Raw genomic sequence first — 57,671 nt, 5'->3', positions numbered from 1 at the left:
GACCCCGGCCACTGCAACCTCCGGGAGGATCGGGTCAGGGGAGGGCACTGACACGGCATTTTCACTATCGAGGCCGTCGGCTATAATCAGAGGAGCAAAACCGAAGCCATTGGCCACGGCTGTCTCCATATAATCAAAAGCATTGGAGCGCGCTACCGGATAGTAGGTGGAAGTATCGGTCAGGAAAGGCTTTGCGCCGCGCTCCCTGATCAGGTCGATGATCTGTTTGACAAAGAAGGGCCGGACATAATTGGGATTTCCAAGCTCTCCCATGTGGAGCTTCACAGCCACCAGATCACCTTTTTCAACCACATCGAAGAGATTGGCAGCCTCATACAGCCTGCGGGCTTTGCTGAGCATATTGACATAAGGATCCCAGGGAGTGAAAAAAACCGTTTCGGTATCCATACCTCATCTCCTGTTTGCCTTTCCTGGCTTATGATTGCACGTTTGAGCGAGATTACCACTTCTTGAATATATCATACCCTATCGGCATTTTATAGAGAAAAATCATATCTCTCCTCCCTCACCTGCCAACCCTCTCCCCAGCGGGGAGATGGAGAATCAGTGCCCTCGTAAAATTTTAAAATTTTTTTGTCAGGGATTAAGTTCCATATGAACGATATAAAATCAATATTACTGAATTTTTGATTTTAAGTATTTAGTAAAATAAAATTTGAGGAGGGTATGCTATGTATCGCAGGAAAGGAAAAATTGTCTCTTTGATGCTGACCGTGTTTATTTGTTTCGGGGGGTCTCTCTTGCAGGCCAGGGCCGAAATCCCGCAAACCAGGCGAGATGATGCCCAGACCATTCAAAAGGCACTCCATGATCTTCTCACCATATTCAAGACTTATACCCCGTGCGGAATAGACAGTGATCATGCGATGCAGATCGGCAAGCTTGAGGAAAGACTGGATAGACTCAGCAGGGAAGAGCTTGCCGATGTTGTCCGGGCATTTGACGTTCAACGATTTGCAACTATCGTGGAGAAACTGAAGGCTGATATCGCCACCTCAGAAAGTGCTGTCCAGAACAAGCCCGTGACCTCGACTCTTGACCCTCCGAATTATGAATTCATCTGTCCTCCGCCGCGAAGACCACACAGCATAGTTCTTATCGGTTTTATCCTGGCGATCGCAGCCCTGGAACAAGCGGAGAATGCATCGGCTATTCTTTGCGAAGTCGGTGCCCTGATCCCTGTAGAGGGCATCAATACCCCGGCCTGTGTAGCCGCTCTTTTCGTCGAGTCCGTAGCTATTGTCAGCCGGGCTACGTTGTCGATATTCCTGACCTGCATCGCCAGTATCGATTCTGCGGAAATTGAGGCCGGGTGGAAAAACACCGTGCATATCCATAATCACCTGGCTGCCAGCAGCGAAAAAATTGATCAGAAATTCAATGCGCTCGAGCAGAAACTCAATGGTATTGGCGCTCAATTGCAAAAGATCCTGAATAATCCGGCAACTGCACCGCAGGGGAAAACTCCATGAAGGTTATTGTGATAGTGATTAAGGAGTGGTGCCGCTTTGTTTGTTGACAATCTCCTCGCGGCTGCGGTTATAGACATAGGCACCGGCTGGCACCGATCTGGTAACCCAGGTGTTTCCGCCGATAACCGCACCCCGGCCGATGACGGTTTCCCCGCCAAGGATGGTGGCATTGGCGTAGATGATGACATCATCCTCTACATCCGGATGCCTCTTGAGGCCACGGCGGGGATTGCCTTCCCGGTCAAAGGGCGAAAGCGCGCCGAGGGTGACTCCCTGGTAGATTTTGACATTTTTGCCGATAGTGGTGGTTTCACCAATAACCACGCCGGTCCCGTGATCAATGAAAAAGCTTGAGTCTATTCTGGCTCCAGGATGAATGTCAATGCCTGTGCGTGAGTGGGCCCGCTCGGACATGATGCGCGGAATAACCGGCACATCCAGCTCATAGAGCTGATGAGCCAGACGGTAGGTGGCAATGGCCTCGGTGCAGGGGTAGCTGACAATGATTTCATCGATGCATTTGGCTGCCGGATCGCCTGCATAGGCAGCCCGGACATCATCAAGCAGCAGAGCATGAATCCTGGGGAGGGAGCCGATGAGGTGAATGAGCGCCTCATCAGCCTGCTGCTCACAATTACAGCTTTCCCGGTTATCCTGAACGCAGCGGAAATGGAGCGCCTCCCTGATGTGCCTGCCCAGCTTAAAGCAGACATGGCGGAGCTTATCGTTCAGGAAAAAATCCATCTCCTTCGGGGGAATCCTCTCCGTGCTGTGATAACCGGGAAACAATACGGCCAGAAGATCGTCCAGCACCTCATAAATTTCGAACCGGCCTGCCAGACCCAGACCTCCTTCAGGCTGGATGCTGAAAATGCTCTCCTTCAGCCTGTAGATAACATCCGGAAGCTGGGTATTCATCCAATCAGCCAGGCTCATACTGTATCCTCCTTCAAAACCAGGCGAGGTGTCAGGTCTTGACATGATACATATGCGATATGTCTCATAATCAAGACCTCGAATTTACCGCACAGCGTACTTAAGCTGAATGGCACTTACATAAGAATTAGTAATTCTCCCGCAGAGACGCTGAGACGCAGAGGATATCATTGAAAAGTAAAAGTAAAATAAGCTCCTCCTTGTGCCTTTTTACTTTTTGCTTGCTTCCAGGCCGTTGACACATCGGGATATCCCGACTTTCATCAGAGCCTTGCCGGATTGGTTGTTCTCTGCGCCTCTGCGTCTCTGCGGGAGATCGTTTTTCCCTGTGCGTTTTGTGTCCTCTCTATATTATAAGCTTGGCTTATGTAAGTGCCATTCTACTTAAGCTTCCTCAAAGATCCAGGTCGAAAGATATCTTTCTCCGCTGTCCGGCAGGACAACCACAATGTTTTTACCTCTGTTTTCGGGACGCTCAGCCACCCGATAGGCTGCCAGGGCCGCCGCACCGGATGAGATGCCAACCAGAAGCCCCTCGGTTTTTGCCAACTGCCGGGTCATGTCGGCGGCGTCCGATGAGTTTATCCTGATAATCTCATCGTAAATGGCCGTATCCAGCACATGGGGGATAAATCCCGGACCGATACCCTGGATCTTGTGCAGGCCCGGACTTCTTCCCGAGAGCACAGCCGATTCCTCGGGCTCCACAGCCACCACCCTGATAGCGGGGTTCCGCGCCTTAAAGACCTGGCCACAGCCGGTAATAGTGCCGCCGGTTCCGATGCCGGCCACAAAGATGTCGATCCGGCCATCAGTATCACGCCAGATCTCCTCGGCTGTGGTCCGGCGATGAATGGCCGGATTTTCCGGGTTGGAAAACTGCTGCGGCATGAAGCTGCCAGGATGCTCACGATGGATTTCCTCCGCTTTTTCAACCGCTCCTGTCATGCCCCGATCGCCCGGAGTCAGCACCAGCTCAGCACCGAATACTTTGAGGAGCTTGCGGCGCTCGATGCTCATGGTCTCCGGCATGGTCAGAATCAGGCGATAGCCCCTGCTTGCGGCTATAAAGGCAAGCCCGATGCCGGTGTTCCCGCTTGTCGGCTCGACGATAAGCCCTCCCGGCCTGAGCTGCCCGCTTTTTTCCGCAGCCTCGATCATGGCCAGAGCGATCCTGTCCTTGACACTCGACAGAGGATTAAACTGCTCAAGCTTGACGATAATCGTGGTACCGGTTCTGGCCGATAACGAGCGGATCTTCAAAAGCGGCGTATTGCCTATCAGGTCAGCGATTTGCTCGGCTATTTTCATCTGGTTTGCGGTCCTCCTCATTTTATCTGTAATTACTCAGGGAGTGCCCTCAAATTGCATAAGTAAGGGCCTGCTGCTTATGCTCTTTATCCAAAAGGTCCTGAAGCGTCGTCCCTTCCAGGATACTTCTCCAGGTATCCTGAAGCTCCCGCCATATGGTTCTGGTTACACAGAAGGTCACCTTTGAGCACATGTTCGGACTCTGGAGGCAATCCACCAGGGTGAGAGGCCCCTCGAAAGCATTGACCACGTCCAGCACCGTAATCTGTGCGGCAGGACGGCACAACACATACCCGCCCTTTGCTCCCCGGGTCGTGTTGATAATTCTGCTCTGTTTGAGGGTCAGCAGGATGCTTTCCAGGTAAGGGTCGGATATCTCCTGACTGCTGGCAATATCTTTCCGCTTGGCCGGCCCTTTCCCGGAGTTTTTGGCGATCTCGATCAGAGCGCGCAATCCGTATCGGCATTTGGTTGAAAGTTTCATGGAATTTTACCTTTGCACCTCTTATGCGGCCTATTGTTGACAAATTTTATAAACAATATAAACTTAAATATAGACTGCCTCTTAAAGAATGTCAAGGGTAAAATGTGTCAGACAATTCCCACCCTCAGTTTCTATTTAACCAACAAATTTTCGTAAAAATAATTAAAATATCGTAAGGATTAATTTCCTGAATGTACGAAAAGAACATAAAATAGGTAAGTGTATACATTAGTATTTTACTTATTATTTCTAAAAATAATACTATTATAGGGGAAAATAATATGAGAAAGGGTATCAGGACAATCATGGCAGCCATCGTACTGGTTCTTTGTATCTCCAATTATTCCAGGGCCGAATCCTGGAGCAAAGTCGTTGACAAGGGGTTCGGAAACCCGGCTAACGATTACGCCTGGAGCATGACCGTGTTCCAGGGAAAGCTCTATGTTGGTACCCTCAATGGCTTGACCGGGGCTGAAATCTGGAGGAGCAGCAGCGGACAGCCGGATAGCTGGGAGCGGGTTTATAAGTCTCCTGCCGACCAATCATGGGGCATACGCTACCTGTATGCCGATGGAGATAATGCATTATACGCCTGCGCATTCAATGTACTCGGAGCAATGATCCTGCGGACGGAGAATGGGAAAAGATGGATCACTGTGGCCAGGGCGGGACTGGGAAACCGGGAAAATTTCACCGTCCGCTGCATGACCCGGTTCGGAGATTACCTTTACGCAGGAACGGGAAGTGATACGGCTCAGCTCTTTCGAAGCAGGGATGGATTTAATTGGAGGCTGGTTAGAACCAATCCGGACTTTGGAAGCACCAAGGTCAGGGAAATGTCTGGCAGACTGATCACCAATAATGTCCTGATCGGGGAACTGGCCGTTTTCAATGACCAGCTCTATGCCTTTACCTGGACCGCAGACCTCAATATCCAAAGCCTTCGCGGTTTGAAAAACATGGAAACCTATTCGGAAGAATCTCAAGACATGGAGATGGAAATGTTCGGGCTCATTGGCCCCACTCCCGGAGCCTTTGAGATATTCCGAAGCAGTGATGGAGAAAACTGGGAAAAGGTTGTGGGTGAAAACGACCCCTACGGAAACGGGATGGGCTTCAGTCAGCATGATCGTGAAAACCTGCTCAACGATGCCGTCACTTCGACCGCTGTATTCAAAGGACATTTGTACCTTGGGACAGAAAGTGCCAATTCGAATAGCTCTGTCTGGAGAACAGCCGATGGAGCTCACTGGGAAAAGGTTGTCGACTTTTTCAGTCTGGGAGAGAAAAATAACACCTATGTCTGGCGAATGATCCCCTTTAAAAACAGGCTGTTTATCGGTACTTTCAATGTAGGCCCCAAGACGTTACCGAAAGTAACCGGAGCACAAATCTGGGCTTCCGATTCCGGTAATGCCGGGACTTTTTACAATCTTGTCCACGATGGCTTCGATGGGGAAATTATACCTGCCTCAATTATCCATATACCCAAAAACTTCGGTATCCGGTCGTTCTGCGTTTTCAGAGGAAACCTGTATGCAGGTACGGCCACCGTCCTGAGTTTCGCAGCCCCGGACCCCAAATTACTGGGAGCATTATCTATTATGGGTAACGACGTCGGGTGTGAAGTCTGGGAGCTTCAATAAAGCATGAAGCTAAGGCAATGAAATCATAACTACTCAGGGACAAAGGCACAGAGAGACAAAGAAATACCTAATCTTGTTCTCTGTGTCTTTGTGATCTCTGGGGGAGATTGCTTTTCCGGAGGAGTTTTGATGTATTTTTTACCAATATCCTGCCTGATTATCGTCAAGAAAAATAAGCCATGATATATCACCCGAAGCTCTCTATTCCGGCAATCGATAAGGAAGGTATGTAATTCATACTAATAATAGCTGCTGATTTATTGCTCTTTCACCTACCTTTTAGCATCCATAGTGCTCAACATGTGCACTACAGACAGAAAAAGAGCTTATCGGCGAATCCCACAAGATACTAAAGGGGGTGAGAACATACGAAAAACTCTGCCACAAATTAATGCCTCGGGTTTTTTTCAGATAACTTCCGGGTTAACGACAGATTAAGAGGCCAATAAAACCGGGTTCAGGTAAGAATAAGGTTCAGGCTGCCCGTGGTTCAGTTGACGTTCCAGTGACCAATTTCATTCGGTATCTACAACCTATTAACCGTTCCGCTTCCACGAGCGAGGAGACTGATAATGACAGCAGGAAATGATGAAATCCGCAGATGCAGACATTCTCTTGTGAACTTCGCGAAAACAACTGTCCTTTTCTCCCTTCTGATGATTTTTGTCCTCAGCATGACCGATGCGCTGGCAGCAATCCCACCCAGACAACCATCAACTGGACCCGGAGGAGCTCAATATGCCCACCGGTCTGTCCGTACCTCGATTCATGGTTTCGGCGACTTGCAGTATTATATTTTCGAACCTGGCGGACCGCAGCCAGACACCGCCCCTCTGATAGTGTTTACCCACGGCTATGGAGGTACAAATCCCGCCTCATATGGTGCCTGGATCGAGCATATTGTCAAAAGAGGAAATATCGTGGTTTATCCGAAATATCAGTCATTGATGTCCATGATTGGCGGATCTTTCAGATACACCTCCAACTGTATCAAGGCAGTGCAGGATGCCCTTGAGGTGCTCAAAAGCCCGGGTCATGTCAAACCTGACCTTGACAAATTTGCCACTGTCGGGCATTCCTACGGAGGCCTGTTGACCGTCAATATCGCTGCCCTGGCTGAAAGGTCGGGCTTACCCACCCCCAGAGCGGTCATGTCCGTTCAGCCGGGTGTTACCCCGGCCATGCCTCTGGAAGATCTGTCTTTGATTCCTCCCGAAACCCTCCTGCTCACGGTTGTGGGTGATCGTGACCTGGTCGTGGGTAACAGGGATGCCAAGAAGATATTCCGGCGCACCCCCCAGATTCCCCTTGAGAACAAAGACTACATTATCATGGTTTCGGACAATCATGGTCTGCCCGGCTTGAGTGCAGGCCACTTTGCCCCGACATGTCTGGCTTTGGTCGGCGACTTTCTGCCTGATCCCGGCAGAATAATGCCTGATTATGGAAATCTTGTTCCCATCGGCTTAAGACCATATCTGAACGACTATAACCTGGGGCCGGATTTTAGCAGCCTGCTGCCGGACGCTGAGGGCACTACTCCGGATTTTGGCGGCATCTTCTGGTCATACTTTGAAAACCTTGCCAGCCAGTTACAGTCCGACACTCCGGTAGACCCGGCAACCCTTTGGCCTGACCCGATCAGCATTATGGCCGAGTCCGGCATCCTGCTGCCAGCTCCTTCTGCCACCGCAGCTTTGGATATGGGTAGCTTTATACCGCTGATGGGTACCAATGCCCTGGACTATTACTGCACCTGGAAACTGTTTGATGCGCTGACTGATGCGGCCTTCTATGGAAAGAACAGGGAATATGCGCTTGGCAATACCCCGCAGCAACGCTTCATGGGAGAATGGAGCGATGGCAAGCCGGTGAAGGAATTGATCGTTACCGATCATCCCTGATCCTGTGCTCTCTCCCGATATGCATTCAAGGAGGAGGGGTGATTTCACCCCTCCTCTCCCGCCTTTTTCCCCAGGAAAGGGTTGAATTTTTGCTATGGGGCAATGATCAATGCCCGGTGATGAATGCTGCAATAAATTCCGACTGGATATTGCTCCTGCCGGTCTGAATACTCTCTCCGGGATAAATATGGACTTCTAAGCGCGCCAGCCTGTATTGTAAGGGCTAAAGTCGCTTTCAACACGCTCGTTTTTCGCTTTTACCCAAGAGTAGTACGTAGTGCCTGGAACTGCTGTAGTATCACTATATGATGTGGTAGTACCATTGCGGTTATAGAAATTCCAGCCATGTACATCATCTACGCATCCATTGCCATCATCATCCAGGCCATTAGCTGGTATCTCATTCAGATTGGTCCAGATATTGGCGGAAAGGTCAGGATGGTTCGTTTGTATTCCACTGTTTATGACCGCTACTATGATATTAGGATCACCTCTGGTAAGATCCCACGCCCGGCTGGCGTCCACATCCGCTGCATAATCATTCGTATTTTTGAGATGCCACTGATTACTGAAATAGGGATCGTTCGGCTCCCAATAGTTCAGGTCTTGAGCCATTTGTAGCTGTTGGGGAATAAAACGGATTAACTATAGAGAAAATACTCTTTCCCGTGTTTTTATGATTGGTTTTGTCGCCCTTATTTTACCAGGGCTTTCTGGTCGTGGGTCAGGACCTTGCAGATCCATTTTTCCTTCTGGTTGGCATACATAAAGTGCAGCAGGTTATAGGCAAGCTTGTTGAATTCTCTCTTACTGGCCAGCTCCAGCTTCTGACCATTGGGAAAATCGGCTTTCAGGGGATTGATATTCTCATCGTGATGCTTTATCCGGTAATCCAGATGAGGGCCGGTTGACAGGCCGGTTGTGCCGACATAGCCGATCACCTGTTTTTGCCGGACTCGGGCACCTCTCTTTATCCCTTTGCCAAAGCCGGAGAGATGGTTATAGTAGGTCTGATACCCGTTCATGTGCCGGATGACCACCTGATTTCCATTGCCTCCCTCATACCGGGCAGAGACGATGGTTCCATCGGCCACTGCCCATACCGGCGTTCCTGCTGGTGCTGCGTAATCGATCCCCAGGTGAGGCCGGATACAGCCAAGAATGGGGTGGAGCCGGTGGTAGGTGTATCCTGAACTGATGTAGTTGAATTGCAGGGGGGCACGCAGGAAAGCCCTGCGCAGGGAAACTCCTTTCAAGTCGTAATAGCCGCTGCTGCCGAACCCATCCTCGAAGAGAATGGCCTGATGCAGTCCGCAGGCACCATTGTATTCGGCGGCCAGTATCTCGCCATATTGAATGAATTCGCCCTTTAAGAGGTACTTTTCCACTACCAGTCTGAACTTGTCGCCCTTTTTGAGCTCATTATGGAAGTCGATTTTCCAGGCAAAGATATCGGCAAATTTCGTAGCCAGGGTAGCATCCCCGCTTATGGCCATAACGGATTTAAAAAGCGAATCCTCCATCCGCCCGGAGAGAGCGACCCAGTATTTTTCAAGCTCCACCTTTTTTCTGAAGCTGTCAAACTTCCCATCCATGCCCCGCTCGACAATATAGGTCTCGATGGGTCCGGTGCGGTATTCGAAACGATGGAGGTTTTCTTCCGTATCGAGGGTCAGAATAAAGGTATCGCCCGGCATGACCGCACTGAAAGGCATCATGGGCCGCAGATGCTCGATGATGGTATGAATGGTGGATTTTTTGATATTTTTATCGAGCAGGGAGCTGTACAGCGTATCCCCTTTTTCCAGAACGCCATCCACCTTGCGGAATTGTTTCTTTTCGAGTTTGATTTTTGCTTCCGCTACCTGCGGACCTATCGGCGGGATAACGGAGGAAGGCAGCATCCCGGGCAAAGAGTGGGCAAAGGATAAATCCTGCTCATCCCCTTCCATCTCTGGAGAATTCATTCTGGAGGGGAACGAGGAGAACATCATGGCCAGAGAGATACTGGCCAGAATACAGAGGGTAAGAAAAAGGAATAGCCGCAGACTGTTCTTTCTGCCCCGTTTTTTTTGATCTCTATTTTGAAACGGCTGATATAATACCACGCTAAATTACCGGAAGTCGATAGTGAGTTTCTTTCGTAATATTTCGTTGACCATCGATGGATTCGCTTTACCGGAAGTTGCTTTCATCACCTGCCCTACCAAAAAACCCAGCGCCTGTTTTTTCCCCTTTTTCCAGTCTTCAACAACCGTGGGATTCTCGGTCATAATGCGGTCAACGATTTTTTCCAGTTCATTCTCATCAGAAATTTGGACAAGCCCTTTTTCGCGGACAATCACTTCGGCGGATTTGCCGGTATCGAACATTTCTTCGAAGAGCGATTTTGCTATTTTATTACTTATTATACCCTGTTCAATCATTTTCAGCAACTCAGCCAGTGCTTGTGGACCTACCGGATTATTCGAAATATCGATATTCCGGCTGTTCAGCTCCCGCAGAATATCTCCCATGACCCAATTGCTGACCACCTTGGGATGAGGAAACAGTGTCACACACTGCTCGTAATAATCCGCCAGGGATTGGGACGCACTCAATACTTCAGCATCATACCGCGGAATCTGATAATCCCGGATGAACCGCTCTACCTTGGCTTCCGGCAATTCCGGCAGGCTGGAGCGAATCTGCTCGATCCATTCAGGGGTTACCTGCAGGGGGACCAGATCCGGTTCGGGGAAATACCGGTAATCGTGAGCCTCTTCCTTGCTGCGCATGGAAACGGTTCGGTTCTGTTCGGTATCCCACAGCCGGGTTTCCTGGATAATCGGCTCTCCCGCTTCCGCCAGAGCGGTCTGTCGTTCAATTTCATATTCCAGGGCTTTGTGGAGGAAGCGAAAAGAGTTTAAATTTTTTATCTCGGCTTTGGTCCCAAGCTTTTCCGAGCCCTGCGGTCTGATGGATACGTTGGCATCACACCGCAGGCTCCCCTCTTCCATATTGCCATCGCAAACCCCCAGGTACTGGAGGATGTTTCGCAGCTTCTGGAGGTATTCCCTGGCTTCTTTCGGGCTGCGAAGATCTGGCTCACTGACGATCTCGATCAGGGGAACACCGGTCCGGTTGAAATCGACATAACTTTTATTGGTGGAAACATATTCTTCCGCATGAACCAGTTTCCCGGCATCCTCCTCCATATGGAGGCGGGTAATACCGATCTTCCTGACCTGGTCGCCTTCGCCGATAATCTCGATAAACCCGTGTTCAGCCAGAGGGGCGGCAAACTGGGATATCTGATAGGCTTTGGGCAGATCCGGATAGAAATAATTCTTCCGGTCGAACCTGCACCACTCATTGATCCGGCAATTCAAGGCCAGAGCAGCCTTGACCGCATATTCCACAACCCGGCGGTTGAGCACGGGAAGCACTCCCGGATAACCCAGGCAAACCGGGCAGACCTGCGAATTCGGCAGGCCGCCGAAGCTTGTGCTGCACGTGCAGAAGATTTTCGATCTGGTCAGGAGCTGGGCATGAACCTCCAGCCCGATAATTGCTTCGTAGTTCATGGAATTCCTTATCTTACAGCACCTTCACTCAGAATTTCCCGGCATCCGACGAATGTCAGGGCGCTGCTTATGGTAGTCGGTATTTTGCTCGAAAGTATAGGCAACCCGAAGTATTTTCTCTTCCTGGAAATGACCGGTCAGAATTTGCAGGCCGATGGGCATTCCCTGGCTGGAAAAACCGCAGGGTATTGAAACAGCGGGAACACCGGCCAGATTAGCCGAAATAGTATAGATATCGAGCAAATACATCTGCAAAGGATCGTCGATTTTTTCTCCGATGCCAAAAGCGGGAACAGGTGAGGTGGGAGTAACCAGACAATCGAATTTTTTACACGCCTCTTCAAAATCCTGCTTGATCAGAGTCCTGACTTTCTGGGCCTTCAGGTAATAGGCATCATAATACCCGGAGCTTAAGGCGTAGGTTCCCAGCATGATCCGCCGCTTGACCTCCGACCCGAATCCGCCCTGCCTTGTATTTTCATACAATTCAATGAGATTTGAGAAGTTTTCTTCCCGAAATCCGTATTTGACTCCGTCATACCGGGCCAGATTCGCACTGGCCTCGGCTGTAGCCAGAATATAATAGGTGGCCACGGCATATTCGGTATGAGGCATCCTCACCTCTTCAACCTCCGCACCCAGGTTCTGCAAGAGAGAGACAGCATCACGGACACGCTGCTCTACCTCCTTATCCAGTCCCTCCTGGAAATATTCCACGGGCAGGCCGATTTTCATTCCCCGTATGTCACTGATTAAAGATTTCTGAAAGGCGGGAACAGGTTTATCGACGGAGGTTGAATCATGAGGGTCGTACCCGCTGATGACTTCCAGCATCATGGCGCTGTCGGTAACATCTTTGGTAATGGGGCCAATCTGGTCAAGGGAGGAAGCGTAAGCCACCAGGCCGAATCGGGAAACCCGGCCATAGGTAGGTTTTAAACCAACCACCCCGCAGAAGCTCGCCGGCTGGCGGATTGATCCGCCGGTATCAGACCCCAGGGAGGAGATGGCTGCATCCGCAGCCACAGCGGCTGCGGACCCGCCGCTTGAGCCGCCCGCAACCCGTGCAAGATCCCAGGGATTTGCGGTGCAGCCAAAATGGGAAGTTTCCGTGGAGGCACCCATGGCAAATTCATCCAGATTCGTTTTGCCGACAATGACTGCCCCCTGATCCCGAAGCTTTCTGATTACGGTAGCTTCATAAGGAGGGATAAAATTACTCAGGATCTTTGAGGCGCAGGTCGTTCTCACTCCCCGGGTGCAGATATTATCCTTGACTGCAATCGGGATGCCCGCCAGCAGCGGACATCCACCTGAATCGGCCAGCATCCGGTCAGCCTGCCGTGCCTGGTCCCGTGCCCCTTTTGCATCTACCGTTAGATAACCACGATAGAGGTGATCGACCTCTTCGATCCGTTCGAGAACCGAGTTTACCAACTCGACGGATGAAATCTCCCTCTCCCGAAGCATTCGGGACGCTTCATGGAGGGAGAGCTGATAAAGCTTTTTTCCTGCTGTATTCACGCCTTCGTAACTCTTTGGTTAAGTTGCGGATTACCAGTCGCTGATTAATCTCAATCCAGAGAAAAAGGGGGGTAACTCCCCACTCATACCCTCATTGTTACCCCCCTCGAATTACCTTTCCAACTTTTTACTCCACCGCGTCTCTCAAGCCTTTTCCCGCTTTAAATTTAATAGCCTTTTTTGCGGGGATCTGCAACTCCTCACCTGTCTGTGGATTTCTGCCGGTCCGGGCTTTACGCTCAGTCACGGAATAAGTACCAAAACCAATCAAAGTAACGGGCTCTCCTTTCTGCAGGGCAGTCTTAATCCCATCGGTCAGAGCTCCCAGTGCCTTTTCCGCGGCTGCTTTACTAATGTTTGCTTCTGTAGCCATCTTATCTATCAAATCAGCCTTATTCACCTACTCATTCCCTCCTTTCCTGTTTGAGTTACGGTTTTTCAGTATAAATATACCAAGAGATCAGTATTGTCAAGCTTTTTCGTCAATCATCGGGTTGTTTTCCATCCACTTTACCCGTCCAGCATTGCCAGTCGCTCAGGAATTATCATGTAACCTGCTGTTTTATAGATAAATTTAACTATTGGTCATTGACTGCCAATCAAGGGCTTTCCCTGCTTTCACGGCTAGTCACGAACCTCTCATGAGTCAGACCGCCATGTTGTGTCTCTCCTGGCTCCTGACCACTCTTTACTGACCACTGGTCACTGGTCACTGACCACTGATTGATTTTCCCCTTCATTTGGGAACACGTTTATGGTAGTATTATAAATTTATACTCTGGAAATCATCCAAACAAGGAGATCATATGTCTAGGTTTGCCGATAAGCTTTTCTGGGTTGTGATGTTTATCATTGTCCTGGTAATTGCTTTTCTCAGCTATGTTACCTTCTTTTACCAAACTGCACCCTTTCAATCGGAATCCGGTGAAAAAAAACCAGCCCTTGCTTCGAAACTAGAAAAGCCGAAAAGGGTCAGGAATCTCTACATCAATGCTGATGAGGCTACAATCAGGTCTCTTCCCCAGGAAAGCGGTCAGATCCTCCAGCAGGGTAAAAAAGGTGACCGGATAGCTGTGACCGGAGAAGAAAAGGGCTGGTATAGCCTCAAGATGCCGGGAGAAAAGACAGGCTGGATAGAAAAGAAGTATGTTGATAATCATCCGCCAAAACCGGCTCAAGAGGCCAGGCAGGAGGAAAAGACTCCCCCCGCCCCTTCTCAGTCTCCGGCAGCGAAACCGGCAATGACACCCCCTCCCCTGAATCAGCCGATGCCGGAATATCCTGCCGGTACATCGGAGTCCGTGGAAAGCCTCATTGATGGCCTGCTTGAGCGGATTAATTCAAGGACCCAGATGCAGTTCGGGCAAACCCTGTTCACGGATTATACCATGCTCGATTCCGGCATGCGCCTGGAGACGAAGGCCTCGAGCATCTGGAAGCTCCTCCCGCAAAATTACAAGGCCCAGGTCCTTCAGGTCCTCACCAACCAATATACCCTTATTGCCTGCAATATAGCCAAGATTGTCACTTGCACGCCCAATGCCACTCCTTCAATCAGCATTGTCGATTCATCAGGCCATGAAATTGCCTACCAGAATTCCAGCGGTTCCCAAATCCTTGAGTAGAAGTAACTACTCAGGCGCAAAGGCACAACGGGGCACAGAAGATAAAAGGTCCTGGAGCACTTGTAGACAGGAAAAGAATCTATCAGTTTGAAGTTATGGTTTTTCAGTTTTTTTACTGACAACTGACTCCTGTTTTTCCAGCAGTTGTCTTTACTGACCACTGGCCACTGATCACTGACCACTGGCCACTGGCCACTTACTACTCAACTCGATGCTGTCTTTTCATCAAACTTCAGCCAAAACTTCTGATACCGCTTGACAAGCTCTTCCACATTGAGAGGTTTATTATTCAGATACCTCCAAAAGGAAGTAAGGATGATGTCTGACATATCATCGGCATGGTATATGCCAAGCCGGTTAAAATACTGAGCAAGAGGTGAATGAGCGCGCCATAATTCCCAATTGTTCTTGATCGCGGTGCCGAGGCCATAATGAAACATGCGTACGGTGCTTTCTTTTTCATTCCTGATCTCGTCAATTACCAGGGTCCCCAGCATCCTGTTTAATTCGTTAAAGCATTCGTCCAAGTTTTTTGGAATAGCCATGTCTATTCTCCCTTCCTGCTTTCCGCAAACCTTATTACTCCCCTCCTCAATCATCCATCAGGATCGCATCTGGCCATGGTGTGGAAATCTTCATGATCCTGACTATCCCTGTGCCGGGTGCTCAAGAGGTGTGGACGGAGGATTGCTCCCCTGCCCTGATCTGGCCGAGGCTGCTGCTTCCTCAGCCCTGACTTCGGCTACCAGGTCACTGACCTGCTCACTGACTTCGGCAGCCATCTCCTTAACCTTGTCTCCGACAATGACTCCTCCCTTGATTACCGTCTTGGCCAGAGGCCGGACTATATTTCCCACCAGCGGCAAGACAACAGGCGCAGCCAAAGCCAGGCCAATGCCTGCCAGAATACCCGGTCCCCACCCTTCAACCATCTTATCAAGCAAGGCCATGATTCATACCTCCCGTAATTAAAGTGGACTGTTACAGATCTCTCTTAACGAGGGGAAAATCAATTTTCCCAGAGATATACAGCCTTCTCCATCTCCAGTAAGGTATCGGCAATTTTCGATCTTTTCCATGACCTTACTATTTCCCGCCTCTACTCTAATAGAAGCTATTTTAATTCCTTTTCACTCTCAAAGTCAATATTCACGTCACGGATGCCGGGCGATCTGAATTTGCTCCGATCCTGCGATGACCTCACCGATAATGGCCGACGGCAGAGGATAAGTGTTGAGAAGAGCTTCCAGAAATTGTCCGCTCGAGGCAGCCGGGAGGGAAATCAAAAGGCCGCCGGAGGTTTGCGGATCAACAAGCAGATCCTGAATCTCCTGAGCAATTGATTCGTAGCCGGTGAGGTAATTTTGAACAAACTCCCTGTTGCGATATGCCCCGCCAGGAACGAGGCCCAGCCGGGCATAATCAGGGGCCCCCTCGATAAAGGGTATGCTTTGGCTGTATATCCGGATGGTGCAGCCGGAACCATCGACCATCTCCCGGATGTGTCCCAGAAGGCCAAAGCCGGTAATGTCCGTACAGGCATGAACTTCATAATCCTGCATTATCCGGGCGGGAAGTTCGTTCAGGCTTTTCATGGACCGGATCATAGCCTGGACATGCTCGGAATTGGCCATTTCCGCTTTCAGGGCAGTGGCTATGACTCCCGTGCCGATGGGCTTGGTCAGCACCAGTTTGTCGCCTGGTTTCAGGGTATTATTCCGGATGATTTTTTGGGGATGAATAAGCCCGGCCACGGACAGGCCGTATTTGACCTCCTCATCCTCGATACTGTGCCCCCCGATCAAGGGAATTCCGGCTTCGGCCAGAGCCGTCGCTCCTCCTTGCAGGATTTGCTCAAGAACCTCGATTCCCAGACAGCGAATGGGAAAAGCGACGATATTCAGGGCGGAAATCGGCGTGCCGCCCATGGCGTAAACATCGCTCAGAGAATTGGCTGCGGCAATTTGGCCGAAATCGAACGGGTCGTCCACAATAGGAGTAAAAAAATCAACAGTCTGAATCAAAGCCAGATCCTCGGAGAGTTGATACACACCAGCATCCTCCGCATGGCCAAACCCGGCCAGCACCTTCGGATGCTCCGCCTGCTGCGGCAGGCGGGCCAGCAGAGCCTGCAGGTCACCCGGACCCAGTTTGGAAGCTCAGCCAGCGGATTTGACCCCGTGGGTCAATTTTATTTTGTCTTTTCTGCTCATGTCCGTTAACTCCAGCAGTGGTTTATCGGTTGTCTCTCTTCTGACTCCTGACTCCTGACTCCTGTCTTCTTTACATAACGATCCGCTCCGCTCCTGCGTAAATATTCATTTCTCCGGAGCGCAAAAATCCGATCAACGTTATCCCGACCCTTCTGCTTAAACTCACTGCCAGTGAGGTGGGAGCGGAGACGGAAGCAACCAGGGGAATGCGGCAGCGGGCCGCCTTGCAAATCAGGGTGTAATTAGTCCGGCCACTCAGGAATAAAATTTTATCGCCAAGCTCCACCCCGGCAAGTAAAGCGTGCCCGATGGCTTTATCCAAAGCGTTATGCCGGGCCATATCCTCGAAACAGAAAAGGTAATTTCCCTGATGATCAAAGATACAGGCTGCATGCGTCGCTCCGGTAAGGGTGAAAAGGGCCTGCTTTTGCCGGGCCTGGCCCTCGATGCTGTGCAGAACCGGCAGCGGGATTCGCAGTTGACAGTCGATTGTGCCCACGGAGGGAGAGATCCGGTTGGCTATTTCAGTCTCATCCCCAGAAGGTTCCGGTTCCATGAATCTGATCTCTGCAGAATCAGTCAAGGAGGAAGGAGAAGACAGGGGCCTGGCAGGCTGGAACGCGGGGGAATGTTCGATCTGCAGGCCGATGGTATTGCCCTGCGGATTGCAATCTTCCCATTGAAGACCGCCTTCCCGCCATGAATCAGGCAAGATGCCTTCAGTAAAGCAAAAACCAAGGGCTAATTCTCTTTCCCGCCCCGGAGTGCGCATCAGGGTCGCGCACGGGGTGCCGTTAATCCGGATCGTCAGGGGGATTTCCCGAATGACTTCATCCTGGATTGAAAAGACCCCGGATTTCCTGATTTTGGTAACTTCAACGGTTGTATGATCCTTCACCTTCCGGTCCTTATTGGGTTACTCTGCGGGCTGTTGAATCTGACTCAGGATTTCCGATAAGATTTTATAAGCAAAATCAGGTAAGACCTTGCCTCGATTGATGTTCCGGTGTGCTACCCAGTCCCGATGATCTTTGATTTGCTTGGCATGCCCGATTAAAATTGGATCAATAGTTCCTTTAAAAAGATCTAAGATATCGTCTATCTTCCAGTACTCCACCTCTCTCTGAAGCTGTTTATAAAACTTTTGTGAAAAGACCTTAGGAGATTCATCAAGTATCTTTTGTCCTTTCCTCTGCATGTAATCGATGATAATCCGCTCAAATACTGCCCAAAGAGAAAGGATTACACAATCATCGGATTCGTCACGGCTCATAACAATCCATTGGGTAGCTTCCTGTTGAGGAATGCCCACACATTGAGTTCCCCCGAGAAATGATGGCTGCTGCTTATTGATAGCCCGTTGGGCAACTTTCAGGCAGTCTCTGGTCACTTGATAGGCTTGCCATATAGGCTCCAAGGGATTATCCGACTGCATAATCTGAGACCTCTGAAAGAAGTTCCAGAAAAAGGCCGGCATCTACTAAACGAGCTTTTCCCCGCCAGGTCGTAACTCTGCAATTTGCTTTCCCTCCTGATCTTGGAGGAAAAGACGAGGGGCCTTATAATGGCCTGGTAATTCCTCATTAATTTCAATATCTTCTCTTTTAAGGATAAGCGGCTTGTTTTTTTATCCACTTGTCTATCTCCGAATAGAGGCGCTCTATTTCTGAAATGTATTCCTGTACATTTGGTTTCATATTTTTCTTTCCCTTTAGATCATCTCTCTTTGGGATGCCCCTTCATCCCGGGTGTTTCATCGCCCTGACGGGTTTGCATGTTCCAGTCCTCACGGGCAATCTCGCGCTTCCATTTCATGAGTTGAAACGTGCCTCCAGCCACAGCGACAAAAATGACCACGCCGGTAAAGAACAGCGATTTGCTGCTTGCATAGAGTTTGGCCAGCATGAGAATGGAGAGAATCAGGAACACCGCTCCCATGACTGCCAGGAAGATGCAGGATATAACCAGCCCGGTCTTTCTTCTCTGCTGGCTATGGATAAGGCGCAGAAGGATATCGTAGGAACCAAAGAGCAGTACCAGACCCAGGATGAATAAACCGAAGGAATTAAAAATGATATCCGAATTCATCTCTTTCCCCTGTTTGATGAATAGTTATACTATAAACGGCTTAGAACTGAACTTTTCCAAAGGAGCCAGGAGTCAGGAGTCAGAATTCAGAAGAAGGTATTGGCTCCTGGCTCCTGACTTCTGACTCCTGGCTTCTGACTCCTGAGCAAAAAGTTCAATATTCACCCGTTCACAGTATAACCATCATTATCGAACAATTAACCATACCATTTCCAGCCCTCTTTGGCAAGAGAGAGCAAAGGGCAGGTATCCACACTTTTTACTCGGCTACGATAAAAGAGTCGGTGTAGCCCATGGTCTCAAACTCCTGTAAGGTTTTGCGGGCTGAGAAAATATGCTCGAAGGGGCCGATCCAGACCCGGTGAAGCGGCGGGGAGTCCGGCCTCTGATAGACTACCTGACGGGTTGGATAATGGACGGAAAGCTGCTGCTGCAAGCGATCAGCATTGGCCTGATAACTGAAGGCGCCAATCTGGATAAAGAAACCACCTTCCTGCTCCCCTCCCTGCTCTGGCAGCCGAATCAACTCGATCTTTACCGGTGCGAGGCCATCTTCAGCCATTCCCAGAGCACAGGCCGCACCATAGGAAAGGTCAAGGATCCGGTCCTTGACAAAAGGCCCCCGGTCATTGATCTTGACTACAAGAGACTTTTGATTCTTCAGATTAACCACCTGGGTATAACAGCCCAGGGGGAGATATCGGTGAGCCGCTGTATTCTTGTACATATCATAGATCTCTCCATTGGCGGTCCTTCTGCCGTGAAAATCAGCACCATACCAGGAAGCGATTCCTTCTTCCGTATAGTTGAGAGGAAATTCGGGGCCTTTTCGGGGACCTGCTGGCGGAGGAAGACGCAGCGGCCTTGTGGCACAGGCCAGACAGGTGGCACAGATCGCCAAAATCAAGCTGTATCGGAAGAGAGGGGGAAAAATACGCATGGCTATTTTTACCATTTTTACTCTTGAAGAATCAAGAAAGAAAAACGAAAATGGGAGAGAAGGGCCCCTGGCTTGTTCTGCCAGGGGCCCTTGCCCGGCATGTCGCCTTGCCGGTATGGGGTGAAGAGGGTTTGATGCTTTTTTTATCCGGCTCATGAGAAGAGAAATTCTCCGCCTGCTTCATCGAGCCGAGAAATTTAAATTGCTGGGGTCGCCATAACTCTGCCTGGGGCCTAAAAAACTCTTGCTGCTTCAATCGCTTACTTATTGCGGCCTAAGCCGGAAATTATCCAGGTCTTCCTCCAATCCACTGATAAGCTCAATAGTTTCCTTTTTCGCAGCTATATTTTTCAAAGTAGTACAATACTGACGAACCATACTCACGATTCTTTCCATTTCCGATTTGTGAGGCAGGGTAATAACCCTTTTCGGCATCATGTCAGCCAGCTTCTTCCGAAAGCCACGACGGTTACCCTTATCCTTCAACGCATCCTCAATTCCTTCCATTGCCGAGATCATCCTTGCCGATTTCAGGGGATCATCTTCTCCTCTGGACCTTTTCATTTCCCACACCAGCCGGCTGATAGGAAGAATGTCTTCCAGCACTTCCTTATCGTCTCCAAAGTATTTCCGGGCAGTTTCCACGATTGTGGATAGACGCTCTTTCTCATTGTTTTTCCCCAGCATGCAAATCAGGTAATACATCTGCTCAAGATCCTTCTCCTCCACCGCTGTCCGGTAATCGAGAATTGCCGAGGCACGCAGCAGGTTCTGAATCTTGACACTGGTTCGGTCGCCAATGATGAAATCGGGCCGTTCAGGATCTGTGGACCTTACCTCCTCGATGTATCTTCTTACAATATAGTTTTTCAGAAAAAGGATATAATCCGGAATTTCAATACGCTGGCTGTTAATGATATTCTTCAGAGCACAGAGCTCCTCCAGATTGATTTTTACCTGTGGGTCGACTACCCGGCCATGATTTTCGCGAAAAACATAGTCGATAAGCATCTGGAGATACAGGTTCTTGTTCTCCGGAATAAAGCTCTTGTACAAAAACCTGTCCAAAACAGCCTCCAGCACTTCCGTGACCCGCACGTAATTGGCTGTGGCGATAACGGTGTTGAGCGGTGAAGAAATCTGCTCGCCCCCATTCATGAACCTTTTTTCATTCAAAAGAGAAAGCAATGAGCGCAGGAGCATGTCATTAGCATCAAAGACCTCATCCAGGAAGGCGAAATCAGCCAGCACGATGGAGCCATCGACATTGTGAACCAGTTTCCCTCTTTTGAGCTGGACAATGTCGTAAGCCCCAAACAGATTATCGGGCATGGTGTCTTTGGTAAGCTGCTTTTCAAAAACCGTGACCTGTTCGAAGCAATTGAATATCTGCCTTGCCTGGAGGCTTTTGGCCATACCGGTCCGGCTGAAGAGCAACTGATGCTCTCCCGTAAGAAGAGCATAGAACGACTGGCGGATGATCTCTTCCCGGCCAACAATCTGATGGCTGATAAACTCGATCAGACCATTGAGTTTTTTGACTATCTCGAACGTCCCCTCATCGGGTTCCTCATTCGGAGGGGTATAAGCCACTGCTTTCCTTTCAACTCTCATCTTCTTCACCTTCACGCTTTACTTGCTGGGTTAGTTTTACTTCAGGTGCCTTAAGCTTCTTGACTTCTGGTGGGAAATCATGCAAGATAGGTGCCGGATAAAGATCAGGGTAGAGAAAATTTGCATTTTCTTCGGGGTACTGCCTGGAAGAGCCAATTTATCAATCTGTTGCCAGGTATCAGTCGATATTTTGCATGGGTGTCCGAAAAAGCTCACCCGCCGTATCAAAACCGATCGATTTGCATTTTTGCATAAAAAGATACGGCAAGAAGATGACGGATTAATCCCGATTCAAGATTGATAAGTAAAAAGGAGATCGCTTGCATTATTGCTAATGAATTGCAAAAATGCAAATACAAACCGGGCTTCCGCATCCTGCCTGTCAAATTGTGCATTATTGTCTCTCATCGATGTGCCGGGCCCGCGGGCGCAAGCCCGCGGGCCCAATCCGATCGTCAATGCAGTTACGTTAGTGCAGCTATCTTTTTGAGCTTTTTACATTACTGGCCCAATACCGTTCGGAATGATTTATGCACGGCGGTTCTCAACCCCTGAAATTTCAGGGGTTGAAATAAAAATCAGTTTGAAATTGATCTAACCTGTAGATCAAATTACGCAAGAAGCATTCCGATTTCTATTGATAGATCACCATATCATAAAAGGAACTCAAACAATATGCCCCGACTATTTGGGAAAATGTTAAGGTACATTCGAGGCCCTGCCTGGGAAGATGGAGTAATTAAAGATTAGTTAGTGCGCTGAAGGGTTCATCTTTCCGCGTAAAGTCTGGGGTTCGTGCCTTGAATCGTGAATGTATCGCCCAACCTCATAATTCAATGCCTGACCCCAGTTTTCATTTGTTTGGAGACTACCATGCATAGTAGCAGATTTTTGAGGGCTAAGGTATTGGCCTCAAGAGATAGCGGCAATCTTAATGGCTTCCGCTATTTGTCGCTGATCAGCTCCACAGATTACACTAGCCTTGCCCAATCAGGGTTTCGATTTCCTGAATGTTTGCTGCTGTTCTGATCGCTTCTTTAATCTTCTCCAACTGCTCGATTGAATCTATCTGGTTGATCCGCCCGGAGAGCCGCAAACCATCCTCCCCAAACTTTAACTCCAGCCCCGGGGCAACAGCCTCAAAAGCAGCCCCTGCCTCAATCCCTGCTGCACCCCTTCCTGTATTCCCCGTTGTCTGCCTATTCTTTCGGCGGTAGTCACATAGGCCATCTTCTTTTCCTCCTCATAAGCTTCGATCTGCTCGTGAAACCGAAGGGAAAGCCCTTCCGGTAACACCATCGGCCAGTCGATGAATCGATATAAATTCAGGATATCCTGCCTGCTGTATCCTTTTTCATAGAGCACCTTGACCAGACTCAGTTCAAAGGAGAGCCTGCTCATCATATCCTTTCTGGTCTCAAGGCTGCGAAGATGAGCCAGGACAATGATCCCGAAGGGATTAGTGCTGGCCTCAAGCTCTTCGATCCGTGCCCGGTAATCCACCAGTTTCACCAGGGGAAAGTCAAACAGCAGTCTGAATCCCCATCGGTTCACCTCATAGCGATGAGCAAGATTGTTTGCATCCTCGAAGGTCCACCTCAGCATAAGCAGCCGGGAAGAAAAAGGACAAAAACTCCGTAAAATACTGCTCTATGGCCTCCTTCCATCCACTGTCATACTCGGCACATACAACCTCTTCTCCTTCGGGAGGAACTCCTCCCGGAATAAGCTCATTACTCTCATCACTTTTTCCATATCTTCTACTCTCCATACGGTTCGCTCTCCATCCATCCTGCCCTTCGTCCCCTCCAGTCTCTATCCTGAAAGATAACGCATTCCGGGAATAATTGCAAGAAGGTGAGAAGACAGCCCCCTTACAGCTTCCCTGACCGCAGGATCGAAATCACCAGCCATATCCCCATGACTGCGGCGGACAGGTAGCCTGCAATGCCGATGGCTGGCAACCCCAGGATTGCCGGGCCGATCTGGGTGTGCATGACAATGGAAGAGCCGATGATCAATGAAGAGATGATCAGCCCGAAGGATATCCGGTTGCTGGAGCGGTCGATCTCATGGATCAGGTTTTCCAGGCCAAGGTGCACGAATTCGATCTCCAGCTTGCCGTCGATGAGTTTTTGGATCAGGGTGCGCAGTTGCCGGGGGAGTGGCCTGATAAGGTCGGAGATATCGAGCAGGCTGGTTCTGACCTCGTTGAACAGCCTCCGGGGGTGGAACCTTCTGCTTATCAGCCTCCGGGCGTATGGCCGGGATATGGCCAGCAGGCTGATATTTGGATCAAGCTCGGTTCCGATGCTTTCGATAAACAGGAGGGTTTTGCCCAGGAGGATAATATCCTTCGGGGTTTTGATGTGATGCCGCAGAGAGATTTCAATGGTATGCGTGATAATTTCCCCGATATTGAGAAGCTTCATGGGCCGGTCGAGATAGGTATCGAGCAGTTCGGTCAAGTCCTGCCGGAAATGCCTGATATTGGTATCGGGTGAGGTAAATCCTACTTTAATATACTCCTGAACCAGTCTTTCATAATCTTTGTTCAGCAGGGAGAAAAAGATAATCGAGCAGCTCTCCTTAAGCTCCCTGTCCATCCGTCCGACGATTCCAAAATCGATCAACGCCAGAACATCCTCGTCCACTACCAGGAGATTTCCGGGATGCGGATCGCCATGAAAAAAACCGTATTCCAGAATCTGCTTCAAAAAAATCTTTGAGCCTAAAACTGCGATCTTCGAGGTGCTCCATCCCCGCGCCTTCAGGGTCTCAATCTGGTCGATGCGTACGCCACTGAGCCGCTGCAGAACCAGAACTTTTTTGGTAGTCAGCTCCCAGTAGACCTTGGGAATCACTACATGCCGGTCTTTGGCGAAGTTATTGGCAAAGCGCTGAGTATTACCGGCCTCGATGGTAAAGTCAAGCTCACGCTTGATGGACCGGGAAAATTCATCGACAATGTCCGATGGGGAATAGACTTTGCTTTCCGGAACATACCGGTCAAGCAGATAGGCAAGGTGGAAGAGAATGCTGATGTCGGTCTCGATTATTTCGGTGATCTTGGGCCGCTGCACCTTGAGCATGACCTGCCGTCCGTCAGGCAGGATAGCTTCATGAACCTGGGCAATGGAAGCGGACCCATAGGGGATCGGTTCAACATACGAGAAGACCGACTCCAGCGGAACTTTCAGCTCCGACTCGATCTGCTCTTTAATTTCACTGAAAGGGACCGGAGGCACCCTGTCCTGAAGCTTCCGGAATTCAGCGGCGAATTCTTCGGGAATAAGATCGGTCCTCAGGCTCAGCAGTTGACCAAGCTTGATAAAGGTAGGCCCAAGCTCTTCAAACACCATCCGGGCACGGATAGGCATGGATATCCTGTCCGCTTCGAGTGGCGGATATCTCTTGAGTCCGATTACCCGCTGACCTGCGGTGATGAGGTGCTGGAGATTGAGCCGCTCGATCAGATGTCCAAAACCATTCTTGAAAAGGACATTCAGAATGGTCTGGAACCGGCGGATATTTTTATATGTCTGATTCAGACCGGAAAGGGGCATACCTGCACTAGCAATCAGGATTGCCCTGTTGGCTCCTCTGTCTGGCCTGTTTCCTGAGCGCCTTTTCTCGTATCCATTTCAGCCAGTTTCTTTTCCAGTTCGGCAATTCTGATTCGCAGCTCATCGATCTGAGCTTTAGCTGCCGCACTCAGTTCCTCCCCTTCGGGAGCCTTCTGAGCAGGAGCGGTTTTCGAATACTTGCGGATCATTTCCCTGACCTTCTGCTCGGTCTCCCGGCTGCCGGTATGGATTTTTTCCATGATATTCTTCATCAGCCCTTCGCCCTCTTTCTGGCTGATCTCACCCCTGCGGATCATTTCATCGATAAAGTTCCTGGCCTTCTCTTCAGAAAAGGTGATAAATCCATATCCCGCCGCGAATAACTTCTGGAAAAACTCACTGAACTTACTCTCTTCGCTCATCATCTTCCCCCTCAAGATAGCGTTTGACTCCCAAAGGCGGCCACAGGGGGCCGCCCCTATTCTCTCCTGACTCCTGACTCCTGACTCCTATTCTTTAACAATTTCAGCTACCTGCAACAAGGCCTCATCCAATTTCTCCGGTCTGTTGCCTCCGGCCTGAGCCATGGTGGGACGGCCTCCCCCACTGCCTCCGACGATAGCTGAAATTTTTTTGATAATATTTCCCGCATGGAACCGGTTGCTCAGGTCATTGGTCACCACGGCCACCAGGTTCACCTTGCCGTCCTGCGTGCTGCCAAGGACAATAATTCCGGAGCGGAGGCGGTCTTTGAGAAGATCGGCCATATCGCGCAATCCCGCTGCATCCAGCTCAAGCTCCCTGATGTGATGGGCCAGGACCGTAATATCGTCCACCTGGCGGCGGTATTCCAGGATAGCGGCGGTGATGCTGGCTGACAGTTTTTCCTTCAGCCGCTGGATTTCCTTCTCCTGCTGGCGGCTTACGGCCACCAGTTGTTCGACCTTGCGGCTGATGGCCAGATCCGATTTGAGGAGTCTGGCCGTGCTCCTGACTTCCTGCTCGATCTGGCGAACGTACTGGTATGCGCCAAAGCCGGTTATGGCCTCGATCCTTCGCACTCCAGCGGCAATGCTCGACTCGTTGGTGATCTTGAAGAGGCCGATTTCCCCCGTACTCCCGGTATGGGTTCCTCCGCACACTTCGGAGCTGAAATCCGCTGTCCGGACCACCCGCACTTCCTGTTCATATTTCTCGCCGAATAAGGCAGTGGCCACCCTGACCGCTTCCTCCCGGTTCATGACCGTAGTGTTTACAGCCAGGTTCTCGACTACCTTTTCATTGATCAGGGATTCGACCCTCTCCAGTTCCTCCGGAAGGACAGCGGTAAAATGGGTAAAGTCAAACCGCAGGCGATCGGGTTCCACCAGGGAGCCGGACTGTTTGACATGGTCGCCCAGAACCTGCCGCAGGGCGGCCTGCAAAAGGTGGGTGGCCGTGTGATTGCGGGCAATGCTTTTTCGCCGCTCCCGGTCGATCCTGGTCTGAACCTCGTCACCCTCCTGGAGGTGCCCCTTTTTGATCCGGCTCCGGTGGATGACAAGCGACGGAGTCGGCCACCGGGTGTCGAATACTTCAGCCCGCATCCCCTCTTTTTCCAGGATGCCCTGATCTCCGACCTGTCCGCCCTTTTCTCCGTAGAAGGTGGTTTTATCGAGAATAATGTCCACCTCATCCCCCTGCTCCGCCCTGCTGACCCGCTCACCATTGCGGAGAATGGCCAGAACCCTGGCCTGGCATTCCTCATCGGTGTATCCGAGAAACCAGGTTGGAGGAAGCTCGCGGCCCAGTTGCACCAGGGCGGGAGAAAGCTCCCTGCTCTCAGCCCCCTGCACCCAGGCCTGCCGGGCCATCTGCCGCTGCTGATCCATAGCAGCCTCAAATCCTGCCTGATCGAATTCCAGGCTGTTTTCCTTCAGGATATCCTGGGCCAGGTCCACCGGAAAGCCGAAGGTATCATACAGCCTGAAGATATCCTCACCCGGCACGATCCGCGCCTTTTCCGCCTGGCCGGAATCCGCCTGCTGACGTGCTCTGGCTATGATTTCATCGAGTACAGCCATACCCCGCTCCAGGGTATGCGAAAAACGCTCCTCCTCCTGCCTGACCACGGAGGCGATCAGCCCCTGCCGGTCCTCGATTTCAGGATACGCATCTTTCATGGTCGATACCACCCGCTCGATGGTCTGAAACAGGAAGGGCCGCTCGATGCCCAGCATCTTGCCATGCCGGGCGGCCCGCCGGATGATCCGCCGCAGGACATACCCCCGGCCTTCATTCGAGGGGAGGACCCCGTCGGCAATCAAAAAGGTGCAGGAGCGGGCATGGTCGGCAATTACCCGGATCGAGACATTATCCTTGGCCCCGAAACAGCCGGTCAGATATTCGCGGCCTGAAAGCTCCCCGATGAACCGGATAACCGGCCAGAAAAGGTCGGTCTCATAGTTTGACCGGCTCCTTTGCAAGACAGCCGAAACGCGCTCAAGACCCATGCCGGTATCGATGCTCGGCTTTGGCAGAGGAGATAATACCCCTTCTTTCGAGCGCTCATACTGCATAAAGACCAAGTTCCACAATTCCAGGTAGCGGTCACAGTCACAGCCCGGTGCACAATTGGGCTGGCCGCAACTGAATTCAGGGCCCTGATCGATCAGGATTTCCGAGCAGGGACCGCAGGGGCCGGTATCTCCCATAGCCCAGAAATTATCTTTTTCTCCCAGACGGACGATTCGCTCTTGCGGCTGGCCGATTGTTTCAGTCCAGATCCGAAAGGCTTCATCATCCTCGCGGAAGATGGTAACCCAGAGTTTTTCCCTGGGCAGGTTCAACCGGCTGACCAGAAACTCCCACGCCAGTTCGATAGCCTGCTGCTTGAAGTAATCGCCGAAGGAGAAATTACCCAGCATCTCGAAAAAGGTATGATGCCGGGCCGTATAGCCGACGTTCTCAAGATCGTTGTGCTTTCCTCCGGCCCGCACGCATTTCTGGCAGGTGGCTGCTCTGGGAAAGGCCCGCGCTGCCTTGCCGGTGAAAATATCCTTAAACTGGACCATTCCGGCATTGGTAAACAGCAGGGTGGGATCCCCATGCGGCACCAGCGAAGAGCCGGGCAGGACCGTATGACCCTTTTCCTCAAAAAACCGTAAAAAAGCTGATCTTATCTCTTTTGATTCCATAGTATTCTTATTCCCGTCACCCGACCTTCATCATTCTGGATATACACTCCAGAGCGGGTTTTCGAATGTCATCAGAAACGCTGACCACATGCTGCATTCTGACAAGGGCCTCATACACCGAGGCCAGGGTAATTTTTTTCATATCCCGGCAGATCATGGGCCGGGGAAAATGATAAAACACTTTATCAGGAAAGGCCACCTTCAGCACATGGACCATTCCTTCCTCAGTACCGACAATGAATTCCGGAGCCCCGGACTGATCCACATACCGGAGCATGCCCGAAGTGCTGGTCACGCAATCGGCCAGTTCCAGGACCTTGTGATCACATTCCGGATGGGCCATGAACCTGGCTTCCGGATGGGCAACTTTCATGCTCAGCACCTCTTCGGCCTGCAACTGGCAATGAGCAGGGCATCCCCCTTCCCAGGCAATAATCTGTTTATCAGTATGCCGGGCCACATAGCGGGCCAGATTTCTATCCGGAAGCATCACCACCTGCCGTGCGCCATTCAGCGAGTTCACCACCCGGACGGCATTGGCCGAGGTGCAGCAGATATCGCTGGCTGCCTTGACCTCAGCCGACGAGTTTACATAGCAGACTACCATAGCCTGCGGGTATTTTTCCCGCATGCCGCGCACCTGGTCCACGGATATATGATTGGCCAGAGGGCATTCGGCATCGGCCTGCGGCAGTAAAACCACCTTGTCCGGACAGAGGATCGAAGCTGTTTCCGCCATAAACCGCACACCACAGAAGACAATGACCCTGGCTTCGGTTTTGGCCGCTGCCCGGCTCAGCTCCAGGGAATCCCCCTGGACATCGGCTATGTCCAGTAATTCCGGCCGCTGATAATTATGAGCCAGAATGACAGCCTTTTTCTCCTGTCTCAATCTCGTGATTTGCTCGGTAAGGTATTCGTTTTCCATTTTTGCTGACATAACCACTTGTTCTTTTGCTGACATAACCACTTGTTCCATTTTGTTCTTTCGCCTCGTTAATCAAGCTTCGCTACCCGGATCAGGTTCGCTTTTTCAGTAACAAAGGGGAGGCTGTTAATCTCGCCGAGAGCATTCTGGATATTCTGCTCCAGGGCTTCATGAGTCATCATGACGATCGGAACCGCCTCTCCAACCCGCCGCTCCTTCTGAATGACTGAAGCAAGGCTGATATTATGCTCACCAAGTATTCCGGAAATCCTCGACATGACTCCTGGTTTGTCCAGGGCGGAGAATCGAAGGTAGTAAGCAGAGACAATCTGATTGATATCTCTCACTTTTTTCTCTTGGATATACTCTTCGGAGAATGAGGTTGGAGTTATCCGCCGGGTAATGCCTTTTCGGATGTTTCGGGCAATTTCCATGACATCGCTGAGCACGGCGGTCGCTGTCGGCTGCTCGCCGGCACCCATGCCGTAGAACATGGTTGACCCGACCCGCTCGCCAACCACAGAGATGGCATTGAACACTCCATCCACAGTAGCCAAAAGGTAATCCTGAGAAAGCAGGGTTGGATGGACCCTGGCCTCAATTTCACCATTGACATCTTTAGCCAGAGCCAAAAGCTTGATCTTGTAACCAAGTTCCCTGGCAAACTGCAAATCAAGGGGGGTAATCCGGTCAATCCCTTCGATAAATATCGTATCGAGAGAGAGGCGGGTACCAAAGCACAAAGAGGCAAGGATAGCCAGCTTATGGGCCGTATCAATTCCCTTGATATCGAAGGTGGGATCAGCCTCGGCAAAGCCCTGAGCCTGAGCCTCACTGAGAACGCTCTCAAAGGAGCTTCCCCGTCTTTCCATCTCGGTCAGAATATAATTGGCTGTTCCGTTGATAATGCCATAAACCGACTTGATGCGGTTAGCCGCCAGGCCCTCCCTGACAGCCCTGATGATCGGAATTCCTCCGCCAACGCTGGCCTCGAAGCCAATATCCACCTGCCTGGCCGCGGCAGCCTCAAATATCTCCTCTCCATGTTTGGCCAAAAGTGCCTTGTTCGCAGTCACAACATGCTTGCCGTGCGAAAAAGCCTGAAGGAGAAAGGTCCTGGCCGGCTCATAGCCGCCAATCAACTCAATGACAATCTGAATCTGCGGATCATGAAGAATTTCCTCTGCACTGGTTGTCAGCATTCCGGAAGGCAAATTCAGTCCTTCAGCCCGCTTCGGGTTTATGTCAGCAATTTTAACCAGTTGCACGGGAAAACCCAGATGAGCGGTTAGAACCTGCGAATCCTGCATCAGGATATTGACCACTCCCCGGCCAACCGTACCAAGTCCGATAAGACCCACCTTGATATCCATGCCATCACGCCTCTTTTCCGTTTTCCGATGAAAAAAAGGGCTTCGGAATACTCTCCGCTTGAGCCCTCACAAAGTCGTTTGGTCAACTGCGACAGACAACTTCTGCATTATACGAGCTGCGTACAAAGGGTGCAGACTCAACGTGCGAAAAACCCAATCCCAGGGCAATCTCTTTATATCTTACGAAATCTTCAGGTTTAATGTACTCCTGAACACAAATGTGGTCCTTGCTCGGCTGAAGGTATTGTCCGATAGTTAAAATATCGCACTGCGCCGCTTTCAGATCTTTCATGACTTCGATAATCTCATCTTCCTTCTCGCCAAGACCAAGCATCAGACCGGACTTTGTCCTGAGCTTGCCATTCATCCGCTTGGCGCTGCGCAGCACCTTCAGGGAACGCTCATAATTTGCCTTGTGACGAATCTGCTCATACAGCCGGGGAACGGTTTCCACATTATGATTCAGGATATCCGGATTCATATCCACAACAGTCCGGATGGCCTTGGGTGAGCCCATGAAATCCGGTATCAGTACCTCGGTGGTCACATCCTTGTTGTGCTTCTTTATCTGATATAAGGTGGCTGCAAAATGATAGGCACCGCCATCAGCCAGATCATCCCGGGTTACCGAGGTAACGACTACATGTTTGAGCTCCAGGACCCGCGTGGCTTCAGCTATGTTGAGCGGCTCTTCAAAGTCAGGACGGCCAGGAGCCTGGCTCTGGATGTTGCAGAATTTGCAGCCCCGGGTACACCTGTCTCCCAGGATGATAAAGGTCGCCGTGGGTTTTGAAAAACACTCGCCGGTATTCGGGCAGCGGGCCAATTCACAAACCGTGCGAACTTTCAGTTTCCGCAGCAGTGACTTGACAGTATGGACCTGCTCTACATTGATGGGTTTTTTGTGCAACCAGTCCGGGAATTTATTTTGCATGATACTTCTTCTACTCTCTGGCTCGGGGGCACTGTGAATTTCTTAGGCCTTGTTCAATTGATTGGTTCTCTTGAGGTGTGCAGCAGTCACCGTAAAACCATAAACTTAATTCAAAATGCAAGAAATCATGTGGTCATTATATATTCTATTATCCTGGCTGTCAAGGTGATTTAAGGGATAGGGTCCCTCTCTTTCTCTCTCTTCGTGCTCTTCGTGTCCTCCTTCTTGTCTTAGGTAAGTGCCATTCGCCATAGCAATTGTTCTTGGATAGATGCAAACACCTCCACATCAGGGAATCCGTCAATGATACACATGACCATCTTGCCTGAGTGGTTCACCAGCCTTGCCGGAATGTTAATGAGCTTCTTGCGCAGGGTTGATGTTTTGGCTTGAGCCCACTCAGAGCGGGTTATTGAAAATAATAGCCGCGCTCATTTTCAAGGTACACGTGATTTTCAAACAGCAACAAGTTCTGTCAGTAGAGTAGGTGGATTGGTGACGATGAAATAATAGATACTACTTTAAACCGTCAACCCTTATACTCGTGGTGCTTTTTCCACCCCAGCGGCTCGTGTAAAAATGTTCCCGGTAATTTTCAGGCAAGAGATGCAATCGATATGACTCCCAAGAATAGTCTTTTGTTCGTTGATGATGAGCCTAATATCACCAGGTCCCTGCAGAGGCTCTTTCAGGACGATGATTATCAGATCTACACGGCTGACAGCGGAGACGGAGCTTTAAAAATATTACAGACTCATGCTGTCAGTGCTGTTATTTCCGATCAAAAGATGCCTCACATGACCGGTTCACAGTTACTGGAAAAAGTGCGGGAGAAGTATCCTGAAACTATGCGTATTTTACTGACCGGAAGCAGCGATATTCAGGCAGCTATCTCAGCCATTAATCAGGGTCAGATATATCTGTATATCACCAAGCCCTGGGTTGATGAAGACCTGAAAATCAAGGTCAGGCAGGCTTTAGCGCAGTACAATCTTATGCAGGAGAACAAAAGGTTACAGGAGATCACTCAGCGGCAGAATGAACAACTGAAAAATATTAACCTCCAGCTTGAAGAGAAGGTTCGCAAGAGAACCGAAGAACTGGATAATCTTTGCCAGGAATTGAAGCAAAATTTTATGGCATTCATTCGGGTTTGTATTGCCCTGATATCTGATTTTGACAATCTGATAGGTGATCACTGTAAGAGAGTGGCTGTTACCGTCAAGCTGATCGGCCAGAAAATGCTTCTTACGAAAACCGAATTAGAACACCTGGAGATAGCAGCCCTGCTTCATGATATCGGCCTGATCAGCCTTCCCAAAGGACTTCCCCACAAGCCCTTCTACCTCATGAGTACCAACGAACAGGAGCTCTTCAAACAACACCCTGTCAATGGCCAGTCTGCAATCAGCTCTGTCAGAAACTTGAAGGACATAGGGTTGATTATCCGAAGCCACCATGAACAGTATAATGGTCAGGGATACCCCGACGGCCTCAAGGGACTGGAAATCCCGAAGCTGGCCAGGATTATCAGGGTGGCTGATGAGTTCGACCGCCTCAAGCAGACTGCCATTGAGGGAAAACACTTATCGAATCAACAGTGCATGACCTACTTGAGAAAATACCGGGGAACTCTGCTGGATCCAAATACCGTGGACTACTTATGCCTGGTTATTCAGGAAATGCAGGCTTGTGTAGTCACACAGAGCGGAGAAATATGGCTGCCGGCCGAGAAATTGACCCCAGGTATGAAGTTGTCAAGACCGGTAAAAACTAACAACGGTGCTATTTTCATGCAGCAGGATACTATTCTTCAGGAAGAAAATATAGCCAGCCTCATTTCGCTCAAACAGATCAACGCTATCAAGAACCTGATTTATGTTTATCAACAGTAACTACTCAGGTTCAGAGGGGCAAAGGGGCAGGCACAAAGAAAAATGAAAGAATCAGTTATGGCAGGGGGCTAGTCAGAACTCCCTCCCGCGGGAGGGAACCCTTTGGTTTCCTGTTCGTACTGGGCAATGAGCTCGTTAATTTCCTCATCAGTAAGCTCGGCGAAGTTACTGTCCCCCGCTGTCTTCTCAGCATCCGGTTTTTCGCTGGAAATTTCGGGGTACCTGTTTTCGAGAACGCACAGGGTCGCAGCCTGTTGATTTACCTTTCTTAAGAGATACCGGTTTTTTGCTTCGAGGTCAAACAGGTTAAGTGCCTGGTTAACTATTACGCTCAGTTCGAAGTTATCCCACGGTTTGGTTAAAAAGCGGTATATTTCACCCTCATTGATTGCTTGAATAGCTACTTTGAGGTCCGTTTGTCCGGTCAGCATTATTCTCATAGTCTGGGGGGCCATGCTGCGAATTCGCCGTAAAAAAACATGCCCTGGCATCTCCGGCATTTTCTCGTCCGAGATGACCAGGTGTATTTTATAATTTTCGATAATGTTGAAAGCTTCAAAAGGGCTTGTCGTAGTGAATATATTGTATTGTCTAACCTTTTCCTCTTCAAGTAAAGCCCGTTTCAAGGCTTTGAGGATTGCTGCATCATCATCGACAAGCAAGATATTATAACTTTTCATAGCTCCTTTCCTATCCTATCCTCTCCTCCCGGTATCAGGGTATTTTTGTGCTGCACATCCACACCATCCAGAGGAATAAGGAGCCGGAAAGTCGTTCCTTTTCCGATTTGGCTCGTGACCTGGATTTCCCCTCTATGTTTCCGGATAATATCATAGGCCATACTCAGCCCCAGCCCGGTTCCTTTGCCGATTTCCTTGGTGGTGAAAAACGGCTCAAAGATCCGTGACAGGTTTTCCTGCGGAATACCGCAACCCGTATCACTGATTTCGACCAGAACCTGTCCTTCCTCAAGGGATGTCTTGACCCGGATCTCCCCCTGGGATTCAATCGCCTGGGCGGCATTAACCAATAAATTCATAAAAACCTGATTGATTTGCTGAGGATAGCAGCGGACCAGAGGGATTTCTCCCAGTTCCTTGATCAAATTTGCCTTATACTTGAGCTCATTCCAGACAATATTTATGGTACTCTGCAATCCCTGGTTGAGGTCGGCATCCTTCAGTTCCGCTTCATCCAGGTGGGAAAAGCTCTTCAGGTCAGCCACGATTTTGCGGACCCGCTCCGTTCCTTCAAGGGATTCGTCAACCAGGGATTCAATATCCTCGAAAATAAAAGGCAACTTAAGCTCTGTGGAACAGTTTTCCAGGTCCAGGAAGGCATCCTTTATCTTGGGGTGGTCAATATCTTTCAAGCCCGACCATACTTCCTGGCAATGCTTTTTATACAGGCAGATCTTTGCCAGGTATTTTTTCAGGGTGCACAGATTGCTGTTGATGTATCCGATCGGGTTATTGATCTCATGAGCAACGCCCGCTGCCAACTGGCCGATGGAAGCCATTTTTTCCTGCTGCAGGAGCTGACTCTGGGTAGTTTTTAAGTTGTTCTTCTCTCTTTCAAGCTCAGCTATTTTTTCTTCCAGATGGGTAACCAGCCGGTCCTGGTATTTTTTCAGGTAATTGAGTTTATCGGAATCCTCAAGAGCGTCCTTTTTCCCTTCGAGATACCACTGAACCTTACGACGGTATTCTTCCAGGCGAGAGAGTTTGCTGATAAATCCATCACATCCGGCAGCCAGGGATATTTCCCTGTTCTCATCAGCACTGTCAGCAGTCACAGCCACAATGGGGATAGCCCGGATTCCTTCCATATTCCGGATCCTGGTCGTGGTTTCATATCCATTTATGCCGGGAAGATTGATATCGATCAGGATTAAATCAGGTTTTTCCTGCCGGGCTTTCTCGATCCCCTCAAATCCATCCGAGGCATCAATAATTTCATGTTCGCACAGAATGTTTCTGATTAGATCCCTGTGGATTTTCTCATCTTCAATATAGAGTATCTTAGCCATAGTTATTATCTGTTCCTTTTTCCGTTATCCTTGATAATGAGCCACATATTCTTCCGGATCGATGCCCAGCAGGCGGGGATTCAAGGGACGAATGATTTCTTTCTGCTGAGTGTCCTGGTCAGGATCAGTCAAATCCACAAGGATTTTTTCTTTTAACGGCAGGCAGTGTGGGTCGGTCAGGACAAGCACCCGGGGCCGCATGACATCCTGCGGATTAATTTCCATGACAATTCCGATCTCATGCGTGTTCAATTCGACCAGGGTGCCGATCGGATAGATTCCCAGGCACTGAACAAACTTGGCCGCATACAGAGGGGAAAAGTCGGTCTGGGACCGCTCCAGAATCATCTTGATGGCTTCGAAGGGAAGGACCGCCTCATGTTTTCGCCACTTGCTGGTTATATGATCATAGAAGTCGGCAATCCGGATTATCAGGCCGAAGGTCCCGATGGACCTTCCAGCCAGGCCGCGAGGATATCCATCGCCGTTATATTTCTCGTGATGGTTTTGGGCCATAAGAACCACATCTTCAGTTATTCCCTCCGTTTCCCGCAATATTTCGGCACTATAATCAGGATGTTTTTTAATGAGGTTCTCTTCCTGCACGGTGGGGGAATAGCTTTCCTGTAAAAGATGCTGGGGAATCTTCATGAGCCCTATGTCGTGCAGCAGGCTGCCTATGCCGAGACTCATGACTTCATCAGGGTCCATATCGATTTCGCGGGCGATGGACAGACATAAAATACAGGTATTGATGGAGTGGCTGTAGAGATATTTATCATAATCCTTTAACCGGGACAGGCTCAAGAGGGCCTGTGAGTTACGGAAAATGCTGTCTGTCATATTGCCTACCAGCTGATACAGTTGCGGACAGTTAATATTTTTTCCCATTTTCGTGTCCTGCATGAGCTCCTGAATTGCCAGACGTGACTCCTGGTAGATAGCCTTGGACCTCTCGATTTCCTGCCCAAAGGGAACCCTGGCTTTACCATTCCGGTTCTCGCTCAGATGGGTCGATTTTTCAAAATCCACATAGACCGTTTCAATTTTCGACTCAATAAGCTTTTTAATTTCCGCTTCTGCACGGATGACGAAATGATTCAGAAAAAACGGGTGCTTAAACCAGGAAGCTTCAATCCGGTCAATATACATTCCAACTTTCAAATCAGTAGTCTTCACTCTATCGATCATGAGCCGGTCAGACTCCTTGAGGAAATCCATCTCTATTAAGGGCAAACCTCTTATCTATTGATTTCATCGGCCCAAATTTATCCTCTCTTCGAGAATTGTCCGGGATAGACCACTCTGATTGAAGAGATGGAGGAATTGTACCGAATTAAAAAATAAGCTGACCTTCCATTTCACGCGGAGAATTGGCAATCATGGAGATTGGTAAGATAAGTCTCAACCAGCAGGATTCTCTCTCCCCTTCCATCCTGGTGGTTGATGACGAGCGGAATGTACTGCGATCTTTGCAGCGGCTTTTCATGGAAGATAATTACCGGCTATTCCTGGCGGAAAATGCTCAGGATGGACTGGCGATCCTGGAAAAAGAATCCGTTCACCTGGTAATGGCTGACTACCGGATGCCAGGCATGGATGGGGTAGCTTTTCTCAGAGAGGTTCGCCAGCGCCACCCTCAGATCGTGAGAATAGTCGTATCCGGATTTGCCGATACCAAGTCTATTGTCGCCGCCATTAACGAAGGGGAGATCTACAAATTCATTCCCAAGCCCTGGAATGACGACCACCTGAAGCTTATGGTGAGCAATGCCATTGAACATTACCGTCTGTTTGAGGAGAACCGGCAGCTTACCGAGATAGTTCGCAAACAGAACCGGGAACTGCGTGAATTGAATGAAGAGCTGGAGCAAATGGTAATCAGCCGTACCGCTGACCTGCTGGCTCAAAACCGGATATTGTCTCTATCCCAGCAGATAATCGATTGTTTTCCGGTTCCGATTATGGCCTTTGACAGCCAGGGGATCGTTACCGTAGCCAACAGGCAGTCCCAGATACTTCTCGGAAGACCCCTGGTCAGGAGGAAAGACATCGATCTGTTGCCGGACCCGATCATGCGGATAATCCGGGATATTACCACAGGTGACATGAAACAGCGGCAATGCAGGGGAAACCTTTTTCAAAATTTTACGGGACGGGCTGTAGCCATACGATTTGCATCCATAGAACCATCGGATGGGGTGATCCTGGTTCTATTCCCCGATGAGAGGGCTGACAGTGAAGAATCATAATATCCTCCTGGTTGATGATGATCCAATGGTCCTGAAGTCGCTCAAACGTGCTCTGGCGGAAGAGAAATATGTCATTTTTACAGCCCCGAACGCTATTGAAGGCCTTGAGATTATCGATAGACAAAAGATCCATCTGGTTATTTCCGATGAGCGGATGCCCGGCCTTTATGGCAGTGAATTCCTGAAACTGGTCAGGGAGAGGCATCCCTTTACCATCAGGGTGATGCTTACCGGCCAGGCCAGTCTGGAGGCAGCTATCAGGGCCATTAATGAAGGAGAAATCTTCCGCTTTCTGACCAAGCCGTGGAACAGCCTTGAGCTGATGGTTACCATTCATCAGGCCCTGGAGCGGTTTGATCTGGAGGCCAAGAACCGATACCTGCTCAAGAAAGTAAATCAACAGGCAGCCACCATCCGGATGCTGGAGGAGCAATGTCCGGGGATCACCAAAATCAAAACCGACGCCGATGGCGCTATCATCGCCTCGGACATGTTTGACCTCACTGACCAGGATCTTGACGAGATCATTGCTCAGTGCGGGCACGAAGCGCAGGATATCACCGAAGAATAACCCGCTGCCTTTCCCTCTCTTAGTACAGAACTTCTTACATACACGGCCAGTTAAAACATAGTACTTTCCTTGTCATTCCCGCCTACGCGGGAATGACGGTTAGCCAGACTTAGAGAGAGAAAAAGTGGCATGGGCATCCTGCCCATGCCACGAGGGACCCTGCCCTGGACCCTGACCCTTTAAAAAGCTTGATCTCTGCGTGGTCTTCGTGCCCTTTCTGTTCTCATAAGGAGAAGCCCGGCCTGTGTAAGTGCCATTCTGGTTAACCCCATTTTGTTGGTTACATTGCAGATGGAATCGACTATGCCTGCCAGGCAGGGCAAGCCGTACTCCCTGGCGTTTGAACTGAGTTAAGGGTCTGGCAACAGTCTCAAGACGCAGATCCGGAAGAGGCACAAAGAGAGAGGGGCAGACATGGTCATGAGGATAAACCATGGATGTTCTCAAAGAGCCTACCGACATGTATAATGCCTGGGTAATGTGCAGCAAATCACAAAATACCCATTCTTCCTGCTGAAAAAGGTGACCGCGTGGTAACCATCGGCCAGCTTAAAAAATCTACCGCACCAGTTCACGGGCTTTTCTTTCCTTGACCGCCCGTTTAATGCGGCTTACATGGCCCCGGCCAAGTCCCTTGACTTCGCATCCCAGTTCGAAGTATTTTGCGATCTTCTCGTCATTCAGGACCCCGAAGCAGTCGATTATGGCCAGCGGCTTGCCAGCCATGCGAACCACTTCCTCCGGCTGCAATTGCAGATAGGGCTGATGCCGGACGGCAAAGATAACTGCATCGGCTCCCTTCAAGGCATCTTCCAGGTTTTGGGTAATCCGAAGATTTTTCAGCTTGTCCTGATTTCTGAAGAACCGGGCCAGGCTGTAGCCTGGAGTCGGGTAGGTGTCCTGTTTTTCCAGCTCCCACCAGTGCTGCACATAGGGATCGTGGACGCGCATTTCAGCACCCATTTCGGTCAGCCGCCGGACCACCAGCTCTGATCCGCTGTAGCGGGTGTCTCCCACATCCTCCCGGTAGGCGGCCCCAAGCAGCAGAATCTCTGCGGCAGCGATCGGGCGGTCCATATTCCTCAAGGCATCCCTGACAAGCTGGGCTACGTGCAGGGACCTGGTGTCATTGATATTGATGGCTGCCGGGGTGATGGTGAAAATATCATCCTCCCAGCCGAAAATATGCTTATAGGCCCACATGCCAAGGGCTCCGTCCTTGGGCAGGCAGTAGCCCCCGATGCCGGGGCCGGGAAAGATGATATTGTCATGTGTGGGCCGGACCTTGATGGCATTGATCACCTTGATCAGATCGACCCCGTTCCGCTCGGCGAACAGGCTCCACTCATCCAGAAAGGCCAGCATGGTGGCCCGGAAGCTGTTTTCCACGATCTTGGCTGTCTCGGACTCTATGGGGCGGTCGAGAACCGTAAGGGGAAACTTTTTGGTATTCAATACCTCGGTGAGGAATTTCACCACCCGCTTTCTGGCCTCATCGTTAATGCCGCTGCATACCCGCCAGAAGTCACGGATACTGGCCACGTATTCCTTTCCCGGCATGACCCGCTCATAACTGTGCGCCAGCAGGGGATCGGACTGAATGCCCCGCTGCTGGAAAACCTTCTTCATAATCGGATACGCTACCTGCTCGGTGGTGCCGGGAGCAACCGTGGTCTCGATCAAAACCAGGGTGTCGGGCTGAATCTGCTCGGCAATGCTCTCCAGGGATTTTTCGAGGGCCTCCATAGCTGTACGGCCATCATGAACATTGCCGAGAGAGTTCTTCAGATAGTCGCACTGCACATCCACCACCACCGCATCGACCAGCTTCAATACCTCATAGGTATAGGTAGCCACCAGGCTCTTTTTCTCCAGAACACAGCGCCTGATCATAGGCTCCACTTCCGGATCTTCCGCCTTGACCGGCGCGATGCCGCGGTTGAGTAACGGTATCTTCCAGAAGCTTCGGACACTCGGCCGCTGCATGCCAATGACAAATTTTGCCGGATCGCCTTTGGCATCAGCGGTGTCGGCTACCACAGCCGCCATGACCGCCCCGACAAATCCGAGCCCGACCACAGCCACGATCTCCCGGTTCATGGCCCGCTGAGCCCAGACCAGCTGCTCGATTCGTACAAACTCCTGTTTATAGTCCTCTTCCTGAGGAATTGCGAACTTCTCACCATCCGGACTGATTGAATACTGCTTATCCATTGTGCTGCTCCTTTGATTAAAGAGTCATGTGGTTATAAAGCTCGTTTATAGACATGATAAAAGAAAGCGGTCAGTGGTCGGTGGTCAGTAAAGACAGTGATCAGTGGTCAGTGATCAGAATAAAGGCTTTCTTTTCTTCTGGCTCCTGACTCCTGACTTCTGACTCCTGGCTTCTGACTTCTGAATAAAAGTTACTATTCGACCATTCGTAATATATACTCTATCGCTTCTTTCCCGCTGATACTTCGTGTATCTATGGTATGGTAGCATCCACCTTTTCTCTTTGCAGTCATCATAGAGCACAACTTTTATCCAAGTTGACGATCCTTTTCAGCCTTCGCCCCATCTTGCAGCCAGATGATTGGATGCTCATCCTCCTTGGCAGGATTTACCCATACAACGTTCTTGAGCTCACCTATGCTGCCGGATGCAGCCGCAAACAGCTTCTTTACGATTTCATCAAGGGAAATAATAGTTCTTTCAGAAGCCAGAGCAGCCTCAATCAAGTGAAAATCTTTGAGCATAGCCTCAACATCATTTTCCTTGACCGCAACGAGCTTGATTTTTTCGGATAGCTCGCTGTTTTGGATATCATTGAGGAAATCTACTTTCCTTCGAGCCATCATTGAGACTCGCCACATCCTGGCGAAGTTCGATTGGTGTCTGTTCCATTCACTGATGATCTGCGGCGTCATGACCATTCGGTGACAAATATCCAGTATGGATTGCAGAAAATTCCGGCAACATTGTGATTGTAGATTGGTCGCCTCATCTCCCCCAGCGGAGCGGGCAACCGAAGCATCGATAACCAGCCGTCTCGAAGCCATGAAGCTATTTCCTCATGAGGCGCGCTTCAGCAGCGTTAAGATAGCGGCTTTGTGCATCAAGGGCAACTTTATCGAAATCTTCAGGCCAGTCCCCAAAAGCACCCGCTTCGTCCAGATCAGCACTTCTAATCTCGGTGGCGCCATTTTCCCGACGTTTGAACCAGTGCAGTTTCAACTTATCCGGTGAAAGGGCGCCCTCAGCTACTATAGTTTGAACACCCAGGAGCAGCAAACTGCTGTGCGTCTCTATAACCACCCGGACACCGCGATTGGCAGCATCAGCCAGTACCCGCGCCATGGCAAACTGGGCACCTGGGTGGAGATGAATTTCCGGCTGTTCCACGTATAGCAACTGTCCCGGCTTGGCAGCATGAATGGCCACAATCAAGGGCAATGTCTGTGATAGACCAAAGCCAACATCAGCTATGTTTACCAGGTCGCCGGCTCCGCCTCTGGCCGCGCGAGTCAATCGCCCTACCTGTATCTCAACTTGTGTCTCGTTAATCGGCTTTGCATGCACTTTCCAGGTCAGGCCAAGCCGTTCAAGATCCTTGCTTAATCCTTCGATCTTGTCTTCCTGGTTATCTGCCTGCCACTGGGCAATAACGCTGGCCGTATATTCCTGGAATGTTCCTGGAAACATGGAACCTACAGCAGTCACCGGGTAAGTTCTTTCGGGATTCCCCCTTAATCCAGGGAGATGAATCAACTCACGGATATAAGGCTCAACAGTCATGCCTGGTGAGAGACTGGTTATACCTTGTAAAAGACCTGGAATAGAAATCCGAATTTCCTTCCCGTCTTTCAACTTTAATGCCAGTAATAAAAAACACCGATCACGGACAACAGTCCATCCAGGTTCTTTTTTTTTCTCTCCGGCGAACATTTTAGGTAACTTTTCAACTGAAGATGGGATAATTGATATTATTTCGTCATGGGTCATTCCAGGGCTCAGAGCAGTTTTCTCACTATCGCTGATAAAGGTCATTTGCTGAATTTCAATTCCTTTCTTCGGTTGTCGATGAAAGGATATGGTAAGAGTTGTCTCAGACGCTATTTCGATTCCCACTCGAAAGGTATCCGCGCGTTTTTTCTTATTGCCTGTGCGGGAAAATAATTGATCTACGGAAGTGAATCTTACATTTGGGCCATTAAGCAAAAGCGCACCGGGATCGTAGCTCGCTTCCAGTGTCTGTTTGAGCAGGAGGAGAGGCTGCATAATGCTGGACTTACCCGAGCTATTTGCACCTGCTAAAACAGTTAATGGCTTCATATCAATGGATTGCTCTTGACTTATCGATTTGTAGCCGGAAACGGCAAGTCGGGTAATTCCATTTGCATCGTTTAACGATGACCTTTCCGGCTTCGCTTGCTGTTTCATAATAAATTCCTGTCCTCCTTCTTAATACTCCTCTCTATAATTGGTAAAAGCACATTAAATTAGCCGATCAATTCCCGGACATCTTAGCCAATGGCTCATCTGCCGCTATCCTTGCAACTCATTTACTGCTTCTAACCGGACACATGTTTATTTTTTTGCAGCCTTACTCTGCTCGAATCCCTGCCAGAAAGCCCTGAATGAAGTCAAGAACTTTCTGGTGCTCTTCCTTTCCGCTTCCCTGAATGACTATTGATTCTCCGAAACTGAAATAAATATCCCGCGTCTTCCGGCCAATCGGCCCAAGATCGCTCACCAATTTGCCTACCTGCCAGAAGTCGGTTTTCAAGGCAATGGGAATTGCCGGGACACCGGCGCTTTTGGCTAATTTTATTCCCAGGGTATTAAAGTGTTCCGGATCAACGTCAGGGTAGCGGGTGCTCTGAGGAAAGAGCAGCACGGACCGGCCTGTGGCCAGCATCTCTCCTCCTTTCTTGAGCACGGTCTTTAAATCCTCCCGCGGATTTTTCCTGGTCACGGTAATAGGCCTCACGCTTTCCAGGAGAGGACCAAAAAAGGGATAGGACAGCAGGCTTTCCTTAACCACAAAGGAAAACTCTTTAAATGGCAGAATCAGGCACGGTAAAACAAGGGTTTCCAGCGTGCTCATGTGATTGCTGATAAATACCGCCGGCCCTTCCACCCTGCGCATATGATCCAGACCGCTGATATGGAAAATCCCTCCATGCGATTCAATGATTTCAACAATCCTTCGGCTTTGCACACGCCAGAAGGAGCTGTCGTAGGCCCCCTTTCGGGCAACCCGCCAGCCCGTAAAAATCGCATGGCCAACCTGTGCATAGAAGGTAACCCCCACAGGAAGCAGCTTTCTCGGAAGGCTTAACTTATGTTCCCCTTCAGGGGTATCGTAGGTATCGTATCGGGTAATATCCTCCATGAACCTCATCCTCATTGCTGCTGATTGCTTACCTTACCTTTTCCATAAATACAGCATTGACCAGATGAGGGGTGAGCTTACCCTGTATCTCTCTGGTCTTAATATCAAGCACCTTAAAATACCTGCTGAAAAGCTCTCTCAGCTCATCTTCGGCGGAAAAGTACAGCACCGTGCCCAGCGAAGTTTGCCGGTATTTCCCTGCGCCGCCAAAAGTTGTATCCTTTTCGCTGAAGCAGACGGAGAAGTACTTCCCTCCGGGGTTCAGTATCCTGTGCACCGTAGCTACGTATTGGTTCCTTTTTTCAGGATATATATGATGCAGCACTCCCCAGTCAAAGGCAAAATCAAAGGTTCCTTCGACCTCCTGCAGTCCTCCGAGGATATCGGCTGCCAGGAAAGTGCAGGTGACGCCTTTTTTCTCGGCATTCTTGCGGGCACGGCTGATGGCTGTCGGCGAAAGATCGACTCCCGTAACCTCGAACCCCTGGCTGGCCATATAGATAGAGTAATTGCCAGCACCACAGCCCAGATCGATGCACCGCGAGGACTTCACCTGACCGCTCCTGACCAGCTCTACCAGCGCATCGGGAGGGGTCTCCACGTTCCAGGGAATTTCTTCCAGCGATTTGCTTTTGTAAATATTTTCGATTTCATTCCTGTCCATAGTAAATTGCCCTCTCCTCTTATTCAGAAGACAGAGGCCAGGAGAAATGCTTTTATTCTGACTCCTGAATTCTGACTCCTGTTTTTCCCAATATCTAGCATAAGTATAAGCATAACTTATTTTGCTAGGAAAGAAAAGTGTGATATAATTTTGTGGCAGAATACATTTCAACTTGAGTCAATTTTTATCATAGGAAATTATTTCTTCTGACGATATTTAGAATGTACATGTTGTTAGCCTCCTTTCGATCTTGTACACTTTTACAGCCTCCTGGCCGGGGACGGAATATCAAGTGCTTCCGTCTTCAGGCAAGGGGGCTTTTTCATTTTTAACCATGACATTTTATTCTTAACCATCACGATGGGCACTGTGCTGCTCGTGCAGTGCCTGTCATGATCCTGTCATGAAGTCATCATGAAATTAAAGAAAGAACTTGGTTTAGCGCATATCTTCAGTATTGCCGCCGGATCGATGATCGGTGCCGAGCTTTTTGTCCTGCCGGGGCTTGTTCACGCCAGGGCCGGACCGGCGGCTATCCTCTGCTTTGCATTAGCTGGCGCTCTGGCCATGACCGGCATGTTCAGCATCGCCGAACTTGCTACGGCCATGCCCAAGTCAGGAGGGGATTACTTCTTCGTAACGCGGGGTATGGGTCCGGCTGCGGGCACCATAGCCGGTCTGCTCAGTTGGTTTTCCCTATCCGTAAAAAGTGCATTTGCTCTGCTTGGAATGGCCATTTTCGTGACCCCGCTCCTCGGGATTGACATACGAATCATTTCGGTACTGTTATGCCTTTTCTTTATCGCGGTTAATCTTGTCGGAGTCAAAGAGGCAGGCAGCCTTCAGGCAGTGCTGGTCTTTGGCCTGCTGGCTCTCATGGCTCTCTATATAGTCCGCGGATTACCGACAGTCCAGGTTCACCATTTTACACCCTTTGCCCCCCACGGTCTTGGCATTATTCTGCCCGCCACGGGGTTTGTCTTTCTTTCGTATGGGGGCCTTCTCAAAGTGGTCAGTGTGGCTGAAGAGGTAAAAAAGCCGGGCCAGGATATTCCCCAGGGAATGATTCTCTCTCTCCTGGTAGTAACTGCCCTTTACACCCTGATGGTCTTTGTGACCATAGGCATACTTGATGCCGGAGAACTGAGCCGTTCCCTGGTTCCCATTTCCGACGGAGCAGCGGCCATCATGGGTTCATTCGGCAGGACAGCCCTGAATATTGCGGCCATTCTGGCCTGTGCCACCACTGCCAATGCCGGAATCATGTCTTCGGCCCGATATCTTCTGGCCCTGAGCCGTGACGGTCTGATACCCGGACCCTTCGGCAGGATCAGTCCCCGGTTTCAAACACCGCAGCCTTCCATTCTGGTCACCGGCAGTCTGGTCATGGCCACGCTCTTTCTCAAGCTCGATGTCCTCGTTGAGGCAGGCTCGGCTATTCTTATCCTTACGTATATCCTGGCCAATCTGTCAATCATCGTTATCAGAGAGGGCCGGGTACAGAACTACCAGCCAAGCTTTCGGGCACCCTTATATCCCTGGTTGCAGATAATCGGCCTCATCGGCCTCGGCTTTCTCCTGTTCGAAATGGGCTCAGGGGCTTTGATCACCACCGTCATCCTTATGCTCAGCGGATTTTTCACCTACTGGTTTTACGGCCGAGTCAGAGTGGACAAAGAATACGCCCTGCTTCACCTTCTTGAACGAATCACTGCCAGGGATTTCGCCACCGGCTCTCTGGAATCCGAGCTGAAGGAAATCATCCGGGAACGAGATAACATCGTCAGGGACAGATTTGACCACATCATTGAAAGCAGCCCCGTCCTGGATCTGGATACGGCCATGAGTCTTCAGGAATTTCTTCACCTGGCTGCTGAAACCCTGTCTGCAAGGCTTAAAGTAGGTCCGGAGATCATCGCTCAACTGCTCCTGGACAGGGAGCGGGAGAGCAGCACAGCCATAAGCCCGGGCCTGGCCATACCCCATATCGTTATCGAGGGAGAGCATGCCTTTGATATCCTTCTGGCCCGGTCCCGGCACGGGGTGACCTTTTCGGACACAGCACCGCAGGTCCATGCCATCTTCGTCCTGGTGGGGACAAGAGACGAGCGGAATTTTCACCTCCGCGCCCTGTCATCCCTTGCCCAGATAGTCCAGGGCCATCATTTTGAAAAAACCTGGTTGAAGGCAAAGGGCGAGCAGGCCCTGCGGGACATCATCCTCCTGGGAGACCGGCAGCGCTATCTGTGAGGGACAGTGGCCAGTGGTCAGTGAAAAAACAGATAATTGATAACCCCAAACTAATAGCTCCTTTCTCTCTCCTTCGCATCTCAGATTCTGCAAGCCGTTCGATTCAGTCCTTTTGATCACATTTTCCTAATTTGACGAAAAACCTCTTTTTATGATATGGTTAGTTATATTTGCCGAGAAGTCGGTTACCGAGCCAGGAAGTCATCATTCAACACCCATTGGGTGCTGCCCCATAAGGAACCTGCAACATGGAAGAAAATCTGTTGTGCAGCAAGTGCCGGAAGCCTCTCCTGACCGGCGAGGAGGCTGCCAGGAGCCTGTGCTCCGCCTGCGCTGCCGAGCAAGTCTGGCCAGCAATCCGCCCGGCCTGCGGGTATCATCCTGAAACCGAAGCTGTCGGCGTTTGCACCCGCTGCGCCACCTTTATCTGCGATGCGTGCAGGATCACCCGCACTGATCCGGCAACCGGACAGAACGAACCTTATTGCCGGGACTGCTACGGAAAAGTTGAGGAAGCCAGCTACTATTGTGCCTGGGAGGATAAATCCATTTTCTTTTACCGGAGATTCTGGATGACCTGGAAGGAAATTATCGTGCACCCCTTCGATTTTTTTGATAAGCTTCCCCGGATTCCGGATAAAACCTCAGCTCTGACCTTCGCCTATCTGTCATCTGCTCACACCCTTGTTCTGGGGATAATGCTTTTTCCCCTGTATCCGATGGCTTCTCTGCCAATACTCATGACCGGAGTCCTGGGACTGATTGCCGGGGTAACTGTCCTGCTGGTGGCTGTTCCCATAATCCTTTTTTTGAGTGCTGCATCCGTTCACCTGGGAATCCGGATGCAGTTCGAAAAGCGTGATTTTGATCAGACCTTTCGGATCGTCGGCTATGGGAGCGCTACCCATGTGCTGGGAGCGGTTCCCATAATCAACCTGGTGGCCGCGATTATAAACCAGGTCATTACCTTCAGCGGATTGAAGCGGCTGCACAAGCTCTCTACGGGGCAGGCGATTCTGGCCATGGTTCTTTTTCCTTTTATCATAGGGATAGCCGCAGTAATTCTGATCGGGATAATAGGAGTGAAGATGGGCATATGGTGACCGGCGGCCATTCGATGGTATCAGCAAACTGCATCCTGCATCCGCACCGGAAAGCCTTTGGCCTCTGTGTTCAGTGCCGCACGCCGATTTGCAGTGAATGCTCGACCAGGGTGGATGGGATCAATTATTGTCAAAGCTGCCTGTGCGGGCTTTCCCGGACTCAACCGATACAGAGTCTGTCCTCCAGCCGGCAGTTTTCCCTGTCCAATATCCTGTTGATTCTCGGCGGAGGTCTGCTGATCTGGGGAACCCTGTATCTTCTGGGAAATATATGGATTCGCCTCTGATTACTCCACAGATGGTTTTTCCCGGTCCGGCTGGCGGTATCCATCCACGGGTAATGCGGATCGCGGATATTCTGGACCGGGGAATGAGCATCTACCGGCAGGCTCCGGGTCTGATCTGGCCCTTGACCCTTCTGGGAAGTCTCCCTTTTGTCCTGCTTTTCACCGCCTTTTATTATTCTTTCGCTGTCCTGAAATTTTCTCCCCTGTCCGGCATGGGCCTTTTTCAATCGGTTTCGTGCTGGTCGCTGTGGCTGACCGTCCTCTTCTTCTGGCGGACCCTCATTCTGGGGGCCCAGACAATAACCATTGACCGGGCCTTGAACGGCCAGCCGGTACTGATAAGAACCTCGCTGTTCGGGGCTTTGAAAAAAGGGCTGTCCCTGTCGGCTCTGGCCGCAGTCTGGGGCTCTTTTTTCATTCTCTCTTCCTTTCTCCTCTTTACTCCCTATCTTCTGCTGGGGGGAGCTTTCCTCCCCGCACTCCCATTGACCGCCTGTGAGGGGATATCTCCCCTGCATGCGCTCAAGTCTGTCCGAAACCGGGTTCCGGGATTCTTCCGGCGCTGTCTTGGCATTCATCTGTCAATCCTTCTGCTCTTCGGATTGATGGCTGCCAACATCCTGATCGGCTTGTATTTTGTGCTCAACAGCCTCCATTCTCTGTTCAATTTTGATGTCAGCTACTGGCAGATTTTTTTCAGCCCATCCAACCGGGTCTATCTTCTCCTGGTCCTGGGCATCAGCTTTCTTCTCACCGAGCCGCTGCGGGCAGGGTGCGGCTGGCTGTTATACCATGATTACAAAGTGCGGGCAGAGGGTCACGACCTTCGTCAGATGGCCGATTGCCTGATAAAAGGCGGGAGCTGATGAAACAACGGAAAGAGTGGCCTGTCCTGCTGCTGATCGGTGCAGGTCTTTTCATCTTCTTTTGCTCGATATCTCTGCGGCCTTATGGCAGAGAATTGTTATCTGTGCGCATGCACCCCTGGCTGCCGGTTACCGGGAATACAGTTGCATCTCTCCCCCGGCACGAGCAACTGGAAAAATCAGATTGTATCCGGGTCCACCCGAAAGCGGCCCTGATTCTGCAAAGGGACGCAGTTCCTCCTTCCCTCCCTGCCGCCAAGATGGAGAGAGACCGGCAGATTCTCCGGGCCATTCTGGCCAGACCGGAATTTCAGTATAACCGGCTGAAGAAGGACCCGATGAGGTGGACATCCCGGCTGATGAACCGGATTTTCCGGCTGCTCGAACCAATTGCCCGTTTTCTCGGCAGGCTCTTCGGCTGGAGGAGAAACCGGCTGAAGATGCCGGCAGCCTGGTCCGGGCTGTCCTGGCTTTTCAGCCCCTGGACGATCTATACTCTCATGGCTGCTCTGGCCATTGTTATGCTCATCCTTCTGGCCAGATCCGGCCAGTCGCTCTTTTCCGGCCAGGAAGAAGGAGAAACGCTGCCGGATCGCCACGATCTCTTCTCCCTGCCGGACCGCCTCAAAGATTCACCCGGATACTGGTATGAACAGGCGGACCTTCTGATGAAGCAGGGAAGAACCAGAGAGGCTTTCCGCGGTCTCTATCTGGCCCTCCTTCTGGGTTTTCACCGTCTCAATTACATCGATTTTCAGCGATGCCGGACCAACTGGAATTATCTGGCCCACTTCCGGGGAGATCAACAGACCAGAGCGCTCTTTCAGGAATTGACCGCCCGGTTCGACCTGGTCTGGTATGGCCGCTGCTCCCTCGCGCCGGATGACTACGAGAGATACCAGAAGGCAATCAAAGGAGTCCTCGATGTCTGAGTCCAGGTCTGAGTTCAGGTCCAGGCGCGGGCAGAATTTTTTCTGGGGATTATTCGTTCTTCTTCTTATGCCCGCTATTCTGGCCATCCTCTTTTTCCCTGACCTGATCTCGCGAAGCCAGTTTTCCTCCCCCTACTCCACCTTCCGCAGCGATCCGCAGGGGAGCAAGGCACTCTTTCTCTTCAGCCAGGAAACCGACTATGCACCCCAGCGGATTACCCGGCCCGTTAACCAGGATCTGGCTCCGGGGCTTCTGTTTTCCCTTGCTCCTGCAAATTTCTCTCACCGGGAGATTGATGATACTCTAAGGTGGATCATGCGCGGAGGCACCTATGTTTTGGCTACTGATCGTCCCCATCACCTGCTGAATGCCTTCAGGATCGAATTATCGTGGGAGAAAAGGCACAGGGACAGGGGCGAGGCACTTTTTCCCCCTCGCACCGGCCCGGAATTGTATCCGGAGCCTGCTCCCGATCCCCAGGACAGGAATTTTCTCAGGCGAAAGGGGCCCAATCCGCTCACCGATGGGCTCAACCTGCACTTTGATCCGTCCAGTCCCTCTCTTTTTTCGGGGTTGGGAAGCGCTCTTTCTCTGTTTGAAGACCAAAACGGGCCGCTGATACTTCTGATGCGCTACGGCAAGGGGCAATTGATTGTCCTGGGAGATCCCCGGTTCTTCGGCAATCAGAATCTGGCAAACGGGGATAATCTCCTGTTCCTCTCCCGGCTCATGTACGAATACGGCTCGGAAAACCTTTACTTCGACGAATATCATCACGGATTCAGTCATGAGCTGTCCATTCCCGGATATTTGTGGAAACGGCATTTCCAGTTTTTCCTCGTCCAGCTCTTTCTGGTAATCGTAAGCTGGATATACCTTCAGCGCAAGGTGTGGGGAGAGCGGCGCACACCGGCGGTTTCCTGCCTGCGGCCATCTTCTGATTCAATCAGGGCCATGGCCAGAATCTACCAGAGAGTGAGTCTTTCTCCTGAAACCATGCAGTGGCTCTTCGAAGCCCTGGTCCCTGCATCTTCAGCCAGAGGCGGCCATCGGGCCGGGCCGGATGCGGAGCGGCGGCGGACAGAGCTTGAGCAGGACCTGGCACGATTGACCAGCGGGAAAAGGAAGATTCAGGCCGCCGAGGCAGTCCGCTTCGCCCAGAAGATTGTCATGTATAGAAAGGAAGTCTATGGAAGAGCAGCAGAGCATCAGTCATATAGCCAGCCTCAGACAGGTCATTGATGAGGAGATGGCGAAAGTCATTGTCGGACAAAAGGAAGTGGTGGATCAGATTCTCATCGGCCTCCTCTGCCGGGGGAATATCCTGCTGGAAGGAGTTCCCGGTACAGCCAAGACCCTGATGGTCAGGATCCTGGCCCGGATCGTTCACGGCGATTTCAAACGCATTCAGTTTACCCCCGACCTTATGCCCTCGGACATTACCGGCAATAATGTTTTCGACCTCAAATCCAGTCAGTTTCACTTCTCGCGGGGCCCGATTTTTACCGATTTTCTCCTGGCCGATGAAATCAACCGGGCTCCGGCCAAAACTCAGGCCGCGCTTCTGGAGGCGATGGAGGAAAAACGGGTTTCCATTGACGGCACTTCATACCCGCTTTCTCCTTTTTTTACGGTTTTTGCCACCCAGAACCCGATCGAGTTCGAGGGAACCTACCCGCTTCCCGAAGCCCAGCTTGACCGGTTCTTCTTCAAGGTGAAAATCGATTATCCTGACCTGGAGTCGGAATCGGCCATCCTCCTGAAGTACCACCAGGGCTTTCGACCGGACCAGGTGGAGAGCCTGATCAATCCCAGACTTCAACTTCAGGACTTTGAACAGGCCAGGGAGTCACTGACCCGGATCGTGATCGAAGATTCCCTGATCCGCTATATCACGGACATAGTCAGGGCCACACGCAACCGTCCCGAATTTCTCTTCGGTGCAGGGCCAAGGGCCTCGATCGCCCTGCTCCTGGCAAGCAAGGGAAGGGCGCTCTTATCGGGCCGCAGCTTTGTCACCCCGGACGATGTTCAGGCCATGATCAATCCGGTCCTTCGCCACCGGCTGGTGCTCGGACCGGAGGTGGAGCTTGAGGATGCCTCGGTGGAAGATGTCCTGGAGCGAATTGTAAAGACCGTCGAGGTGCCCCGGTAAGCTATGCTGCCTACTCCAAGGACTTTGATCTTCCTGAGCATCGGCCTTCTTCCGCTTCTCTTTGCCGGATTCTCTCCTTCCCTGGTCCCGGCAATCGCCCTCTTCGACTTCCTGATCATCCTGTTCGGCCTGATCGATTACCTTATGGCCAGGACCCGGAAAGGATATGTCCTCTCCCGTGAGCTTCCGCCCACCTTTACCCTCGGCCAGCCCAACCCTGTGGTTCTGCACATCGAAAACCGAAGCTCCCGCTCCCTGCACCTTAAGGTGCGGGATGACTTTCCGGACCGGTGCGAAACCGACTTTCATGACCAGTTCGTTTTCGTGCCGCCGTTCCGTCAGGAGCGGATCCGCTACCGGGTCACTCCAGGCCGGAGGGGAAGCTGTGAGTTCGGAGACATTCACTTCCGGTTGACCGGCCCTCTGGGGCTCGCGCTTTATCAGGGGAAAAAAGAGAGCCGGACCCTGATCACGGTCTATCCCGTACTCCAGGACATTCGAAGGCTGCGGCTTTTGGCCCCCTTTCCCCACTCTTGTACCAGCAGAGGGGTTCATCTCCTTCACCGGGAGGGAGAGGGCCGGGAGTTCGAGAAGCTGCGGGAGTATCTGCCGGACGATCCTTTCCGGGAAATAGACTGGAAGGCCACGGCCCGAAAGCAGCGGCCAATCACCAGGGTGTATGAAACCGAGCACAGCCAGACCATTTACCTGTGCCTCGATGCCGGAAGGATGATGTCTCTTCGCATCGGCGACCTGTCGAAATTCGATTATGCCCTTCAGGCAGCCTTTATCCTGGCTCACCTGGCTATCCGGCAGGATGACCGGGTGGGCATGGCCACATTCAGCAGCGGCCTGGATGTTTTCCTCCCGGCCAAAAAGGGGAAAGCACAATTCGGGTGCTGTCTGAGGCGGCTGAATGGAATTACTCCCACGCCCGCCTTTGTGGATTACCGGGAGTTTTTCCGCCAGTTTCTGCTCAAACGGGAACGGCGCTCTCTCCTGGTCATTTTCACCGATTTCCTGGATCAGGAAAACTGCCGGGGGCTGCTCAATGGGATCAGAATTGTACGCACCCGGCACCTGCCCCTGATCGTGACCATTCGCGACCGGGAGGTGGTGGCCCTTCAGGAAAACTACCCGAAAGATGTGTCCGACATCTATTGCCTTCTGGCTGCCGCCGAGGTGCTCACCGAGCGAAAGATTCTCCTGCAAACTTTGCAGCGGGAGAGAATTCAGGTACTTGAAGCCCTGCCGGAGGATCTGCCCGCGGCCATTGTCAACCGGTATCTGGAAATCAAGAGAAAGGGAATGCTGTAAGTGGATCTGAACCGTTTTATCCAGGAGCGTAAAAGCAGGTGGGAAGAGCTGGAGCAGGTGCTCCGCCAGGTTGACCGGTCCGGGATATCATCCTTGACCATTGAGGAAGCCCGGCGTTTTGGCCACCTGTATCGGGCTGTCTCCTCCGACCTGATCCAGGCCCGCCATATTACGGCCAACTATGAAATTCTTCGTTACCTCAACAGTCTGGTTGCCAGGGCTTACGGCCATATTTCCGAGGGCAATCAATTTCGTTTCCATGATGTCGTTCTCTTTTACCTGAAGGTATTCCCCGGCCTGGTCAGGGAAAACTGGCTGATGATTGCCCTGGCTATGGTTACCCTGCTGACCGGATTCCTGTTCGGATTCGGTACCCTCCTTCTGGACCCGGCTGCTGGCGTCTACCTTATCCCCGAACAGCACCAGGAAGTTCTTCCAGCTCAACGGGTGCGGGAGATCGAGGAGGGAAAAGACACTTTCGAGGCAGACCAGAGTATCGCCTTCTCCAGTTTTCTGTTCACCCATAACATCGAAGTATCTTTTGTAGCCTTTGCTCTGGGAATTACCTTCGGCCTGGGGACGATAGTGGTCCTGTTTCTCAATGGCCTGATGCTCGGTTCCCTGGCCGCTGCCTACTACCTGGACAGCGTGTCTCTCTTTTTCTGGGCCTGGATCCTGCCTCATGGAGTGATCGAGCTGAGCTGTATCATTATTGCCGGTGGGGCCGGTCTTATCCTGGCCAGAGGGCTTCTGGCTCCGGGAAGATCGTCATGGAAGCAGACCCTGGGGAAGGAGGCAGGAGTGGCGGTCAAATTGATCCTTGGCCTGATCCCCCTCTTCGTGCTGGCTGGAATTATCGAGGGGACAATCAGCCAGATTCATGAGCCTCACCTGCCCTATGTTCTGAAGCTGCTCTTTGCTTTGATTATGGGCCTGGCACTCGTGTATTATTTATGGCTGTACCAATTGAACGACAGAGAAAGCTATAGCCCATACGGGAAGTCTTGATACTTACAACTTTCCCAAGTCGAGTCAAGTAGTGATTTTGATAAAGCTAGCTCAGGCTGTTGAGAAGGCATAATGACAGGCATCTCTCCAAAAGCAAAAGCAGTTCAGGATGTCAGTCCACCCGGAGAGCGTCTCTGACGGCTTGCAGCATATCGTTGAGGGTATAAGGTTTCTTGAGGAACCGGAAATTCCTCTCACGGATAGCCGACCATTGTGATCTTTCATCGGTATAGCCGCTGCAGAGAAGGACTTTGAGGCCGGGTTTGCGGGAAAGAAGCTGATCAACGAGCTCAAGGCCATTTTTATCCGGGAGGGCTACGTCGCTGAAAAGCAAATGGAAGTGCTCCTTTTCCCGGTCAAAGATTCTGACAGCCTCGTCGGCACTTGCAGCCTCAAAGAGAAGATAGCCATTTTCCCGAAGCATAATCGAGGCGAATTCGCGGACTTCGGTTTCATCCTCAACCAGCAGGATGCGCTCTCCATTTCCCGGAGCTTCCGGCAGCGAAGCCGCATCGAGAGATTCATCATCTGTCTTGGCAATAACCAGGACCGGAAGATATATCCTGAAGGTAGATCCCCGCCCCAGTTCACTCTCGACCTGGATGAATCCCTCATGCTGTTTGACAATGCCGTAGACCGTGGACAGCCCCAGTCCGGTGCCTTTGCCCGGTTCCTTGGTACTGAAGAAGGGCTCGAAGATATGGTCAACGGTCTCTCTGGCAATGCCGACGCCGGTGTCAGCCACCGACAAACAGACAAATCTGCCGCGGCCCCCTTCCGCAGGAGCGGCATGGCCGGGTTCGCTGCTCAGAGTTACATCTCCTGTCCTGATGGTCAGCCTGCCTCCCCTCGGCATGGCGTCCCTGGCATTTACAGCCAGGTTCATGATGACCTGCTCGATCTGGCCGGGGTCAGCTTTTATCCGCTCGATATTCGGATCAAGGGTCACTGCCAGGGTAATGTCCTCGCCAATAAGTCGGTGCAGCATCTTTTCCATATCGCTGATCAGGGCGTTCAGGTCCAGCACCTTTGGCTGAAGCATCTGCCTTCGGCTGAAAGCCAGCAGTTGCCGGGTCAGGGATGCAGCCCGCTCTCCCGCCTTTCTGATCATGTCGATCTCCCGGTACATGGGTGCTCCTTCTTTGAGGCGGCTCAGCAGGAACTCGCTGTAGCCGCGGATGATAACCAGGAGGTTGTTGAAATCGTGGGCCACTCCGCCTGCCAGCCTTCCGATGGCCTCCATCTTTTGAGCATGAAGAAACTGCTTTTGCAGTTGTTCCCACTCGGTGATGTCCTGGATGGTTTCAATGGCTCCCATGACTTTTCCGCTTGAATCCCGCAGGCGGGCGGCGAGAAAGTAGACATTCCTCGGAATCCCATTGATGATCAGAAGGTCTTTGGCTTCGAATGCCTCAGGAATAGCGGTATTCTGGGAGAGATGTTTATCTTCGTAGAGCCTGATCATGGTTTTGGGGTCCATATCGAGGACAAGGTCAGCCAGAACCGGCCTGACCAGCCCCTGGTAGAATATCCCGGAATCCACCGGCCGTCCGAGGGCTTTTTCTTTGGATGTACCGGTCAGGGACTCGCAGGCCCGGTTCCACAACACGACGTTATGGTTGTGGTCGATAACGAAGGCAGGGATCGGATTGCCATCCAGAATGACTGACAGTCGCTCCTGCTCCTCTTTGAGCTTGAGAGCTTCCTCCGCCTGCCTGCGCTCGGTGATATCGATAATAATACCCTGATAGTAGCATATCCGGCCATCGGGATCATATTCAGCCAAAGTCCTGGCATCCACCCAGCGAACCTGTCCATCTTTGGTAACGATCCGGTATTCCTGCTGAAAATGCCGGTTCCCGACTGCCGACTGCTTTCTGATTTCCTGCCTGACCCGCTCAAGGTCCTCCGGATGAACGATTGAGGCATACAGGATATTTCCTCCGAGAAGCTCACTCGGCTGATAGCCAAGCCTGGATACATTTTCGGTAACAAACTCGACCGGCCATCCTTTTTCGGCCCTCCAGCGAAAAAGCACGGTCGGACTGTTCTCGATAACCATTTTTGCGCGCTGGAGCAGCTCTTCGGTGCGTTTTCGCTCATCGATGTTCTGGAAATTTTCAACAATACCGATCACTTCGCCCTCAGGTCCCAGAAAGGGAGTGGCCACCACCAGGCAAAAAATCTTCCTGCCATCGTTGCGTACCTTCTCGATATCTTCCTCGATGCGCTTCTCACCGGAGAGTATCCTTTTCAGACAGCAGGTGGGAGTATGGCAGACAGGACCATGAAAAACTTCGTAGCATTTTTTCCCTATGACCTCATTCCTGTTTACACCAGCTATGGCCGTAAATGTCTCGTTAATCCGGATGATATTGAAATCCCTGTCAATCAGCCGCATTCCTCCGGCTGCGGTGCTGAATATCTGGTCCAGCTCTTCATGAGCACGTCTTACTTCCTCTTCCGCCCGCTTGCGCTCGGTAACATCACGGAAAACGAGAACCGTGCCGATAATATCTCCCTGGTTATTTTTAATCGGTGCAGCACTATCGTCAATCGGTATCCTCTGTCCATCTCTGGTTATCAGCAGGGTATGGTGCTCCAGGGAAGTGACCGTATTTTTTCTGATTGCTCTGGTGGCAGGATCTTCCCTGCGCTCACCGGTATGCTCATCGATAATGATGAAAACCCGTTGCAGGGGTATCCCTTCCGCATCTTCCTGCTTCCATCCGGTCAGTGCCTGGGCAACAGGATTCATAAAGGTTATCAGGCCGGTAATATCCGTGGCGATAACTGCATCACCAATGCTGGTCAGCGTGGTCGAAAACCACTCTCTGCTTTCCTGCAAAGCCTCCTCGGAGCGTTTGATAGACAGGAAAAGCGGGGCGATCAGGGCCAGGCCGGATACCATGAAGGCCGACGTGGCCAGGGACACCAGCTCAGTCAATGGGTCGGGAGGATGGGAAATATTCCTGAATACCATCTGAATTAAGGGAATACACCGGCGTACCTCCATGAATACAAGAGCCAGAACGATAAATATCCACGATGTGCGTTTGCCGGTAATCCGGATCAGTCTGATGGCTAAAAATACCGCCCCAAGCTGGAGTAGTGTAGAAATACTCAAAATAACAGCCGCGCTCATTCCTGATTCCTTAGTCAGTGGTCGGTAGTCAGTAAATACAGTGGTCAGTGGTCAGTAAAAACTGAAAACTGAAAACTGGTGCCGGACGACTTCTTTCTCTTGGCTTTTTATATCACGATCTAATGGGTGAGGGCAATATGAAGCTTCAGGATACCTTATTTTCAAGCACCAATAAGTTCTAGCCAGGTGAACCTGAAAGCCCAATTCGGGCAAAGGAGTCAGGAGTCAGGAGCCAGGAGTCGGAATGGATCGGCAATAGGCTTCCAGCAGTTTACTGACTTATTCAAGTTGCCCCATCAAGGTTGAAGTATCCCCATAGCCAAGATCCTTTGACAGGATCAAATAATAGCGGCATTCTTCAAGTGAGCCTTGAGCTGTATTCATGAATCTTTTTTTATCCACCTTACTGCTTTTCCTAAACCCTTCGGCGATATTAGCTGCCACCGATACAACAGCCCGTCGCAGTTGTGAGGTTAATCCGTAAACTTCCTCTTTGGG

General features: G+C 50.9%; 51 protein-coding genes (1 of these 51 running past the window's edge). 16 read left to right on the top strand and 35 right to left on the bottom strand.

Translation table 11 applies throughout. The features are described from left to right. On the bottom strand, positions 1 to 408 hold the 5' portion of the coding sequence (locus AB1611_02610; protein ID MEW6378482.1) for a DUF362 domain-containing protein. Its footprint begins 630 nt before the window's first position; the window shows 408 of its 1,038 coding nt (coding positions 1-408); it begins with the start codon at positions 406 to 408; its stop codon lies beyond the left edge, outside the window. Positions 409 to 692: 284 nt separating this feature from the next. Here AB1611_02610 and AB1611_02605 point away from each other — a divergent pair, with 284 nt between their 5' ends. Continuing rightward, positions 693 to 1,493 carry a hypothetical protein gene (locus AB1611_02605; GenBank protein ID MEW6378481.1) on the top strand — a complete coding sequence of 267 codons (801 nt, stop codon included), beginning with the start codon at positions 693 to 695 and terminating at the stop codon, positions 1,491 to 1,493. An 18-nt stretch (positions 1,494 to 1,511) separates the two neighbouring features. Here the strand turns inward: AB1611_02605 and AB1611_02600 are convergent, their stop codons facing one another. The 3 genes from AB1611_02600 to AB1611_02590 all read right to left on the bottom strand — a co-directional run bounded on the left by AB1611_02600 (position 1,512) and on the right by AB1611_02590 (position 4,224). Next, the gene (locus AB1611_02600; GenBank protein ID MEW6378480.1) at positions 1,512 to 2,429 is read right to left on the bottom strand and encodes a serine acetyltransferase; all 918 of its coding nucleotides are present in this window, start codon (positions 2,427 to 2,429) and stop codon (positions 1,512 to 1,514) included. Positions 2,430 to 2,813: 384 nt separating this feature from the next. Then, positions 2,814 to 3,740, bottom strand: a complete 927-nt coding sequence (gene cysK / locus AB1611_02595; GenBank protein MEW6378479.1) for a cysteine synthase A — start codon at positions 3,738 to 3,740, stop codon at positions 2,814 to 2,816. Positions 3,741 to 3,789: 49 nt separating this feature from the next. Further along, entirely contained in the window at positions 3,790 to 4,224 is a 435-nt protein-coding gene (locus tag AB1611_02590; GenBank protein ID MEW6378478.1) for an RrF2 family transcriptional regulator, read from the bottom strand. 281 nt (positions 4,225 to 4,505) lie between these two features. Here AB1611_02590 and AB1611_02585 point away from each other — a divergent pair, with 281 nt between their 5' ends. Continuing rightward, positions 4,506 to 5,870, top strand: a complete 1,365-nt coding sequence (locus tag AB1611_02585) for a hypothetical protein (GenBank protein MEW6378477.1) — start codon at positions 4,506 to 4,508, stop codon at positions 5,868 to 5,870. 572 nt (positions 5,871 to 6,442) lie between these two features. Further along, positions 6,443 to 7,774 carry a hypothetical protein gene (locus AB1611_02580; protein MEW6378476.1) on the top strand — a complete coding sequence of 444 codons (1,332 nt, stop codon included), beginning with the start codon at positions 6,443 to 6,445 and terminating at the stop codon, positions 7,772 to 7,774. Between the two features lie 195 nt (positions 7,775 to 7,969). On the opposite strand, the gene AB1611_02575 is transcribed toward AB1611_02580, so the two are convergent. The 5 genes from AB1611_02575 to AB1611_02555 all read right to left on the bottom strand — a co-directional run bounded on the left by AB1611_02575 (position 7,970) and on the right by AB1611_02555 (position 13,264). Further along, on the bottom strand, positions 7,970 to 8,389 hold the full coding sequence (locus AB1611_02575; protein MEW6378475.1) for a hypothetical protein: 420 nt from the start codon (positions 8,387 to 8,389) through the stop codon (positions 7,970 to 7,972). An 80-nt stretch (positions 8,390 to 8,469) separates the two neighbouring features. Next, positions 8,470 to 9,882 (bottom strand): peptidoglycan DD-metalloendopeptidase family protein, encoded by a 1,413-nt coding sequence (locus AB1611_02570; GenBank protein ID MEW6378474.1) that lies wholly within the window; start codon positions 9,880 to 9,882, stop codon positions 8,470 to 8,472. 6 nt (positions 9,883 to 9,888) lie between these two features. Beyond that, the gene (gatB, locus tag AB1611_02565; GenBank protein MEW6378473.1) at positions 9,889 to 11,340 is read right to left on the bottom strand and encodes an Asp-tRNA(Asn)/Glu-tRNA(Gln) amidotransferase subunit GatB; all 1,452 of its coding nucleotides are present in this window, start codon (positions 11,338 to 11,340) and stop codon (positions 9,889 to 9,891) included. Between the two features lie 24 nt (positions 11,341 to 11,364). After that, positions 11,365 to 12,810, bottom strand: a complete 1,446-nt coding sequence (gene gatA / locus AB1611_02560) for an Asp-tRNA(Asn)/Glu-tRNA(Gln) amidotransferase subunit GatA (protein MEW6378472.1) — start codon at positions 12,808 to 12,810, stop codon at positions 11,365 to 11,367. Positions 12,811 to 12,991: 181 nt separating this feature from the next. After that, positions 12,992 to 13,264: an HU family DNA-binding protein gene (locus tag AB1611_02555; protein MEW6378471.1), complete on the bottom strand. Its 273-nt coding sequence runs from the start codon at positions 13,262 to 13,264 to the stop codon at positions 12,992 to 12,994. Between the two features lie 406 nt (positions 13,265 to 13,670). On the opposite strand from AB1611_02555, the gene AB1611_02550 reads away from it, so the two are divergent. Further along, positions 13,671 to 14,489, top strand: coding sequence for an SH3 domain-containing protein (locus tag AB1611_02550; protein MEW6378470.1), 819 nt, complete (start codon positions 13,671 to 13,673; stop codon positions 14,487 to 14,489). 203 nt (positions 14,490 to 14,692) lie between these two features. On the opposite strand, the gene AB1611_02545 is transcribed toward AB1611_02550, so the two are convergent. The 16 genes from AB1611_02545 to lipA all read right to left on the bottom strand — a co-directional run bounded on the left by AB1611_02545 (position 14,693) and on the right by lipA (position 31,321). Beyond that, complete coding sequence (locus AB1611_02545) at positions 14,693 to 15,034, bottom strand: DUF6794 domain-containing protein (protein ID MEW6378469.1); 342 nt, start codon at positions 15,032 to 15,034, stop codon at positions 14,693 to 14,695. Between the two features lie 102 nt (positions 15,035 to 15,136). Further along, positions 15,137 to 15,439 carry a DUF5132 domain-containing protein gene (locus tag AB1611_02540; protein ID MEW6378468.1) on the bottom strand — a complete coding sequence of 101 codons (303 nt, stop codon included), beginning with the start codon at positions 15,437 to 15,439 and terminating at the stop codon, positions 15,137 to 15,139. 204 nt (positions 15,440 to 15,643) lie between these two features. Next, a complete protein-coding gene (gene selD, locus AB1611_02535) occupies positions 15,644 to 16,702 on the bottom strand; it encodes a selenide, water dikinase SelD (GenBank protein MEW6378467.1) in 1,059 nt (352 codons plus the stop codon). 70 nt (positions 16,703 to 16,772) lie between these two features. Beyond that, the gene (locus tag AB1611_02530) at positions 16,773 to 17,600 is read right to left on the bottom strand and encodes a formate dehydrogenase accessory sulfurtransferase FdhD (GenBank protein ID MEW6378466.1); all 828 of its coding nucleotides are present in this window, start codon (positions 17,598 to 17,600) and stop codon (positions 16,773 to 16,775) included. 18 nt (positions 17,601 to 17,618) lie between these two features. Further along, positions 17,619 to 18,137, bottom strand: a complete 519-nt coding sequence (locus tag AB1611_02525; GenBank protein MEW6378465.1) for a hypothetical protein — start codon at positions 18,135 to 18,137, stop codon at positions 17,619 to 17,621. Positions 18,138 to 18,418: 281 nt separating this feature from the next. Further along, positions 18,419 to 18,790, bottom strand: a complete 372-nt coding sequence (locus AB1611_02520; GenBank protein MEW6378464.1) for a hypothetical protein — start codon at positions 18,788 to 18,790, stop codon at positions 18,419 to 18,421. 259 nt (positions 18,791 to 19,049) lie between these two features. Beyond that, entirely contained in the window at positions 19,050 to 19,730 is a 681-nt protein-coding gene (locus tag AB1611_02515; protein ID MEW6378463.1) for a septal ring lytic transglycosylase RlpA family protein, read from the bottom strand. Between the two features lie 264 nt (positions 19,731 to 19,994). Further along, a complete protein-coding gene (locus AB1611_02510) occupies positions 19,995 to 21,344 on the bottom strand; it encodes an AAA family ATPase (protein MEW6378462.1) in 1,350 nt (449 codons plus the stop codon). Between the two features lie 1,113 nt (positions 21,345 to 22,457). Next, positions 22,458 to 22,898 (bottom strand): hypothetical protein, encoded by a 441-nt coding sequence (locus AB1611_02505; GenBank protein ID MEW6378461.1) that lies wholly within the window; start codon positions 22,896 to 22,898, stop codon positions 22,458 to 22,460. 1 nt (position 22,899) lies between these two features. Beyond that, complete coding sequence (locus tag AB1611_02500; GenBank protein MEW6378460.1) at positions 22,900 to 23,115, bottom strand: hypothetical protein; 216 nt, start codon at positions 23,113 to 23,115, stop codon at positions 22,900 to 22,902. 103 nt (positions 23,116 to 23,218) lie between these two features. Beyond that, a complete protein-coding gene (locus AB1611_02495) occupies positions 23,219 to 24,910 on the bottom strand; it encodes an AarF/ABC1/UbiB kinase family protein (protein ID MEW6378459.1) in 1,692 nt (563 codons plus the stop codon). A gap of 14 nt (positions 24,911 to 24,924) precedes the next feature. Further along, positions 24,925 to 25,335 (bottom strand): hypothetical protein, encoded by a 411-nt coding sequence (locus AB1611_02490; GenBank protein ID MEW6378458.1) that lies wholly within the window; start codon positions 25,333 to 25,335, stop codon positions 24,925 to 24,927. A gap of 84 nt (positions 25,336 to 25,419) precedes the next feature. Beyond that, positions 25,420 to 28,086: an alanine--tRNA ligase gene (alaS, locus tag AB1611_02485; GenBank protein ID MEW6378457.1), complete on the bottom strand. Its 2,667-nt coding sequence runs from the start codon at positions 28,084 to 28,086 to the stop codon at positions 25,420 to 25,422. A gap of 16 nt (positions 28,087 to 28,102) precedes the next feature. Continuing rightward, on the bottom strand, positions 28,103 to 29,050 hold the full coding sequence (nadA, locus tag AB1611_02480) for a quinolinate synthase NadA (protein ID MEW6378456.1): 948 nt from the start codon (positions 29,048 to 29,050) through the stop codon (positions 28,103 to 28,105). A 32-nt stretch (positions 29,051 to 29,082) separates the two neighbouring features. Continuing rightward, positions 29,083 to 30,387 (bottom strand): homoserine dehydrogenase, encoded by a 1,305-nt coding sequence (locus AB1611_02475; GenBank protein MEW6378455.1) that lies wholly within the window; start codon positions 30,385 to 30,387, stop codon positions 29,083 to 29,085. Positions 30,388 to 30,469: 82 nt separating this feature from the next. Then, a complete protein-coding gene (gene lipA, locus AB1611_02470; GenBank protein MEW6378454.1) occupies positions 30,470 to 31,321 on the bottom strand; it encodes a lipoyl synthase in 852 nt (283 codons plus the stop codon). 617 nt (positions 31,322 to 31,938) lie between these two features. Here lipA and AB1611_02465 point away from each other — a divergent pair. Then, the gene (locus tag AB1611_02465) at positions 31,939 to 33,216 is read left to right on the top strand and encodes an HD domain-containing phosphohydrolase (protein MEW6378453.1); all 1,278 of its coding nucleotides are present in this window, start codon (positions 31,939 to 31,941) and stop codon (positions 33,214 to 33,216) included. A gap of 68 nt (positions 33,217 to 33,284) precedes the next feature. Here the strand turns inward: AB1611_02465 and AB1611_02460 are convergent, their stop codons facing one another. Genes AB1611_02460 through AB1611_02450 form a run of 3 tightly spaced genes read right to left on the bottom strand, consistent with a single transcriptional unit; the run spans position 33,285 to position 36,481 of the window. After that, positions 33,285 to 33,896, bottom strand: coding sequence for a response regulator (locus AB1611_02460; GenBank protein MEW6378452.1), 612 nt, complete (start codon positions 33,894 to 33,896; stop codon positions 33,285 to 33,287). Further along, positions 33,893 to 35,245 (bottom strand): ATP-binding protein, encoded by a 1,353-nt coding sequence (locus AB1611_02455; GenBank protein ID MEW6378451.1) that lies wholly within the window; start codon positions 35,243 to 35,245, stop codon positions 33,893 to 33,895. Before AB1611_02455 ends, AB1611_02460 begins: the two co-directional genes overlap by 4 nt. A 24-nt stretch (positions 35,246 to 35,269) precedes the next feature. Beyond that, positions 35,270 to 36,481: an HD domain-containing phosphohydrolase gene (locus AB1611_02450; protein MEW6378450.1), complete on the bottom strand. Its 1,212-nt coding sequence runs from the start codon at positions 36,479 to 36,481 to the stop codon at positions 35,270 to 35,272. A 146-nt stretch (positions 36,482 to 36,627) separates the two neighbouring features. Between AB1611_02450 and AB1611_02445 the strand changes: the two genes are divergently transcribed. Next, a complete protein-coding gene (locus AB1611_02445; protein ID MEW6378449.1) occupies positions 36,628 to 37,497 on the top strand; it encodes a response regulator in 870 nt (289 codons plus the stop codon). Further along, positions 37,484 to 38,068, top strand: a complete 585-nt coding sequence (locus AB1611_02440; GenBank protein ID MEW6378448.1) for a response regulator — start codon at positions 37,484 to 37,486, stop codon at positions 38,066 to 38,068. The genes AB1611_02445 and AB1611_02440 overlap by 14 nt, the downstream gene beginning before the upstream one ends. Before the next feature lie 558 nt (positions 38,069 to 38,626). Here the strand turns inward: AB1611_02440 and AB1611_02435 are convergent. The 5 genes from AB1611_02435 to AB1611_02415 all read right to left on the bottom strand — a co-directional run bounded on the left by AB1611_02435 (position 38,627) and on the right by AB1611_02415 (position 44,109). Beyond that, positions 38,627 to 40,282 carry a nucleotide sugar dehydrogenase gene (locus AB1611_02435; GenBank protein MEW6378447.1) on the bottom strand — a complete coding sequence of 552 codons (1,656 nt, stop codon included), beginning with the start codon at positions 40,280 to 40,282 and terminating at the stop codon, positions 38,627 to 38,629. 308 nt (positions 40,283 to 40,590) lie between these two features. Then, a complete protein-coding gene (locus tag AB1611_02430) occupies positions 40,591 to 41,109 on the bottom strand; it encodes a hypothetical protein (GenBank protein MEW6378446.1) in 519 nt (172 codons plus the stop codon). A gap of 4 nt (positions 41,110 to 41,113) precedes the next feature. Next, positions 41,114 to 42,490, bottom strand: a complete 1,377-nt coding sequence (locus AB1611_02425; GenBank protein ID MEW6378445.1) for an AAA family ATPase — start codon at positions 42,488 to 42,490, stop codon at positions 41,114 to 41,116. 163 nt (positions 42,491 to 42,653) lie between these two features. Continuing rightward, positions 42,654 to 43,445 carry a lysophospholipid acyltransferase family protein gene (locus AB1611_02420; protein MEW6378444.1) on the bottom strand — a complete coding sequence of 264 codons (792 nt, stop codon included), beginning with the start codon at positions 43,443 to 43,445 and terminating at the stop codon, positions 42,654 to 42,656. 28 nt (positions 43,446 to 43,473) lie between these two features. Beyond that, on the bottom strand, positions 43,474 to 44,109 hold the full coding sequence (locus tag AB1611_02415; GenBank protein ID MEW6378443.1) for a class I SAM-dependent methyltransferase: 636 nt from the start codon (positions 44,107 to 44,109) through the stop codon (positions 43,474 to 43,476). Positions 44,110 to 44,523: 414 nt separating this feature from the next. Here AB1611_02415 and AB1611_02410 point away from each other — a divergent pair, with 414 nt between their 5' ends. From AB1611_02410 to AB1611_02370, 9 genes are all read left to right on the top strand, one after another. Further along, complete coding sequence (locus tag AB1611_02410) at positions 44,524 to 46,359, top strand: amino acid permease (GenBank protein ID MEW6378442.1); 1,836 nt, start codon at positions 44,524 to 44,526, stop codon at positions 46,357 to 46,359. A 248-nt stretch (positions 46,360 to 46,607) separates the two neighbouring features. Continuing rightward, positions 46,608 to 47,462 (top strand): Yip1 family protein, encoded by an 855-nt coding sequence (locus tag AB1611_02405; protein ID MEW6378441.1) that lies wholly within the window; start codon positions 46,608 to 46,610, stop codon positions 47,460 to 47,462. Then, the gene (locus tag AB1611_02400; protein MEW6378440.1) at positions 47,456 to 47,749 is read left to right on the top strand and encodes a hypothetical protein; all 294 of its coding nucleotides are present in this window, start codon (positions 47,456 to 47,458) and stop codon (positions 47,747 to 47,749) included. The genes AB1611_02405 and AB1611_02400 overlap by 7 nt, the downstream gene beginning before the upstream one ends. After that, positions 47,734 to 48,615, top strand: a complete 882-nt coding sequence (locus AB1611_02395) for a hypothetical protein (GenBank protein MEW6378439.1) — start codon at positions 47,734 to 47,736, stop codon at positions 48,613 to 48,615. Before AB1611_02400 ends, AB1611_02395 begins: the two co-directional genes overlap by 16 nt. Continuing rightward, positions 48,615 to 49,547: a DUF4129 domain-containing protein gene (locus AB1611_02390; protein MEW6378438.1), complete on the top strand. Its 933-nt coding sequence runs from the start codon at positions 48,615 to 48,617 to the stop codon at positions 49,545 to 49,547. Before AB1611_02395 ends, AB1611_02390 begins: the two co-directional genes overlap by 1 nt. Then, complete coding sequence (locus AB1611_02385) at positions 49,540 to 50,790, top strand: DUF4350 domain-containing protein (GenBank protein MEW6378437.1); 1,251 nt, start codon at positions 49,540 to 49,542, stop codon at positions 50,788 to 50,790. Before AB1611_02390 ends, AB1611_02385 begins: the two co-directional genes overlap by 8 nt. Then, entirely contained in the window at positions 50,738 to 51,703 is a 966-nt protein-coding gene (locus AB1611_02380) for a MoxR family ATPase (GenBank protein MEW6378436.1), read from the top strand. The genes AB1611_02385 and AB1611_02380 overlap by 53 nt, the downstream gene beginning before the upstream one ends. A gap of 3 nt (positions 51,704 to 51,706) precedes the next feature. Beyond that, positions 51,707 to 53,020 carry a DUF58 domain-containing protein gene (locus tag AB1611_02375; GenBank protein MEW6378435.1) on the top strand — a complete coding sequence of 438 codons (1,314 nt, stop codon included), beginning with the start codon at positions 51,707 to 51,709 and terminating at the stop codon, positions 53,018 to 53,020. Further along, positions 53,021 to 54,028: a stage II sporulation protein M gene (locus AB1611_02370; protein ID MEW6378434.1), complete on the top strand. Its 1,008-nt coding sequence runs from the start codon at positions 53,021 to 53,023 to the stop codon at positions 54,026 to 54,028. It abuts the gene before it with no gap. A 112-nt stretch (positions 54,029 to 54,140) separates the two neighbouring features. Here AB1611_02370 and AB1611_02365 read toward each other — a convergent pair whose 3' ends face one another. Together AB1611_02365 and AB1611_02360 are read right to left on the bottom strand one after the other, a co-directional pair. Beyond that, positions 54,141 to 57,173, bottom strand: a complete 3,033-nt coding sequence (locus tag AB1611_02365) for a PAS domain S-box protein (protein ID MEW6378433.1) — start codon at positions 57,171 to 57,173, stop codon at positions 54,141 to 54,143. 279 nt (positions 57,174 to 57,452) lie between these two features. After that, positions 57,453 to 57,671 (bottom strand): four helix bundle protein (locus AB1611_02360; protein MEW6378432.1); only part of this gene is annotated, 219 nt, incomplete at its 5' end.

This window comes from bacterium, assembly GCA_040755755.1.
GTDB lineage: Bacteria > SZUA-182 > SZUA-182 > DTGQ01 > DTGQ01 > DTGQ01.
This window is presented reverse-complemented; position numbering and strand designations above follow the sequence as displayed.

Bases quoted from the DNA above. Each gene is read 5' to 3' on its own strand.
- AB1611_02580 (MEW6378476.1), top strand. From the start codon at position 6,443: ATGACAGCAGGAAATGATGAAATCCGCAGATGCAGACATTCTCTTGTG.
- AB1611_02575 (MEW6378475.1), bottom strand. From the start codon at position 8,389: ATGGCTCAAGACCTGAACTATTGGGAGCCGAACGATCCCTATTTCAGT.
- AB1611_02365 (MEW6378433.1), bottom strand. From the start codon at position 57,173: ATGAGCGCGGCTGTTATTTTGAGTATTTCTACACTACTCCAGCTTGGG.
- AB1611_02490 (MEW6378458.1), bottom strand. From the start codon at position 25,335: ATGATGAGCGAAGAGAGTAAGTTCAGTGAGTTTTTCCAGAAGTTATTC.
- gatB (MEW6378473.1), bottom strand. From the start codon at position 11,340: ATGAACTACGAAGCAATTATCGGGCTGGAGGTTCATGCCCAGCTCCTG.
- AB1611_02385 (MEW6378437.1), top strand. From the start codon at position 49,540: ATGTCTGAGTCCAGGTCTGAGTTCAGGTCCAGGCGCGGGCAGAATTTT.
- lipA (MEW6378454.1), bottom strand. From the start codon at position 31,321: ATGCAAAATAAATTCCCGGACTGGTTGCACAAAAAACCCATCAATGTA.
- AB1611_02455 (MEW6378451.1), bottom strand. From the start codon at position 35,245: ATGGCTAAGATACTCTATATTGAAGATGAGAAAATCCACAGGGATCTA.
- AB1611_02585 (MEW6378477.1), top strand. From the start codon at position 4,506: ATGAGAAAGGGTATCAGGACAATCATGGCAGCCATCGTACTGGTTCTT.
- gatA (MEW6378472.1), bottom strand. From the start codon at position 12,810: ATGCTTCGGGAGAGGGAGATTTCATCCGTCGAGTTGGTAAACTCGGTT.
- AB1611_02430 (MEW6378446.1), bottom strand. From the start codon at position 41,109: ATGGCTTCGAGACGGCTGGTTATCGATGCTTCGGTTGCCCGCTCCGCT.
- AB1611_02395 (MEW6378439.1), top strand. From the start codon at position 47,734: ATGGATTCGCCTCTGATTACTCCACAGATGGTTTTTCCCGGTCCGGCT.
- AB1611_02515 (MEW6378463.1), bottom strand. From the start codon at position 19,730: ATGCGTATTTTTCCCCCTCTCTTCCGATACAGCTTGATTTTGGCGATC.
- AB1611_02420 (MEW6378444.1), bottom strand. From the start codon at position 43,445: ATGGAGGATATTACCCGATACGATACCTACGATACCCCTGAAGGGGAA.
- AB1611_02425 (MEW6378445.1), bottom strand. From the start codon at position 42,490: ATGAAACAGCAAGCGAAGCCGGAAAGGTCATCGTTAAACGATGCAAAT.
- alaS (MEW6378457.1), bottom strand. From the start codon at position 28,086: ATGGAATCAAAAGAGATAAGATCAGCTTTTTTACGGTTTTTTGAGGAA.
- AB1611_02465 (MEW6378453.1), top strand. From the start codon at position 31,939: ATGACTCCCAAGAATAGTCTTTTGTTCGTTGATGATGAGCCTAATATC.
- AB1611_02380 (MEW6378436.1), top strand. From the start codon at position 50,738: ATGGAAGAGCAGCAGAGCATCAGTCATATAGCCAGCCTCAGACAGGTC.
- AB1611_02600 (MEW6378480.1), bottom strand. From the start codon at position 2,429: ATGAGCCTGGCTGATTGGATGAATACCCAGCTTCCGGATGTTATCTAC.
- AB1611_02445 (MEW6378449.1), top strand. From the start codon at position 36,628: ATGGAGATTGGTAAGATAAGTCTCAACCAGCAGGATTCTCTCTCCCCT.
- AB1611_02375 (MEW6378435.1), top strand. From the start codon at position 51,707: ATGCTGCCTACTCCAAGGACTTTGATCTTCCTGAGCATCGGCCTTCTT.
- AB1611_02495 (MEW6378459.1), bottom strand. From the start codon at position 24,910: ATGCCCCTTTCCGGTCTGAATCAGACATATAAAAATATCCGCCGGTTC.
- AB1611_02400 (MEW6378440.1), top strand. From the start codon at position 47,456: ATGGTGACCGGCGGCCATTCGATGGTATCAGCAAACTGCATCCTGCAT.
- AB1611_02460 (MEW6378452.1), bottom strand. From the start codon at position 33,896: ATGAAAAGTTATAATATCTTGCTTGTCGATGATGATGCAGCAATCCTC.
- AB1611_02415 (MEW6378443.1), bottom strand. From the start codon at position 44,109: ATGGACAGGAATGAAATCGAAAATATTTACAAAAGCAAATCGCTGGAA.
- AB1611_02525 (MEW6378465.1), bottom strand. From the start codon at position 18,137: ATGCAGTCGGATAATCCCTTGGAGCCTATATGGCAAGCCTATCAAGTG.
- AB1611_02500 (MEW6378460.1), bottom strand. From the start codon at position 23,115: ATGGAGAGTAGAAGATATGGAAAAAGTGATGAGAGTAATGAGCTTATT.
- AB1611_02550 (MEW6378470.1), top strand. From the start codon at position 13,671: ATGTCTAGGTTTGCCGATAAGCTTTTCTGGGTTGTGATGTTTATCATT.
- cysK (MEW6378479.1), bottom strand. From the start codon at position 3,740: ATGAAAATAGCCGAGCAAATCGCTGACCTGATAGGCAATACGCCGCTT.
- AB1611_02545 (MEW6378469.1), bottom strand. From the start codon at position 15,034: ATGGCTATTCCAAAAAACTTGGACGAATGCTTTAACGAATTAAACAGG.
- AB1611_02590 (MEW6378478.1), bottom strand. From the start codon at position 4,224: ATGAAACTTTCAACCAAATGCCGATACGGATTGCGCGCTCTGATCGAG.
- AB1611_02410 (MEW6378442.1), top strand. From the start codon at position 44,524: ATGAAATTAAAGAAAGAACTTGGTTTAGCGCATATCTTCAGTATTGCC.
- AB1611_02475 (MEW6378455.1), bottom strand. From the start codon at position 30,387: ATGGATATCAAGGTGGGTCTTATCGGACTTGGTACGGTTGGCCGGGGA.
- AB1611_02605 (MEW6378481.1), top strand. From the start codon at position 693: ATGTATCGCAGGAAAGGAAAAATTGTCTCTTTGATGCTGACCGTGTTT.
- nadA (MEW6378456.1), bottom strand. From the start codon at position 29,050: ATGTCAGCAAAAGAACAAGTGGTTATGTCAGCAAAAATGGAAAACGAA.
- AB1611_02510 (MEW6378462.1), bottom strand. From the start codon at position 21,344: ATGAGAGTTGAAAGGAAAGCAGTGGCTTATACCCCTCCGAATGAGGAA.
- AB1611_02435 (MEW6378447.1), bottom strand. From the start codon at position 40,282: ATGGATAAGCAGTATTCAATCAGTCCGGATGGTGAGAAGTTCGCAATT.
- AB1611_02540 (MEW6378468.1), bottom strand. From the start codon at position 15,439: ATGGCCTTGCTTGATAAGATGGTTGAAGGGTGGGGACCGGGTATTCTG.
- AB1611_02405 (MEW6378441.1), top strand. From the start codon at position 46,608: ATGGAAGAAAATCTGTTGTGCAGCAAGTGCCGGAAGCCTCTCCTGACC.
- AB1611_02390 (MEW6378438.1), top strand. From the start codon at position 48,615: ATGAAACAACGGAAAGAGTGGCCTGTCCTGCTGCTGATCGGTGCAGGT.
- AB1611_02520 (MEW6378464.1), bottom strand. From the start codon at position 18,790: ATGAATTCGGATATCATTTTTAATTCCTTCGGTTTATTCATCCTGGGT.